The sequence below is a fragment of the Streptomyces sp. WZ.A104 genome, assembly GCF_002382885.1.
Lineage (GTDB): Bacteria > Actinomycetota > Actinomycetes > Streptomycetales > Streptomycetaceae > Streptomyces.
In genome coordinates this window covers 112,305-167,198 of sequence record NZ_NWVL01000008.1, presented here as the reverse complement: position 1 = coordinate 167,198, position 54,894 = coordinate 112,305, and the positions used below count along the sequence as shown (strand labels likewise).

Here is a 54,894-nt window from a genome sequence, read left to right as displayed (position 1 = left end):
CAAACTCCGCCTGCACAAGCTTCAACGCAACCAAACCACCACCAACAGAACGCCCCAAATACACCACCCCCATCCCACCCGCACCCAACCGCCCCAACAACCGATAACCCCCCACCCACGCCGGATCGCCCACACCCAACGGCTCCATCACAGACTCCCCGTCGTCATCGTCCCGGCTGTCCCTGCCCCGCCTGCCCCTACGGCCGCCGAAGCGTCCACCTGCGCGGGCGTGGCACCCGGCCGGGCCGCCCCCGCCCGTAAGCCCATGGCCGCCCGCGCGGTCATCGCAGTTCCCTCCGGACATCGGTGAGCATGCTGCCCAGCGCCCCGGAGCCCGTGGCGCTGACGGTCTTCGCGTCGTAGCCGTCGGCGCCCTTGACCGACACCGCGAACACCACGGAGCCGACGCGGTTCGCCGCCCAGAGGTAGGGGTGTGGGCCGCCGTGCTCGGCACCCGTGTACTGGCCGACCTCGAAGACGGAGTCCTCGGCGTCGTGGAAGACCGGTTTCTCCCCCAGCGACACGAGCGAGGTGACGCGTTCGCCACGACGGGGCCGCTGGTCGGGGCAGCGCAGGGCGTCCTCCAGGAACCTCGCCATCGCCGCGTCGGCGTGCGCGGTGGTCCGGTAGACGGTGACATGGGCGGTCACCCGCAGCGGCCCCCCGCCGGAGACCTCGCCCGGCACTTCACTCGACCGCGACAGCCCGGCCAGTACCTCGTGCGGCAGGGCCTCGCGCTGCCAGCGGCAGGACCGGTCCAGCACCGGCACGGTCCGCGGTGCGCTCTCGTAGGGGCTCCGCCGGACGAAGTCGGCACCGAGCACGTCGGGTTCGGCGGCGACGGCACGAGCGAGTGCCAGGGCCTCCTCGAACGTGCCGGGCAGGCTTTCAGGGGCGGGCGGCTCCGCCGACCCCGACGGTTGCGGACTCCTGCTCCCGGGTAACGGCGCAGACGCCCCCGAGTCGCCCCCCGCCCCGGCGGAAGGCGCCGCCGCTCCCCCGCCGTCCGGCCTGTCCGCCCCACCGGACGAGCACCCCGCCACCAGCGTGATCACGGCCACGGCTGCACCGGCGCAGCGGGCCCCCCATCGACGAGCCACCGTCGCTCCTCCCGATGCGCAACTGAGGCAGACGCTCTCCCCGCCTCGCCATCGTCCCACTGAGAAGCACGCGTTGAGGGCGGAACGCGGTTCCCGCGGCTCCGTCCGGTGGCGTCAACGCTCTGCCGTACCGGTCCGCCCCGCGGGTGCCCGTGTGCGGGGCATCGCCCTACGCGGAACGCGGGCGACCCCACGCGGGCGACCCGTTCATCCGCACGCGGGCGGCTCCACGCGGGGCGACCGTCGGCCATGTGTGCCCGCCCCGCCGGCCGACTCGTCCCGCGCCGGCCGGTGGGCGTCGGCTCGGGGACTCAGCCGAGCGCCGACTTCACCACATCGGCCAGCCGGCCCGCCACCGCGCGCGCCTGCTCGATGTCGGCGGCCTCGACCATGACCCGTACCAGCGGCTCCGTACCCGACTGGCGCAGCAGTACGCGCCCGGAGGAGCCCAGCTCGCGCTCCGCCTCGGCGACCGCCGCGGCCAGCTCGGGCGAGGTGGTCACCCGGGACTTGTCGACGTCCGGGACGTTGATGAGCACCTGCGGGAGGCGCTGCATGACCCCGGCCAGTTCGGCGAGGCTGCGGCCGGTGGCGGCGACCCGGGCCGCCAGCATCAGGCCGGTCAGGGTGCCGTCGCCGGTCGTGGCGTGGTCCAGGACGATGACGTGGCCGGACTGCTCGCCGCCCAGCGCGAAGCCCTCGGCCTTCATCGACTCCAGGACGTACCGGTCCCCGACCGCCGTCTGGACGAGCCGGATGCCCTCGCGCTCCATGGCGATCTTGAAGCCGAGGTTCGACATCACGGTGCCGACAACGGTGTCCTTGCGCAGCTGCCCGGCCTCCCGCATCGCGAGGGCCAGAACAGCGAGGATCTGGTCGCCGTCGACCTCCTCGCCGGTGGCGTCAACGGCGAGGCAGCGGTCGGCGTCGCCGTCGTGCGCGATGCCGAGGTCGGCGCCGTGCTCGACGACGGCCGCGCGCAGGAGGTCCAGGTGGGTCGAGCCGCAGCCGTCGTTGATGTTCAGGCCGTCCGGGTCGGCCCCGATGGTGACGACCTCGGCACCGGCTCGCGCGAACGCCTCGGGCGAGACCCGGGCGGCGGCGCCGTGCGCCTCGTCCAGGACGACCTTCAGCCCGTCGAGCCGGTTGGGCAGGACGCCGATGAGGTGGGCGACGTACCGGTCGAAGCCTTCCATGTAGTCGGTGACCCGGCCCACGCCCGCGCCGGTCGGACGGCTCCACGGCTCACCGGTGCGGTGCTGCTCGTAGACCGTCTCGATCCGGTCCTCCAGCTCGTCGGCCAGCTTGTGGCCGCCGCGCGCGAAGAACTTGATGCCGTTGTCCGGCATGGCGTTGTGGCTGGCGGAGAGCATGACGCCGATGTCCGCGCCGAGCGCGCCGGTGAGATGCGCCACGGCGGGCGTCGGCAGCACGCCGACGCGCAGCACGTCCACCCCGGCGCTGGCCAGGCCCGCCACGACGGCGGCCTCCAGAAACTCCCCGGATGCCCGCGGATCCCGTCCGACCACGGCGGTCGGGCGATGACCCGCGAAGGTTCCCGCCTCGGCGAGTACGTGCGCCGCGGCGACCGACAGTCCGAGCGCGAGCTCAGCCGTCAGATCGGCGTTGGCCACACCGCGTACTCCGTCCGTACCGAAGAGTCGTCCCACTGGTGTCCTCCGAAAGTGCTCCGAAACCACAAACCACAGCAAAGCAAAGCAAATGAGTGCCACGAAGAATGCAAAAAGGCAGGTCGGATGGCGTGACACGACCGACCTGAGAGAGGTGCGCGGCGGCGCTCACCGGCCTGCCGTCCCGTGCGGGCCGATGAACGTCTCATGCCGTTATACGCCCGCGAGGGCCGATAAACGAACGCCCCAGCAGCACGGAGTGTGCCGCCGGGGCGAACGTGACAGTCGAGCAGGCGCGATATTTAGCGCTTGCTGTACTGCGGGGCCTTACGGGCCTTCTTGAGACCGGCCTTCTTGCGCTCGACCGCACGGTCGTCGCGGGAGAGGAAGCCGGCCTTCTTCAGCGTGGCGCGGTTGTTGTCCACGTCCGCCTCGTTCAGCGCGCGGGCCACGCCGAGGCGCAGGGCACCGGCCTGACCGGAGACGCCGCCACCCGAGATGCGGGCGATGACGTCGTAGCGGCCGTCGAGCTCAAGCACCTTGAAGGGCTCGTTGACTTCCTGCTGGTGCACCTTGTTGGGGAAGTAGTCCTCAAGGGTGCGACCGTTGATCTTCCACTTGCCGGTGCCCGGAACGATCCGGACGCGGGCGATGGCGTTCTTGCGACGGCCCAGGCCGGCCGCGGGCTGCGGGTCACCGAAGCGGCCCGCGAGGGACTCGCTGGTGTACTCGCCCTCGACGGGCACCTCCGACTCGAAGGTGGTCACCTCGGCGAAGGTCTCTTCGCCCTCGGTGCCCACCGTGTCGTCGGTGGTCGTCTCAACAGTGGTCTCGGCCACGATTCTCCTCAGATCTTTCTGTATGTCTTAGGGGGTGGCCGGAACTACTGCGCGACCTGGGTGATCTCGAACGGGACCGGCTGCTGAGCAGCGTGCGGGTGCTGGTCGCCCGCGTAGACCTTGAGCTTCGAGAGCATCTGACGGCCCAGGCTGTTCTTGGGGATCATGCCCTTGATGGCCTTCTCGACGGCCTTCTCGGGGTTCTTCGAGAGGAGCTCGTCGTAGCGCACCGAACGGAGACCGCCCGGGAAGCCCGAGTGGCGGTACGCCATCTTCTGGGTCTTCTTGTTGCCGGAGAGGTGAACCTTCTCGGCGTTGATGATGATGACGAAGTCGCCCATGTCCATGTGGGGGGCGTAGATCGCCTTGTGCTTGCCTCGGAGGAGGTTCGCGGCCGTGGTGGCCAGACGGCCCAGGACGATGTCCTGAGCGTCAATGATGTGCCACTGGCGAGTGACATCGCCGGGCTTGGGGCTGTACGTACGCACTTCGTAGCCTTCGCTTCTTCAGTGGATGGGGTCCATACACACGACACCTCTGAAGCGATCATGCAGCTGGGGCACACAATGCCGGGAACACCGCCCGTATGCGAGCCACTGGTAACTGCTCCAGAGAACCTACGCAATGGCCTTCGTATGAGAACGACGCAGCCAACACGTATAACAAACCTCGACACTACCCGCCCCGCCCCGGATGGGTCAAAACGCGCCGACCGCCGAGGTTACCGCGCCCGCTGCACCCTCCGCTCGTCCCACACCGGCTCCGCCGTCTCCCGGACCACCCCGTCCGAGCCGAAGACCAGATACCGGTCGAAGGACTTCGCGAACCACCGGTCGTGCGTGACGGCCATCACCGTGCCGTCGTACACCTCCAGACCGTCCTGCAACGCCTCCGCCGACTCCAGGTCCAGGTTGTCCGTCGGCTCGTCCAGGAGCAGCGCGGTGGTGCCCGCCAGCTCCAGGAGCAGGATCTGGAACCGTGCCTGCTGCCCGCCGGACAGCCGCTCGAAGGCCTGGTCGCCCTGCCGCTCCAGCTCGTACCGGCGCAGCACCCCCATCGCCCCGCCCCGGTCCTTGGCATGCTCCGACCAGAGGATCTCCACCAGCGTCCTGCCCAGCAGCTCCGGGTGCGCGTGCGTCTGGGCGAAGTGGCCCGGCACGACCCGCGCCCCGAGCTTCCACTCCCCCGTGTGCGCCACCGGCTCCCCCGCCAGCAGCCGCAGGAAGTGCGACTTGCCCGACCCGTTGGAGCCGAGGACCGCGACCCGCTCCCCGTAGTAGATCTCCAGGTCGAACGGCTTCATCAGGCCGGTCAGCTCCAGGCCCTTGCAGGTCACCGCCCGCACCCCGGTCCGCCCGCCGCGCAGCCGCATCCTGATGTCCTGCTCGCGCGGCGGCTCCGGCGGCGGGCCCGCCTCCTCGAACTTCTTGAAGCGGGTCTGCATCGCGTGGTAGCGGTTGGCCATGTCGGGACTGTTCGCCGCCTGCTGCCGCATCCGCAGGACGAGCGCCTTCAGCCGGGCGTGCTCCTCCTGCCAGCGCCGCAGCAGCTCCTCGAACCGCGCGAACCGCTCCTTGCGCGCCTGGTGGTACGTGGCGAAGCCGCCACCGTGCACCCATACGTCGCTGCCCGCCGCGCTCGGCTCGACGCTGACGATCTTCTCGGCGGCCCGGGAGAGCAGCTCCCGGTCGTGGGAGACGAAGAGGACCGTCTTGCGGGTCTCCTTCAGCTTCTCCTCCAGCCACCGCTTGCCCGGCACGTCCAGATAGTTGTCCGGCTCGTCGAGCAGCAGCACCTCGTCGGGCCCGCGCAGCAGCGCCTCCAGCACCAGCCGCTTCTGCTCACCGCCGCTGAGCGTGCGCACCTCGCGCCACTGCGCCTTCTCGTACGGGACGCCCAGCGCGGCCGTCGTGCACATGTCCCAGACCGTCTCGGCCTCGTAGCCGCGCGCCTCGGCCCAGTCGCTCAGCGCCTGCGCGTACGCCATCTGCGCGGCCTCGTCGTCGACGGTGAGGATCTTCTCCTCGGCCGCGTCGATCGCCTTCGCCGCCTCCCGGATGCGCGGCTGGGAGACGGAGACCAGTAGGTCACGTACGGTCCGCTCGTCCCGCACCGAGCCCACGAACTGCGGCATCACACCCAGCCCGCCGCTCACCGAGACCGTGCCTCCGTGCGGCTGGATCTCCCCCGCCAGCAGCCGCAGCAGCGTCGTCTTGCCCGCCCCGTTCGCCCCGACGAGGGCGACGACGGCTCCGTCGGCCACCCGGAACGAGGCGTCGCCGAGCAGCACCCGCCCGTCCGGTAGGTAGTACTCCAGGTGGCCCGCTTCGAGATGTCCCATACCGAGCATTGTCACGGTCGGCGAAGCCCTGGCCCAACCGGATTATCAAAGCCCTAAACTGCGCGCATGAGCTTTGGGCAAGGGGGGGCCTCCTGGGGGCCCGGGGGCGGCGGAACTCCGGACTGGGCGGCGCTGGCGGAGGAGTCCGCGGCGCGCTCCCGCCGCAGGAAACTGATGATGATCGGCGGCGGCGTGGTCGCCACCGTGGCGATCGGCGCGATCGTGACGACGGCCGTCGTCACCACGAACGGCGGCGGCAAGGGCGACTCCGACAAGAGCGCGAGCCGACTGCCCGCCCCCGCCGACCTCCCCGAGGACACCTCGGCGCCCGCGCCCTCCTTCTCCTCGGTCGCGCCGCCGCCCCCGCCGGACCCCAAGGACTACATATCCAGCGCCGCCAAGGACAAGGCGCCGATCACCGTCGAAGGCTTCTTCCCCGGCAAGAAGCTCACCATGGGCGACCGCGTCCACCTCAAGGGCGCGACGAACCGCACCACGAACTGCGCGTCGGGCACCCAGGGCGCCCTCGGCTCGATCCTCGCGAACAACGGCTGCCGGCAGCTCATCCGCGCCACCTACCGCAAGGACGGGGTGGCCGTCACCGTCGGCATCGCCGTCTTCGACACGGAGTCCCGCGCGAAGAAGACCGTCGACCAGGCCGAGGGCGGCCTCGCCTCGCTCAGCGGCGGAGGCGTCGACACCTTCTGCCGCGGCGGCACGGTCTGCCGGCGCACCACCAACTCCTACGGCCGGTACGCCTACTTCACCGTCGGCGGCTTCCTCGACGGCAAGCGGGTCACCACCGCGGACAAGAACGTGTTCGCGGTCGGCGACGACCTCACGGACTTCACCTTCCGCCAGATCCACCGCCGCGGCCAGCTCCAGGCCTCCCAGGCGGCCGCGGACCCCAACGGCTGACCGCCCTCCCGCGGAAGAACGCCGACTCCCGGGCGCGGGCCCGGGAGTTCACCGCGCAGCAGCCGCTCAGCAGCACCCCGCCCCCGGCAACGTCCGCACGTTCCGCGCCTCTTCGGCCCGGGCCGCCAGCAAATCGTCCGCCGGGTAAGCCACTTCCTCCAGCGTCAGCCCGTGCGGCCGCACCACGTGCACCCCGGGGTCGCGCACCTTCGCCGCGAGCACCTCGGCGGGCCAGTCGGCCGGACGCCGCCCGTCGCCCACGAACAGCGCCGCCCCGATCAGCGCCCGCACCATGTTGTGGCAGAACGCGTCCGCCTGCACGGTCGCGGTCAGGACCCCGGAAGCCTCCTCCCGTACCCAGCTGAACTTCTGGAGCGTACGGATAGTGGTCGCACCCTCGCGCTTCTTGCAGTACGCCGCGAAGTCGTGCTCCCCGACCATCGGCGTGGCCGCCTCGTTCATCGCGTCCACGTCCAACGGCCGCTCGTGCCACAGCACATGGCCCCGGACCAGCGGATCGACCCCGCCGGGCCGGTCGCCGACCCGGTAGGCGTAACGCCGCCAGAGCGCGGAGAAGCGGGCGTTGAACCCCGCCGGGGCCGGGGCCGCCCGCCAGATCCGTACATCCCGGGGCAGCCGCCCCGCCAGCCGTCGCAGCAGCTTCTCCTCGTGCTCGGCCCACACCTCCTCCGGCAGGTCCACGTGGGCCACCTGGCCGCGCGCGTGGACCCCGGCGTCGGTGCGGCCCGCCACTGTCAGGTCATACGTCACGGCCGACCGGGTCACGGTCCGCAGCGCGTCCTCGATCTCCCCCTGCACCGTGCGCCGACCGGTCTGCTTCGCCCAGCCGGAGAAGTCCTTGCCGTCGTAGGACAGGTCCAGCCGCACCCGTACGAAACCGGGCTCCGCCTCGTCACTCACCGCGTCATCCTCTCAACTCCCCTGGTCAGCAGAACGGGCCCGCACCGCCCCGAAGGGTGATGCGGGCCCGTCCAGTGGTCGCTAGGACGCTCAGGCGTCCTTCGACTCCGCGTCGTCGGCCTTCTCGACGGCCTCGGCCTCGGCCGCGGGGGCCTCGTCCTTCTTGAGGGCGTCTTCCTTGACCGCGCGCTTCGTGGCGGCCTCGGCCTCACCGGTGGCCTGCTGGGCCACGGTCAGCGCCTCGACCAGCTCGATGACCGCCATCGGGGCGTTGTCGCCACGACGGTTGCCGATCTTGGTGATACGGGTGTAACCACCGGGGCGGTTCTCGTACCGGGGAGCGATCTCGGTGAAGAGCGTGTGGACGACGCTCTTGTCCGTGATCGTCTGGAGCACCAGGCGACGGTTGTGGATGTCGCCCTTCTTCGCCTTGGTGACGAGGCGCTCGGCGACCGGACGCAGGCGGCGGGCCTTGGCCTCGGTCGTCGTGATGCGGCCGTGCTCGAACAGCGACTTCGCCAGGTTGGCGAGGAGCAGACGCTCGTGCGCGGCGCTGCCGCCCAGACGGGCACCCTTTGCGGGACGCGGCATGGTGATTCTCCTTGTGTGCTGCACCGGCCGTATCAGGTACCGGTGTCAGTTCCCGTGAGGCGGACGCCTCCCGGAAGTCGTACGCGCCGACCGGGCTCGATGTTTCAAGCCCACCCGGCTTTCGCCGGACATCAGCCGAAACCGAGCCCGTCCGGCGATTGAGGACAAAGCCTCAGCCCCGGCCCGGAGGCACCCTCAGAACCGGGCGCCTCCAGCCGGGAGGCGATCAGTACTGCTCGGTCTCCACGAAACCGGCGTCCGCGTCGTCGTCGGCGCCGAAGGCGTCGGCGGCGGCGGTCGGGTCGAAGCCGGGAGGCGAGTCCTTCAGCGCGAGGCCCATACCGGCCAGCTTCGCCTTGACCTCGTCGATCGACTTCGCACCGAAGTTGCGGATGTCGAGCAGGTCCGCCTCGGAACGGGCCACGAGCTCACCCACGGAGTGGATGCCCTCGCGCTTGAGGCAGTTGTACGAACGGACCGTGAGCTCCAGCTCCTCGATCGGCAGAGCCAGATCGGCGGCGAGCGCGGCGTCCGTCGGGGACGGGCCCATGTCGATGCCCTCGGCGTCGATGTTGAGCTCGCGCGCCAGACCGAACAGCTCGACCAGGGTCTTACCGGCCGACGCCATGGCGTCACGGGGACGCATGGCCTGCTTGGTCTCGACGTCGACGATCAGCTTGTCGAAGTCGGTGCGCTGCTCGACACGGGTCGCCTCGACCTTGTACGTGACCTTGAGCACCGGCGAGTAGATGGAGTCGACCGGAATCCGGCCGATCTCCTGGCCGACCTGCTTGTTCTGGACGGCGGAGACGTAGCCGCGACCGCGCTCGACGGTCAGCTCCATCTCCAGCTTGCCCTTGCCGTTGAGCGTGGCGAGAACGAGGTCGGGGTTGTGCACCTCGACACCGGCCGGGGGCGCGATGTCGGCGGCGGTGACCAGACCCGGGCCCTGCTTGCGCAGGTACATCACGACCGGCTCGTCGTGCTCCGAGGAGACGACCAGCTGCTTGATGTTGAGGATGAGGTCGGTGACGTCCTCCTTGACGCCCGGCACGGTGGTGAACTCGTGCAGGACACCGTCGATCCGGATGCTGGTGACAGCGGCACCGGGGATCGAGGAGAGGAGCGTACGGCGGAGGGAGTTGCCGAGGGTGTAACCGAAGCCCGGCTCCAGCGGCTCGATCACGAACCGGGAGCGGAACTCGTCGACGACCTCTTCGGTCAGCGACGGACGCTGAGCGATAAGCATGTGGTGATCCTTCAGTCGTGGGCACCCACTATTTGATGCCCGACAGATGTAACAAGGGTACGGGCGGTGCGCCCCATATGAGGCGCACCGCCCGGACCCGGCGCTACTGACGCACGGCCGTCACCGGCCGTCGCGGATCAGACGCGGCGACGCTTCGGCGGACGGCAGCCGTTGTGCGGCGTCGGGGTGACGTCCTGGATCGAACCGACCTCCAGGCCGGTGGCCTGGAGCGAGCGGATCGCGGTCTCACGGCCGGAGCCGGGACCCTTGACGAAGACGTCGACCTTGCGCATGCCGTGCTCCTGCGCGCGGCGGGCGGCCGACTCGGCGGCCATCTGCGCGGCGAAGGGGGTGGACTTGCGCGAGCCCTTGAAGCCGACGTGGCCGGCGGAGGCCCAGGAGATCACGTTGCCCGAGGGGTCCGTGATCGAGACGATGGTGTTGTTGAACGTGCTCTTGATGTGCGCGTGGCCGTGAGCGACGTTCTTCTTTTCCTTGCGACGCACCTTCTTGGCTGCGCCCTGACGACCCTTGGGGGGCATGTCTTGACTCCAGATGGAGAGGGGAGGTGATCGGTCCTACAGCGAAGACCGCTGGTTGCTGCGGTGGTCCGGCGAACCGGATTGCGCAGTGCGTCCGCTGAGGACTACTTCTTGCCCGGCTTCTTCTTACCGGCGATGGCGCGACGCGGGCCCTTGCGGGTACGCGCGTTCGTGCTGGTGCGCTGACCGTGGACCGGCAGACCACGGCGGTGACGAATGCCCTGGTAGCAGCCGATCTCGATCTTGCGGCGGATGTCGCCCTGGACCTCGCGGCGGAGGTCACCCTCGGTGCGGAGGTTGGCGTCCACGTACTCGCGGATCTTGACGAGGTCTTCCTCGGCAAGGTCGCGGACGCGGGCGTCCGGGTTCACGCCGGTGCTGGCGAGGATCTCCTTGGACCGGGTGCGCCCGATACCGAAGACGTAGGTGAGGGCAACCTCCACGCGCTTTTCGCGCGGGATGTCAACACCTGAAACGCGTGCCATTCAATGGCTCCAGTTGTTAGATCGGGGGTCTTCCGCAGTGCCACTCCCGACCGCCGACCGCTCCCGTGGAGCAGTGGTACGTCCGGGTCCCCGGCCCCCGCCGGAGGTGTCGTCAGCCGTGGCTTGGACGGGCTCTGCGTATGTACGAATTACGTGCGTCGCGCGAAGAACTGCGAGATGCAGGCGGTCGTGCGTCAGCCCTGGCGCTGCTTGTGGCGCAGGTTGTCGCAGATGACCATGACCCGACCGTGACGGCGGATCACCTTGCACTTGTCGCAGATCTTCTTGACGCTCGGCTTGACCTTCATGGGATGTCAGGTTCTCCGGGTCAGTGCCATCACCCGCCGAAACGGGGTGCCGGCAAGATCTACTTGTAGCGGTAGACGATCCGGCCACGCGTCAGGTCGTACGGAGAGAGCTCCACCACGACCCGGTCATCCGGGAGAATACGGATGTAGTGCATCCGCATCTTGCCGCTGATGTGCGCCAGGACCTTGTGACCGTTCTGGAGCTCCACCTTGAACATTGCGTTCGGGAGGGACTCGATCACGGTGCCCTCAATCTCGATGGCACCTTGCTTCTTGGCCACGCTTCGCCTTTCGAATCGGCTACCTTGATCGACTCTCGCGATCCCTTGCCCTACCTGCGGACACACGGATGCACCAGAGCCGACGAGTCAGTCTACGTCAGCGGACTCCAAAAGACGAATCCGTCAAGTTTGCCCAGCTGGAATGATCCTTAGACCTCCCGCAGGGGTCACATCAGCCCAGGGGGTCCGGAGCCGCCTCGATTCCGTACTCCGCGAGCTTCGCCCGGCCGCAGTCCGGGGCGGTCAGGACCAGCGGCCCCTGCTCGGTCAGCGCGATGGAGTGCTCCCAGTGCGAGGACCAGGTGCCGTCCGTCGTGATGACCGTCCAGTCGTCGCCCAGGGTCTCCGTCTGCGCCGTGCCGAGCGAGACCATGGGCTCGATCGCCAGGCAGACGCCCGGGACCAGCTTGATGCCCTTGCCGCGCTTGCGGGAGACGTAGTTCAGCAGGTGCGGGTCCATGTGCATCTCGGTGCCGATGCCGTGGCCGCCGAAGTCCTCGATGATCCCGTACTTCCCGGTCGCCGGGCGGGGCTGGCGGCGGATGTAGGTCTCGATCGCCCTGGAGATGTCGACGAGGCGGTTGTTCGCCTTCATCGCGGCGATCCCGGCCCACATCGACTCCTCGGTCACCCGGGAGAGCTCGACCAGCTCCGGAGCGTGACCGGTGCCCACGAAGGCGGTGTACGCGGCATCGCCGTGCCAGCCGTCCACGATGGCCCCGGCGTCGATCGAGATGATGTCGCCGTCCTTGAGGACCGTCTTCTCGTCCGGGATGCCATGGACGACGACCTCGTTGACCGAGGTGCAGATGGTCGCGGGGAACCCGCCGTACCCGAGGAAGTTCGACTTCGCTCCGTGGTCGGCGATCACCTTGCGGGCCACCTGGTCCAGGTCCTTGGTGGTGGCCCCGGGAACGGCCGCCTCACGGGTGGCGGCGTGAATGGCAGCGACCACCAGGCCCGCCTCGCGCATCTTCGCGATCTGCTCGGGGGTCTTGATCTGCACCATTGCTCGGCGCCTCTCTGCATCGACGGTGACGGGTACGGCTGGGGCTGCGGCGTATTCAACGATACGGGCGCAAGCAGTCGGCCGCGGCGCCCTGAGGCGCCGCGGCCGGCTTGCACAGCGGGTGGTACGGGGGCTCTCAGCCCTCGGAGGGCTTGTTCAGCGCCTCCATCGCGCGGGCGGTCACCTCGCTGACCTTGCCGAGCGCGGAGATGGTCACCACCAGACCCTGGGCCCGGTAGTAGTCGATGATCGGCTCGGTCTGCGAGTGGTAGACCTCCAGCCGGGTCCGGACCGTCTCCTCGCTGTCGTCGTCCCGCTGGTACAGCTCGCCGCCGCAGGTGTCACAGACACCCTCGGTCTTCGGCTTGTTGTACGTCGCGTGGAAGACGTGCGCGCTGTCGTTGCGGCAGATGCGGCGACCCGCGATCCGCTTCACGACCTCATCCTCGGGGACCTCCAGGTCGAGGACCGCGTCGAGCTTCACGCCCTCGTCCTTGAGCATCACGTCAAGGGCTTCGGCCTGACCCACGTTCCGCGGGAAGCCGTCCAGCAGGAAGCCGTTCACGGCGTCCGGCTGGGACATGCGGTCCTTGGCCATCCCGATGGTGACCTCGTCCGGCACCAGCTGGCCCGCGTCCATGTAGGCACGGGCCTGCTTGCCAAGGTCGGTGCCCTGGCTGATGTTGGCGCGGAAGAGGTCGCCCGTGGAGATGTGCGGAATCGACAGGTTCTCGGCAAGGTACGCAGCCTGCGTTCCCTTGCCGGCACCCGGAGGCCCGACGAGGACGATTCGCATCAGCGGAGGAACCCTTCGTAATTGCGCTGCTGGAGCTGACTCTCGATCTGCTTCACGGTTTCCAGACCCACACCCACGATGATGAGGATGCTCGTCCCGCCGAACGGGAAGTTCTGGTTCGCACCGCCGAAGCCTGCCAACGCCATCGTCGGCACCAGAGCGATCAGGCCCAGGTACAGCGAGCCCGGCCAAGTGATCCTGTTGAGCACGTAGCTCAGATACTCGGCAGTAGGTCGACCTGCCCGGATACCCGGGATGAAGCCACCATACTTCTTCATGTTGTCGGCGACCTCGTCGGGGTTGAACGAGATGGCCACGTAGAAGAAGGCGAAGAACACGATGAGTACGAAGTACGTCGCGATGTAATACGGGTGGTCACCCGTCACGAAGTTGTCCTGGATCCAGGTCGCCCAGCCCGCCTGGGAGTTGGAGAACTGGACGATCAGCGCCGGGATGTAGAGCAGCGACGAGGCGAAGATGACGGGAATCACACCCGCCTGGTTCACCTTCAGCGGGATGTACGTGGACGTACCGCCGTAGGACCGGCGCCCGATCATGCGCTTCGCGTACTGCACCGGGATGCGGCGCTGGGCCTGCTCGACGAAGACGACGAGGCCGACCATCACGAAGCCGATGAGGATGACGGTGCCGAACTCGATCCAGCCGTCGGCCAGCTTGCCGCTCTCCTTGATGGCCCACAGGGCGCCGGGGAACGTGGCGGCGATCGAGATGAACATCAGGATCGACATGCCGTTGCCGATGCCGCGGTCGGTGATGAGCTCGCCGAGCCACATCACGGCGGCCGTTCCGGCGGTCATCGTCAGGACCATGATGATCGTGGTGAAGACCGACTTGTCCGCGACGATCTGGTTGGCCACGGAGCAGTTCTGGAACAGCGCCCCGCTCCGGGCGGTGGCGACGAGGCCGGTGCCCTGGAGGATGGCCAGAGCCACCGTCAGATAACGCGTGTACTGCGTGATCTTGGCCGTGCCGGACTGCCCCTCCTTCTTGAGGGCTTCCAGGCGCGGGATCACGACGGTCAGCAGCTGGAGAATGATGCTGGCCGTGATGTACGGCATGATGCCGAGCGCGAAGATGGTGATCTGCAACAGGGCGCCACCGCTGAACATCTGCATCAGACCGAGGAGGCCACCCGAGTCGGCCTGGTCGATGCATTGCTGCACCTTCGCGTAGTCGACCCCGGGAGACGGGATGTGTGCCCCGAGCCGGTAGATCACGATGATGCCGAGCGTGAAGAGCAGCTTCTTGCGCAGGTCGGGCGTCTTGAACGCTCGGGCGAACGCGGTGAACACGGTGCCTCCTGCGACCCCCGCGCTATGCGTCAGAGGCGACGGGTCTGGATGGGACTGGACGGGATCGGATACAAGGCAGCCCTACATCGTAAGGAGGCCACAAAAGATTAACGGCGCCACCCTACCCGGCCCAGCGCTGAGCAGGAAACACGCGCTGCCCCTCGGTGCAGCGCCCATCACCCGCGCCACGCCGGGAAAGAGCGGCGAAGCCATATCAATTGGGACGTCAGCGTCATCGGGCTCCCCCACCACCGGTACAGGCAACACCCGTTCAACCTTTCCCGAGGCTTTACGGTTCCCGTACAGCGGCACGAAAGGCCCGGGCATGCGGAAAAGCCTGGCCGACCGCCTCCGAAGAGGCAGCCGACCAGGCTCAGTTCTGTCCCGCGGCTCAGACGAGCTCGGTGACCGTACCGCCGGCGGCGGTGATCTTCTCCTTGGCGGAGCCGGAGACGGCGTCAACCGAAACCTGCAGTGCCACGGAGATCTCGCCCTGTCCGAGGACCTTGACGAGGTGGTTGTTGCGCACAGCGCCCTTGGCGACCAGGTCGGCCACCGTGACCTCTCCACCCTCGGGGTAGAGCGTCGCGAGCTTGTCCAGGTTCACGACCTGGTACTCCGTGCGGAACGGGTTCTTGAAGCCCTTGAGCTTCGGGAGACGCATGTGGAGGGGCATCTGGCCACCCTCGAAGCGCTCCGGAACCTGGTAACGGGCCTTCGTACCCTTGGTACCACGGCCTGCGGTCTTACCCTTGGACGCCTCACCACGACCCACACGGGTCTTGGCGGTCTTGGCGCCCGGGGCAGGCCGGAGGTTGTGGGCCTTCAGCGGGCTGTTCTCCGCCATGTCAGTCAACCTCCTCAACCGTCACGAGGTGGCGGACGGTGTGCACCATTCCGCGGAACTCGGGGCGGTCCTCCTTGACAACCGAGTCGTTCAGGCGCTTGAGCCCGAGCGAACGCAGGGTGTCGCGGTGGTTCTGCTTGCTGCCGATGTACGACTTCGTCTGCGTGATCTTGAGGCGAGCCATTACGCACCCGCTCCCGCACGTGCACGCAGCAGAGCCGCGGGGGCGACGTCCTCAAGGGGCAGACCACGGCGAGCCGCGATCTCCTCGGGACGCTGCAGGCCCTTGAGGGCCGCCACGGTCGCGTGCACGATGTTGATCGCGTTGTCGGAGCCGAGCGACTTCGACAGGATGTCGTGAACGCCGGCGCACTCCAGAACGGCGCGCACCGGGCCACCGGCGATAACACCGGTACCGGGGGAAGCAGGCTTCAGCAGGACGACGCCCGCAGCCTTCTCGCCCTGGATCGGGTGAGGGATGGTGCCCTGGATGCGGGGGACCTTGAAGAAGTTCTTCTTGGCCTCTTCGACACCCTTGGCGATGGCCGCGGGAACTTCCTTGGCCTTGCCGTATCCGACACCGACGGTGCCGTCACCATCGCCCACCACGACCAGCGCGGTGAAGCTGAAGCGACGACCACCCTTCACAACCTTGGCGACGCGGTTGATCGCGACGACGCGCTCGACGTACGCGGTCTTCTCGGCGGCGCTGGCGCCACCGTCACGGCCCTTCCGGTCCCGCCGCTCGCCGCCACCGGCACCGCTTCCGCGGCGCTGGGGTCCAGCCATTGGATTTACCTCTCTCTGTTACGTCCGCTGTGCGTAGGAACCGGGGCTTAGAACTTCAGCCCGGCTTCACGGGCGGCGTCAGCCAGAGCGGCAATCCGCCCGGCGTACTGGTTACCACCGCGGTCAAACACGACGGCCTCGACGCCTGCAGCCTTGGCACGCTCGGCGACCAGGGCGCCGACCTGCTTGGCCTGGGCGCTCTTGTCGCCCTCGCCACCACGGATCGAGGTGTCCAGGGTCGACGCCGACGCGAGCGTGTGGCCCGCGATGTCGTCGATGACCTGGGCCACGATGTGGCGGTTGGAACGCGTCACGACCAAGCGGGGACGCTCCGGCGAACCGGAGATGTGCTTGCGGACGCGGATGTGCCGCCGCTTGAGAGCGGCACGCTTGTAAGCGTCGCCCTTGGCGATCTTCACACCGTATGCCATGGCTACTTACCAGCCTTTCCGACCTTGCGGCGGATGACCTCGCCCGCGTACTTGACGCCCTTGGCCTTGTACGGGTCGGGCTTCCGCAGCTTGCGGATGTTGGCGGCTACCTCGCCGACCTTCTGCTTGTCGATGCCCTCGACGCTGAGCTTCGTGGGCGACTCGACCTTGAAGGTGATGCCTTCCGGAGCCTCGATGAGGATCGGGTGGCTGTAGCCCAGGGCGAACTCCAGGTTGGAGCCCTTCGCCTGGACGCGGTAACCGACACCGCTGATCTCGAGCGCCTTGGTGTAACCCGTGGTCACGCCGGTGATCATGTTCGCCACCAGCGTGCGGGACAGGCCGTGGAGGGCCTTGTTCTGACGCTCGTCGTTCGGGCGGGTGACGTTGAGAACGCCGTCCTCGCCCTTGGAGACCTCGATCGGCGCGGCGACGGTGTGCGTGAGGGAACCCTTGGGGCCCTTCACCGCGACCGTACGGCCATCGATGGTGACGTCCACACCGGCGGGAACCTGGATGGGGAGCTTGCCGATTCGCGACATGAGCTTTCCTTCCTTTCCCGACTACCAGACGTAGGCGAGGACTTCCCCACCTACGCCCTTCTTGCCTGCCTGCTGGCCGGTCAGGAGACCGTGGGACGTGGAGATGATCGCCACGCCCAGGCCGCCGAGGACCTTAGGCAGGTTGGTGGACTTCGCGTAAACACGCAGACCCGGCTTCGAGATCCGCTTGATGCCGGCGATCGAGCGCTCGCGGTTCGGGCCGAACTTCAGCTCAAGGACGAGGTTCTTGCCGACCTCGGCGTCCTCGACCTTCCAGCCGGTGATGAAGCCCTCCTGCTGGAGGATCTCCGCGATGTGCGACTTGATCTTGCTGTGCGGCATCACGACGGAGTCGTGGTACGCCGAGTTCGCGTTACGCAGACGCGTGAGCATGTCTGCGATGGGATCAGTCATGGTCATGAATTGGCCTTCGGCCTCTCTCGCCGGGGTTTCCTGTATGCACCATCCCTCTCCCCACTCAGTGGCGGGACGGGTGCGGTGCGGGGACCTACGGCGTAGTAAGTCGGTCTTGGGCGGCAGGCGCCCAACCCTTCAAGCCTACGGCATGAAAGGCGGGGCTCCTGCCGACCAGATGCTTACCGAGAGTCTCCGGGTACTTCCAACGCCCAGGGGGCGAAGGAGAGTTACCAGGAGCTCTTGGTCACGCCCGGCAGCTCGCCACGGTGAGCCATCTCACGAAGGCACACGCGGCAGAGGCCGAACTTGCGGTAGACGGAGTGGGGCCGGCCGCAGCGCTGGCAGCGGGTGTACCCGCGAACGCCGAACTTCGGCTTACGGGCGGCCTTAGCGATCAGAGCCTTCTTCGCCACGGTCAGTTCTCCTTGAACGGGAAGCCGAGGTGACGAAGGAGGGCACGACCCTCGTCGTCGTTGGTCGCCGTGGTGACCACGGTGATGTCCATGCCCCGGACCCGGTCGATCTTGTCCTGGTCGATCTCGTGGAACATGACCTGCTCCGTGAGACCGAAGGTGTAGTTGCCACGGCCGTCGAACTGCTTCGGCGACAGACCACGGAAGTCACGGATACGCGGCAGCGCGAGCGACAGCGTACGGTCCAGGAACTCCCACATCCGGTCACCGCGGAGGGTGACGTGGCAGCCGATCGGCTGGCCCTCGCGCAGCTTGAACTGCGCGATGGACTTGCGGGCCTTGGTGACGGCCGGCTTCTGACCGGTGATCGTGGTGAGGTCGCGGACGGCCCCGTCGATCAGCTTGGAGTCGCGGGCGGCGTCGCCCACACCCATGTTGACCACGATCTTGACCAGACCGGGAACCTGCATGACGTTCTCGTACGAGAACTCCTCACGCAGCTTGCCGGCGATTTCCTCGCGGTAGCGCGTCTTGAGACGCGGCGCAGTGGTGGCAGTCATCAGATGTCCTCACCGGTCCGCTTGGCAACGCGGATCTTGTTGCCCTCGTCGTCAAAGCGGTAGCCGACGCGGGTGACAACCTTGTTGCCGTCCTTCTCCACGACCAGCTGCACGTTGCTGACGTGAATGGGGGCCTCGGTGGTGACGATGCCACCCGTCTGCGAACCGCGAGCCGTCTGACCGGCCTTGGTGTGCTTCTTGACCCGGTTGACACCCTCGACGAGGACGCGGTCCTGAGCGGGGTAGGCCACGATGACCTTGCCCTGCTTGCCCTTGTCCTTACCGGTGATGACCTGAACCAGGTCGCCCTTCTTGATCTTCATGCTTACAGCACCTCCGGCGCGAGCGAGATGATCTTCATGAACTTCTTCTCGCGCAGCTCTCGGCCCACGGGGCCGAAGATGCGGGTGCCGCGGGGGTCGCCGTCGTTCTTCAGAATGACGGCGGCGTTCTCGTCGAAGCGGATGTACGAGCCATCCTGACGACGACGCTCCTTGACGGTGCGAACGATGACGGCCTTGACGACGTCACCCTTCTTCACGTTGCCACCGGGGATCGCGTCCTTGACGGTGGCGACGATGACGTCACCGATACCCGCGTAGCGGCGACCCGAGCCACCGAGAACACGAATGGTGAGAATTTCCTTCGCACCCGTGTTGTCGGCGACGCGCAGTCGCGACTCCTGCTGGATCACGTCTATCTCCTGATCGTCTGCCGGTTCCCGGCGGGTGCCTCTCCGTTACCGGAGAGGCACCTCACCGAGCCTGGCGGAACTGACCTGAGGGAAACCCCTCAGGAATTACTTGGCCTTCTCGAGGATCTCGACGATGCGCCAGCGCTTCGAGGCGGACAGCGGACGCGTCTCCATGATGAGGACACGGTCGCCGACGCCGGCGGAGTTCTGCTCGTCGTGGGCCTTGAGCTTGTTCGTACGGCGGATGACCTTGCCGTACAGCGCGTGCTTCACACGGTCCTCGACGGCGACGACGACGGTCTTGTCCATCTTGTCGCTGACGACCAGACCCTCACGGGTCTTGCGGAAACCGCGGTCGATCTTGCTGGTCTCAGTCACAGTCTTCTCGCTCATCAGGCGCTCTCCACCGTCTCGATGCCCAGCTCGCGCTCGCGCATCAGGGTGTAGATCCGGGCGATGTCCTTACGGACGGACTTGAGCCGGCCGTGGTTCTCGAGCTGGCCCGTCGCCGCCTGGAAGCGGAGGTTGAACAGCTCTTCCTTGGCTTCGCGGAGCTTGTTGAGGAGCTCCTCGTCGCCCAGCTCGCGCAGCTCGGACGCCTTGGTACCGGCCGACATCACGACTCACCTGCCTCGCGCCGAACGATCCGGCACTTCATCGGAAGCTTGTGAGCAGCGCGGGTAAGCGCCTCACGAGCAATCTTCTCGTTCGGGTAGGACAGCTCGAACATCACCCGACCCGGCTTGACGTTCGCGATCCACCACTCGGGAGAACCCTTACCGGAACCCATGCGGGTCTCGGCAGGCTTCTTCGTCAGGGGACGGTCCGGGTAGATGTTGATCCAGACCTTGCCGCCACGCTTGATGTGACGGGTCATCGCGATACGAGCGGACTCGATCTGACGGTTCGTCACGTACGCCGGGGTCAGCGCCTGGATGCCGTACTCGCCGAACGCAACCTGCGTGCCACCCTTGGACATACCGCTGCGCTTCGGGTGGTGCTGCTTGCGGTGCTTGACCCTACGGGGGATCAGCATTTCGGTCAGGCCTCCGTTCCGGTGCTCTCAGCAGCCGGAGCAGCGGCGGTAGCGTCGGCCTTGGGGGCCTCGGCTGCCGGAGCCGACTGCTGCGGCTTACGGCCGCGACCGCCACGCTCGCCACCACGGCCACCGCGGCCGGCCGGGCGGTCAGCGCCGCCACGAGCCGGACGGTTGCCGGCGCGGGCCGCGGCGTTCTCGGCGCGAACCTCGGCGATGTTCTTGACGTCGCCCTTGTAGATCCAGACCTTCACGCCGATGCGGCCGAAGGTCGTCTTGGCCTCGAAGAAGCCGTAGTCGACGTTCGCGCGGAGCGTGTGCAGGGGCACACGGCCCTCGCGGTAGAACTCCGAGCGGGACATCTCGGCGCCGCCGAGGCGACCGCCGCACTGGATCTTGATGCCCTTGGCGCCGGCCTTCATCGAGCTCTGCATGCTCTTACGCATGGCACGACGGAAGGAGACGCGGGAGGAGAGCTGCTCGGCGACGGCCTGGGCCACCAGCTGAGCGTCCACCTCGGGGTTCTTGACCTCAAGGATGTTCAGCTGGACCTGCTTGCCAGTCAGCTTCTCCAGCTCGCCGCGGATGCGATCGGCCTCGGCGCCACGGCGACCGATGACGATGCCCGGGCGGGCGGTGTGGATGTCAACGCGGACGCGGTCGCGGGTGCGCTCGATCTCGACCTTCGAGATGCCGGCCCGCTCCATGCCCTTCGTCATCATGCGACGAATGGCGACGTCTTCCTTGACGTAGTCCTTGTACAGCTTGTCGGCGTACCAGCGGGACTTGAAGTCCGTGGTGATGCCGAGCCGGAACCCGTGCGGGTTTACCTTCTGGCCCATTACCGGGTTCCTTCCTTGCTGCTGACGACCACGGTGATGTGGCTGGTCCGCTTACGGATCCGGTAGGCCCGGCCCTGAGCACGCGGACGGAACCGCTTCAGGGTCGGACCCTCGTCCACGTACGCCTCGCTGATGACCAGCGAAGAGGCGTCGGTGTGGTCGTAGTTGTGTGCAGCGTTGGCAATGGCGCTGTCCAGCACCTTGCCAACCGGCACGCTCGCGGCCTGCGGGGCGAAACGCAGGACCGCCTGAGCCTCCGTGGCATCCATGCCACGGATGAGGTCCACCACGCGGCGGGCCTTCATGGGCGTGACGCGGATGTACCGCGCCTGGGCCCTGGCTTCCATGGTTGTCCCTTCGGTGTAAGTCATAGTCGTTTCCACCCCGCGCTAGCGGCGCTTCGACTTCCGGTCGTCCTTGACGTGGCCGCGGAAGGTGCGAGTCGGCGAGAACTCGCCGAGCTTGTGGCCGACCATCGACTCGGTGACGAACACCGGGACGTGGATCTTGCCGTTGTGCACCGCGATGGTGTGACCCAGCATGGCCGGGACGATCATCGAGCGACGGGACCAGGTCTTGATGACGTTCTTGGTGCCTGCCTCGTTCTGTACGTCCACCTTCTTGATGAGGTGGCCGTCGACGAAGGGCCCCTTCTTGAGACTGCGCGGCATCTAAACCCGCTCCTAGCGCTTCTTGTTCGTCTTGCGGCGGCGGACGATGTACTTGTTGCTCGCCTTCTTGGGAGAACGAGTACGACCCTCCTTCTGACCCCACGGCGAGACCGGGTGGCGACCACCGGAGGTCTTGCCTTCACCACCACCGTGCGGGTGGTCAACCGGGTTCATCGCGACACCGCGGACGGTCGGGCGAACGCCCTTCCAGCGCATGCGGCCGGCCTTGCCCCAGTTGATGTTCGACTGCTCGGCGTTGCCGACCTCGCCGATCGTCGCGCGGCAGCGCGCGTCGACCAGACGGATCTCACCCGACGGCATACGAAGGTGGGCCATGGTGCCCTCCTTCGCCAGCAGCTGCACGGAGGCACCCGCGGAACGGGCGAACTTCGCGCCGCCGCCGGGCCGCAGCTCGATGGCGTGGATGGTCGTACCGACCGGGATGTTGCGCAGCGCCAGGTTGTTGCCGGGCTTGATGTCGGCGGTCGGACCGTTCTCGACACGGTCACCCTGCGACAGGCCACGGGGAGCGACGATGTAACGCTTCTCGCCGTCCGCGTAGTGCAGCAGCGCGATACGCGCGGTGCGGTTCGGGTCGTACTCGATGTGCGCGACCTTGGCCGGCACGCCGTCCTTGTCGTGACGACGGAAGTCGATCACTCGGTAGGCGCGCTTGTGGCCACCGCCCTGGTGGCGAACGGTCACACGACCGGCGTTGTTACGGCCGCCCTTGCTGTGCAGGGGGCGGACCAGCGACTTCTCCGGCGTGGACCGCGTGATCTCGACAAAGTCGGCGACGCTGGAGCCACGACGGCCCGGGGTCGTCGGCTTGTACTTGCGGATACCCATTTCTCAGTCCTCGTCCGATTCCGGACGACTCGACCTCACTAGGAGGTCGGGCCGCCGAAGATGTCGATACGGTCGCCCTCGGCGAGGGTCACGATGGCGCGCTTCGTGTCGGCGCGCTTGCCGAAGCCGGTCTTGGTGCGCTTGCGCTTACCCTGCCGGTTGATCGTGTTGACCCCGGTGACCTTGACCGAGAAGACCGCTTCCACGGCCTGCTTGATCTGGGTCTTGTTGGAGCCGGGCGCGACGATGAACGTGTACTTGTTCTCGTCGAGCAGCGCGTAGCTCTTCTCGGAGACCACGGGCTTGACGAGAACGTCACGCGGGTCCGAGTACGTCTTGCTGGTAACGGTCGCCTCGCTCATCAGGCGTCGCTCCCTTCGGTCTCAGCGGTCTGGGGGCCAGACACGAAGGACTCGAAGGCGGCCTGGGTGAAGACCACGTCGTCAGAGACGATCACGTCGTACGTGTTGAGCTGGCCCGGCTCCAGGATGTGCACCTGGGGCAGGTTGCGCGCGGACAGCCACGCGGCCTCGTCGGCGCGGTCGACGACCAGGAGCAGGTTCTGGCGCTCCGAGATCTTGCCGAACAGCGTCTTGGCGGCCTTCGTGGAGGCGGCACCCTCGACCACGCCGGTGACGACGTGGATACGGGAGTGACGGGCCCGGTCGGAGAGGGCACCGCGCAGGGCGGCGGCCTTCATCTTCTTCGGGGTCCGCTGCGAGTAGTCACGCGGCTGCGGGCCGTGGACGACGCCACCACCGGCGAACTGCGGGGCGCGGGTCGAACCCTGACGGGCGCGGCCGGTGCCCTTCTGGCGGTAAGGCTTCTTGCCACCACCGCGGACTTCGCCGCGGCGCTTGGTCTTGTGCGTGCCCTGACGGGCAGCCGCCAGCTGAGCGACAACGACCTGGTGGATCAGCGGAACGCTGGTCTTCGCGTCGAAGATCTCCGCGGGGAGGTCGACGGTACCGGCCTTGTCGCCTGCCGGCGAAAGGATGTCAATGGTGCTCATTACCTCAAGCCCCCTTGGCCGCGGTACGGACCAGGACGAGGCCGCCGTTCGGACCGGGGACCGCGCCCTTGATGAGGAGCAGACCCTTCTCCGCGTCAACCGCGTGGATGGTCAGGTTCTGGGTGGTGACGCGCTCGTTACCCATGCGGCCCGCCATGCGCATGCCCTTGAAGACACGCCCAGGGGTGGCGCAGCCACCGATGGAACCGGGGGAACGGTGCTTGCGCTGGGTGCCGTGCCCGGCGCCGAGGCCCTTGAAGTTGTGACGCTTCATGACACCGGCGAAGCCCTTGCCCTTGCTCTTGCCCGTGACGTCAACCTTGACGCCGGACTCGAACACCTCGGCAGTGACCTCCTGGCCCAGCGTGTACTCGCTGGCGTCAGGGGTGCGGAGCTCCACCAGGTGGCGGCGCGGGGTGACGTCGGCCTTGGCGAAGTGACCCTTGAGGGGCTTGTTCACCTTGCGCGGGTCGATCTCGCCGAAGGCGATCTGGACCGCTTCGTAGCCGTCGTTGTCGTTGGTGCGGACCTGGGTGACGACGCAGGGCCCGGCCTTGACGACGGTCACCGGGACAACCCGGTTGTTCTCGTCCCAGACCTGGGTCATGCCGAGCTTCTCGCCCAGGACGCCCTTAATGTTCTTAGCCATCTCGCGCGTCACCTCAGAGCTTGATCTCGATGTCGACGCCCGCCGGCAGGTCGAGACGCATCAGCGAGTCAACCGTCTTCGGCGTGGGGTCGAGGATGTCGATGAGGCGCTTGTGCGTGCGCATCTCGAAGTGCTCGCGCGAGTCCTTGTACTTGTGCGGCGACTTGATGACGCAGTACACGTTCTTCTCAGTGGGCAGCGGCACCGGGCCCGCGACCGACGCACCAGTGCGGGTCACCGTCTCGACGATCTTCTTCGCCGAGGAGTCGATGACCTCGTGGTCGTAGGCCTTGAGCCGGATGCGGATCTTCTGTCCCGCCATGGCTACTAGTAGTCCTGTCTCTCGTAACGCTCTGGAACCCAGGGGCTCTCTGGACTCCCCCTCCGACCCACGCGGTCGGGCGTGTCGCATCCCCTCTACGAAAATCTCCCGAAGGAGATCCCAACCAAGGGGGTGCGGGCCTGAGACCGCGGAACCGGGGGCGGAACACCCACCGGGTGCCTGGCCGGCGCCCTGCTTTGCTTCCCGGAAGATTCCCGTACGTCCGGCCCGTACAGGGCCGACGAGTACTGTGGGACTCGCTTCCGGTCCTCCCGGCGGGAGGCGCGCAGCATTGACACTCAACCGAGCAACCTGGTCAGTGTGCCATACGGGGCGCGGGCCTGGCCAATCGAGTCGGGAATCCTACCCCGAGCGAGCGCGTACTCAAACGCAGGCGCGCATCCGGCGGGTCCCCCGCCCCGGCCACTATGCGGAACATAAGCCTCCCCCCTGGTGTCCTGGGCTTTTCGGACGGCGCCGAAAACCCTGGCCGGTGCCTCCCCGGCTTCGCGATGCTCAGGACCGAGGCGGCCCGGGAACACGAGCCCGGCCGCACCGGAACCCTTGGGGGACGCATGCGACAGAAGACCTTGGCGAGGACGCTGGTCAGCCTCACCGCAGCCGTCGGGATCGCCGCCGGAAGCCTGGCCGGCGCGGGCACCGCCTTCGCCGCTCCCGTACAGAAGGCCCCGTCGGCGGCGAGCGCCGATGTGGGGGCGCTCGCGGTGGTCAACCTGGGCCTGAGCAAGACACAGGCCCAGAACGTGCAGCGCGCGCTGAAGGCCCGCTGGGGCTACGGGGACAGCATCGACGGGCAGCTCGGCCCCAACAGCTGGAAGGCGATGCAGCGCTTCCTCAAGAAGAAGCACGGCTACACCAGCGGGATCGACGGGATCGTCGGCGAGGGCACGGTGAAGGCCCTCCAGCGCTTCCTCAAGAAGTACTACCAGTACAACGACGGCATCGACGGAGTGGCCGGGCCGAAGACCCAGGAGGCCTTCAAGCGGATGGCCGGGTACTGCCCCGGCAGCTGCCTGCTCTGACCCGACCCGCAGCACCACCTGTCCGCCCGGCCCGCAGCACTCCGCGGGCCGGGCGGACGCGTTCCCCGAATCCCCCGCTCCCCGAAAAGAAGCCCGGCCCCCCTCGCGCCGCTTTGCCCCGCCCACCGCCCCGCCGCCAGCATGGCAAGGCAAGGCTTGCCGTACTGAACCGGCGAGGCCCAGGCAATGGGGGGGAACACATGCTCCGCATCCACTTCACCGACGCCGACCTGGCCAGGACCCGCGTGGCCGCCGGGCCCGACCCGCTGTGGGAGATCTGCGCGAGCCTGCACCGGTTCCAGAGCCGCCACGGCCGCTGGGCCTACGCCGACTGGTACCGCACGGCCCGTGACCGGCTCCAGGCCCAGCACTTCACCCGCACCCTGCGCACCTTCCTGCTGCCCCTGGTCCCCCGGGCCGCCTACTTCCCCGACTTCCTGACCCCGCGCGAGGCCGCCGAAGGGCTCGACAGCGGGCTGGAAGCCATCCTGGCCGCCCCGCCGAGCCGGGTCCTGGACGAAGTGGACATCCTCCGCCGCACCAGCGGAGCCCCCGCGTGGGCGCCCCGGCTGGCCGAGCCGGGTATGCGCAAGGAGCTGGTCGGGGCGATGCGGACCTACTACGACACCGTCATCGCGCCGCACGGCGAGCACGCCCTGGCCCGGATCGAGGCGGAGCGGTCCGCCCGCGCCCGCGCCGTGCTCGACCACGGGGCCGAGGGGGCGCTCCGGGGGCTGGGGCCCTGCCTGCGCTGGCAGCGCCCCGTCCTGCACGCCGCCTACCCCGAGGACCGCGACCTGCGTCTGGACGGCCGCGGTCTCCTCCTCGTCCCGTCGTACTTCTCCTGGGGCAACCCGGTGAGCCTCGCCGAGCCGACGCTCGAACCGGTGCTGTTCTACTCGCTCAGCCACGAGCCCCACCACTCCACGCTCCCCGGGGACCTCGGCTCCGGCGCGTCCCTGGCGACGTTGCTCGGGCGCACCCGGGCCGCCGTCCTGCGCGCCGCCGCCAACGGCGCCACCACCGGCGAGCTGGCCCGTTTCGCCGGCGTCTCCGCGTCGTCCGCCAGCCAGCACGCCACCACGCTCCGGGACAACGGCCTGATCGTCAGCCACCGCCACGCCTCCTCCGTCCTGCACACCCTCACCCCGCTCGGCGCCGCCCTGCTGCGAAGCAGCAGGGGTACGCGGTCGACCGCGCCCACCGCCTGAGGGCGGCTGCGGGAGGGCGGCGTCCGGCAGCAGGGCGATCCACGTCACTCCCGCGCGCCCGCGCACAACCCCGCCGCGCCGATCTCCGTCTGACCCCTCGCACAGACGACAGACGCAGGACAGGGCAGTCATCCCGCCCGCTGCGGGGGAAGCGGACGGAGTACGCGCGTGACGGATCGACCTGCCCTGCCCCGAATACCGGTCGCCCGGCGCACGCTCCTCCTCACCGCGACCGCGACCGCCGCGCTCGCCGGGTGTTCCCTGCCGGCTCCCCGCCGCCGGAACCCCGCACCCGACCCGGCGCCCGGCCTGCCCATAGCGAGTGCCCGGCGGGCCCTGGTCATGCAGCTCCTCGCCCACCCCGACGACGACCTCTACTTCATGAACCCGGACACCCGTGAGGCCCTCGACGCCGGGACCCCGGTGGTCTGCGTGTACCTCACGGCGGGCGAGGCCGACGGCCTCAACAAGATCCCCGGGGCCCCGCGCCCGGCCCCCGACCGGGCCGCGTACTCCTCCGCCCGGCACCAGGGCCTGCGGCAGGCGTACGCCGAGCTGCTCGGGCTCGACCGGTTCACACCCTGGCGGAAGTCCGTGCTGTCCCTGCACGGCGGCCACCGGGCCGAGGTGAACGTCCTGACCGACGGGGCGCGCCGGGTCGAGCTGGTCTTCCTGAACACCGCGATGCACACCGGGCGCGGCCGCCTCGGGCTGCCCAGCCTCTGGAAGGACCGCCTGCTGGAGCTGCGGACCGTCGTCGCCGAGGACTCGCCGCTGGAGCGGGCCGGTTCGTACACGTACGAGGGTCTGATCGACGTCCTGGTCGGGCTGCTGGAGCGGTACCGGCCCACCCTCGTGCACACGCTCGACCCCGATCCCGACCTCCAGTTCAGCAGCGAGTACGAGCGCCGCCGGGACAGCGAGCAGCGCGGGTACTCCGACCACGCGGACCACACCGCCGCCGGGTGTTTCGCCTGGGCTGCCCTGATCCGCTGGGTGGCGAGGGTGACAGGGCGCGGGGAGCCGGTGCCCGGGTTCGTCGTGGCCTCGTTCCGGGGGTACTACAACCGGCACTGGCCCAAGAACCTGCCGCCCGCGGTGCTGGAGCGGAAGGCCGCGCACCTGGTGCCGTACGGCGGGGCGCCCGACTGGGAGTGCGGCAATCCGTCGGGCTGCGGGGACTACAACGTCGGCGGCGACCGCCCCCTGACCAACAGGAAGGGGTGGGTCCGCTCCACTCACCACCGCTATCCGGGCCCCCGGGCCGTTGTCGCCGCAGAACCGGACGGGCGGCTCACCGTGTACGGGGTGCTGGGGCTGCGGGCCGTGCGGTGGAGCGAGAGTGCCCCCGGCAGCGGGGTCCTGGAGGGCCCTCGGGACCTCGGCGGCGGGCCGCTCGCCCCGGTGCTGGGCGGGGCGAGCACGGCGGACGGGCGGCAGCTGCTGTTCGGGCTGCGGTTCGCGGCGCTCGGCGGCCACGGCTCGGGCAACGAACGCGAGATCGTGCTCCTGGAGCAGGCGTCGCCGGAGGGCCCCTTCCGCGCCTGGCGGGGGCTCGGCAACCCGGCACGCGGCCGCGACCACGGCCGCCGCATCGGCATACCGGTCGCCGTGGCCGCCCCGGACGGCCGGGTCCACCTCTTCGTACGCGACGCGGAGAAGGGGATCAGCACCCGGGTGCGCGACGCGGTCACCGGCGGCTGGAGCCCCTGGCGCGACCTGGGCGGCGGCGAGGTGCAGGACGGGCTGACCGCGACGGTGGACCGGACCGGGCGCGTCCACGTGTACGCGGCCGGGCACGAGGCGGTGCACCACTGGACCCAGGACTCCCCCGGCGACAAGCTCACCGCCCGCGCCCCGCTCACCGGCTCCCCCGCCCCCTCCCACGCACCCGCCGCCCTCCCCGCGCCGGACGGGTCCGTGGAGCTGTACTACCGGGCCGCCGCGAAGGCCGGTCTCACCGCGGTGAACAGCGAGAACGCACCCCGCTTCGCCGGCTACGGGCCGGTGGCCGCCACCCCCTCCCCCGGCGGCCCGGTCCTGCTGGGCCGGTCCGCGGAGGGCCGCATCCAGCTGCGTACCGCCGAAGGCACCGCCGTACGGTCCCGGGGGCCCGTCGCCCTGGACGGCGCCGCCCTCCACCTCGGCGCGCCGAACGGCCGCCCGGCCGCCGTCGGTTTCGGGCCGGACGCGGCGCCCTGGGTATGGCGCCCCCGGAGCACGGCCCAACAGCCTGACGCGCCGTCAACATCCGCTCCATAGCGCGGCGTTATGGCCAAACGTTAGTACCCCGGCCCATCGCTCTCCGGCACCCTGTTGCCCACCATCCCCCACGGACACGCCCACCCAGCGTGTCGCGCGAAACGAGGCAACCATGCGCATAGCCAGGTTAGTGCCCGCGCTCGCCGCAGCAGCGGCCTGTGTTCTCGCCCTCTTCGCACCTACCGCGGCGGCCGCACCCGCCCCGCCGCTCCAGGACACCCCGCCCCCGACCGCCCAGATCATCGGCGGCGGCTACGCCCAGAACGCCCCCTGGGCCGCGCGTCTGTTCTCCAACGGCCGCGAGACCTGTTCGGCGACGATCATCGCGCCGACCTGGATTCTCACCGCCAGGCACTGCGTCACCGGCGGCGGTCTGTCGTTCCGTATCGGCAGCCTCGACCAGCACAGCGGCGGCGTGGTGGCGAACGGCGTCCAGACCTACACCCACGGCTCGGACCTGGCCCTCGTCCGGCTGGACCGTTCGGTGCAGACCACCTACTCCCGCCTCGGCCAGCCGGGGACGGTCCGCGTCGGACAGAACGTGCAGGTCTGGGGCTGGGGCGCCACCTCCCGGTGCGGCTCCGAGGCCAACTGCCAGTCCCGCTACCTGAAGGTCGCCAATGTGACGGTGACCCACGGCTGCGGTGACGCGTACGGCGGCTCGGCGATCTGCGCCCGCCGCGGCAACGGCATCACCGCCGGCGGCGACTCGGGCGGCCCGATGACGTTGAACGGCATCCAGGTCGGCGTGGCCTCCACCAGCGACCGGCAGACCACGACCGCGTACACGAACGTCACCGCGTACCGCTCCTGGATCCAGTCCATCGCGGGCGTCTGACCGCACCCCTTGAGCCGTAGGGCCCCCGCACCTCGCCACCCTGAGGTACGGGGGCCCTGCGCGTGCGGGTGGCTACAGCCACCCGTTGTGCCCGGCGATGCGCAGCGCGTCGACGAGGGTACGGGCGTGGAGCTTCCCGACCGCCGACGAGAGCCGGTTGCGTACGGTCCCCACGCTGAGGAACAGGTCGGCGGCGATCTCCCGGGCGTGCGCTCCCCCGGCGGCCAGCCGCAGGGCTTCCGCCTCCTTGGCGGTGAGCGGACTGGGCCCGTCCGCCTCCCCGTGCATCCGGGCGTCGATGACCCGGCCGCCCGCGACGATCCGCCGGATGGCGTCGGCGGTCTGCGCCGGGGTGGCGCTCTTGAGCAGATATCCGGCGGCTCCGGCGGCCAGCGCCCGCCGCAGATGGCCGGGGCGGTCGAGCGCGGTCAGCATCAGCGTGCGGCAGCCGGGCAGGGTCTGCGCCAGCCGGGTGGCGACGGCTATCCCGTCCACCCCGGGCAGGTCGATGTCGAGCAGCGCCACATCCGGGCGCAGCCGCTCCGCCTCGGCGAGCGCGGCAGGGCCGTCCGCCGCCTGGCCGACCACCTGGATGCCGAGCTCCGCCGACAGGAGTGCCGTCAGGCCGGACCGCACCACGTCATGGTCGTCGACCACCAGCACCCTGATCACAGGCCTGATTGTCGCAGGCTCCCCCGGCCTTCCGGACGGCTGGGGCCTCAAGCACGCCCCGGCGTACGAGCCGGGCCGCCACCACGGAGCCGATCAGGGCCGGCAGGAACAGCATCAGCACCCACGGGCCCGCGAGCACCGAGGTCGCGACGGCCGCCGCGTACACCACGACCGCCACCGCCCGGGCCGCCCCGATCTCGATCCGCGCCACCCTCGCCGCCTTCCGCGTCCCCGCCATTTCCCGTGCACCGATCCGATCACGACAGGGCGGGCGGAACGAGTGACATCTTCACGTGCCCCGGACGGGCCGCACCCCGACACGGGCCTCAGGGGCCGTGCCGGGGTGCGGGAGGGGCCGCGCGGGACGGACGCGGCCGGGAGCGTCAACGACGCGGTCGTTCGCGGCCATCGCGTCCAGACGGCACAACGGGCCACACCACGGGCGACAGGAGCGCGAAGGCGGTCACCGCGCCGGCCATGACCAGGAACGGGACCCCGGTCAGGTAGTCGCCCACGGCGGAGAGCAGCCGGCCGGGCGGGGCGCCCTCGACGAGGGTGCCCACCGCCAGGGTCAGCAGGCCGACCGCGACGACGGTCGCCGCGAGCACCGCCAGGAGCGTGCCCAGCCGTGCCGCCATCCCGGCGGGCCGCAGATCGCGGTCCGGTCCGACGAGCACGGGCGTCAGGCTCGGCGCCGCGAACGGGCGGACCACGACGAGCCCGGCGAAGAGCACGTACTGCCACCAGGTGACGTGGTCGGCGATCTGCTCGGCGAGGCCGATGCCCCTGACGGCGGCGGCACTGGACAGCACCACCCACACGATCCAGGCAGTGGCCGCCGCGTGGGCCATCCGGTTGGCGAGCCGCGCTCCGCGCGCCCGCTCGGTTGTGTCCATTCCTACCCCCTGCACCGACCGCGCGCGAAGCGCCACAGTCCGATCCCCGCACCCATGGTGGTGGTGCCGCTGACATATTTCGACGTTCCACCGTAGGAGCCCGCCAGGGCCCCGCCGCCGGCCCACTTCGCCGCGCAGCTCGCCGCGCCACGGTAGCGCGGGCTGACGTAGCGGGTGAACGTCCTCCTGCGGGGAGCGGCACGCCGGACGTTGCGCACCGTGCGCGCGGCGCGGACCACCCGGTAGGCGCGGTAGGCGCGTACGCCCCAGGCCACCGCTCCGACGCCGGGGATGAAGCCGGCGGCGGTAAGCGCGATGTCCCACTTGTGCTTCTTGACGAAGCGCTTGGTCTTGCGCCAGGCCTTCTTCCAGCTCCACTTCCCGTCCAGGTCGAACCGGTTGAGCGGGTCGGCGTGCGCGTACTCGTAGGCGTTCAGGTTGCCCCCGTACACCGGGTCCACCGAGAGGAACCGGCCGGTGGCCGGGTTGTAGAGGCGCGCGCCCATGAGCGTGAGGCCGGTCAGCGTCTCCGTCGAGCGCTGCTTGGCGCCGAGCCAGGTGTAGCGGGTGGCTTCCTGGCCCTCGCGGGGGTTGCCGTACTCGTCGCTGTCCAGGGCGACGGGAGCCCGGCCCGCGTCCAGCGGGAGCTGGAGGGCCACGTCACCGTGGACGGTGGAGAGCTGGAGCACCGTGTCACCGGTCTTGGACGTGGTGGCCGCGAGGTCGCCCGACGCGGCCTCGACATTGCGGCTCAGCGCACCGGTCCCGGTGTCCTCCACGATCCAGCGCGGGTTGTCGCTGTCGCTGTCGTAGTGGTTGAGCTTCGCCCCGGTGCGGGTCCAGGTGGAGCCGGAACCCGTCTCCACCGTCCAGGAGCGGAAGCGCAGTCCGGCGTCGAGCTGCCAGGTCTGGCGCTGGTCGCCGGCCGTCTGCCGGTGGACCAGGTCATTGGCGTAGTAGCCGATGGTGCTGCCGGGCAGCCCGGTGGTGCGGCCGAAGGCGTCGTAGGTGTGGCCGGGGCCGACGAGACGGTCGGCGCTGTCGTAGGTGTAGGTCGTGGTGGTGGCTCCCGTGGAGGTGCAGTCGGCGCCGGAGGCGGCGGCCGACGTAGTCAGGGACGTGCGGTTGGTGCGCTTGTCGAAGGTGTAGGCACGGCGGGTGCAGACTTCACCCGCCGTGTCGTCGACACTGGTCAGCCGCCCGGTCCGGTCGTAGCGGTAGGTCTGGCTGGACCAGCCCTGGTGGCCGGTGACCTGACCGTGGACGGACTCGCCGACCCGGTCGCTGAAGACGGTCATGCCGTCACTGTCCCGGGTGTAGACGCGCGAGGCGGTGGAACCGGTGGTGTCCTCGGTGACGCTCAGCGTGTAGCCGCCGGGCAGCTTCTCGGTGGCGACCGACCCGTCGGCGTCGTACGTCGCGGAGAAGGACCCGGCGACCGAGTCCGTGGTCCGCGTGGGCAGACCGCGCGGCTCGGCGGTGTGGTCGTAGGTGTACGTCACGGTGGACGGGACCGAGTCGGCGACCTTGACCTGGCGGTCGAGCAGGTCGTACTCGGTCTTCGTGACACCGCCGTCGGCGTCGGTGTAGGAGATCAGCCGGCCGAGCTGGTCGTACGCCTTGGTGACCGTTCCGCCGGTGGGCGAGATGACCTTGGTGACCTGTCCGGTGGCCGCGTCGTACTCGGTGGTGGTCTCCGGGACCGCCTGACCGAGGCCGCCCGCGATCTTCGAGAAGACCGGCCGGCCGGCACCGTCGTACGTCGTCGTGGTCGTCCGGTGCACCCCGCCGACCTCGTCGGTGACGGTGGCCGGGTTGCCCCAGCGGTCGTACTCCACGGTCGTGTTCACCAGCTTGTTCGGCTGGGAGCCACCGCCGGTGATGTCACCCGCCGGTCCTGTCCAGCACACCCGGTCCGCCCACTCCGGGCGGCCCTTGCACCAGCCGGTGCCGGTGGCCGACCAGTACTCGGTGATCCGGGTGGCGGCGTCGCCGCCCGTACCCCCGGGCAGCACCTGGGAGGTGACCCGGCCCTGGGCGTCGTACCCGGTAGTCGTGGTCAGATCGAGACCGCCGGCGTCCTTGGTGGTGAGCGTGGGCAGACCCTTGGCCCAGTCGTACTGGACGGACTCGACCCGCTTCTCCCCCATCGCGGAGTAGTAGTCGCGGACCCGCGCGCCGGTGACGCTCAGGGTGACCTGGTCCCGGACCGTGGCCGTGCCGTCGGTCGGGCGGCCCTCGTCGTACTCCTTCACCGTCCACGACCGGGCCGGAACCGAGGTACCGGCCTCAACCAGGACGGTGCTCCCTTCCTTGAGGTCCTCGGTCAGGTCCACCCGCCTGATCGGGCCGAACTCCTCCAGCTCCCGCGCCCCGCGCTCGTCGTAGACGGACGTCGTGGAGAGCAGGTGCGCCCGCTCGGCCGAGGCGCGCCCGATGATGCCGAGGTCGGTGAGGACGTGACGGTCGTCCGCCGTGGCGCCGAGCGCCAGCGCCCGGTTTCCCGCGGTCAGCTCACGGACGGTGTTGCCGAAGCGGTCGTACTCGGTGGCCGAGATGTGGCCGCCGGGCGTGGCCGAGTTGACCGTACGGCCCGAGGCGTTGAGGTACGTCACCGCGGCCCGGCGGTATCCGCCGGAGGCCAGGTCGGCGCCGTCGTGCGAGGCCGGGACGGTGTCGGCGGGGAAGACCGCGGTGGCGTCCGTGGGGTGGTCGAGCTGGCCCCAGGCCGCCACGGAGGTCGCGCCCATGGCGTACGGAGCCTTGGCCCCGGTGAGTGGGACCCCGTAGACGACGCTCGTCACCGCGTTGCCCTCGACCGTGTCGGCGGTTCCCTGCTTGAGGGCCTGGCGCGAGGACTTGAGCAGCATGCCGTCGCCGGGTGCCGTACCGGCTCCGGCGTTGCCGTAGGTGAAGGTGTACGGCAGCTGGCTCTGCTGCTGGAGCCAGGTGACCCGACCGCCGTAGTAGGCGTACTGCGTCTGGGAGGCCTGGCTCAGGCGGGGGTCCCACTGCTGACGCAGGCTGCCGTTGGAGTCGTAGCGGTAGGTGGCGACCGCGGTGGCCGTGGCGGCGGAGGCGCCCGGGCTGGTGGTCCAGGCGCGGATCTCACGGACCTGGCCGGTGAAGTCGCCGAACTGGGCGTTCGTCTCCGTGCCGGTGGCCGTGGTGGTGGTCGCGTAGACGAACTCCAGGACCTTGCAGCCCTTGGTGGCCGGTGACGTCTCGCATGCGGCGGTGGTGGCGGCCGAGGTGGGCGCGATGATCCGCTTGGGGCGAGCCAGCTTCTTGCCGCCGACCGTGACGGTCTCGGAGATCACCTTGGTGGTGGAGTTGGCGAGGCCGTCGAAGAGGGTGGTGCTGACCTGCCAGGTGGTCGCCGCCGCGTCCGCCTTGGTGAAGGTCGTGACCGTCCCTTCGGTGTCGGAGAGTGTGAACGTGCCGCTCACGCTGCCCTTGAGGGTCAGGTCCTCGGAGCCGGGCTCCGGGACCCACCCGTTCCTCGCCGCGTTCGCGGTGAAGTGGATCGAGTCGCCCTCCTCCAGCACCACGTCGACCGCGGTGTCGGCGACGCGCCGGACGTGGCTGTAGTCGGACTCGGTGGCCTCGGCGGCGGTGCCGGAGACCCACTCCTTGCCGAAGATCGCGGCCTGGCCCTCCTGGTCGGCGCCCCGGTTCGGGGTGCGCGAGGCGGCCGTACGCGACACCGACAGGTCGAAGAGCGACACGTCGGTCTCGGAGAGCGTGTAGTTGCCGGTGAGCAGATTGACCGAGCCCGGGCCCACCTCGGTGGTGGCCGCGCCGTCCGCGTTGCGGTCGACGACCGCGGTCAGCGGCACGGTGCTGCTGGTGGCGGAGTTCGGGCCGGTGAAGTCGGCCTTGAGCTGGACGGTGCCGTCGGGGTCGACGGTGCTGGTGGCGTTCCACACCAGCGGGGCGTTCCGACCGTTCGTCAGCGGGACCGGCCAGGCGGTAAGCGCGCTGCCGCCGGAGGTGACGTCTCCGACGGGGATCCGCACCCAGGGGTCGGCCTCGGAGCGCCGCCAGGAGAAGGAAACGGCGGTGTACTTCCCGGCGTCCGCCTCGGCGACCAGCGGCAGCCGGCGCGCGGTCCGCTCACCCTCCGAGGGCTGGACGAAGCCGCCCGAACCGGCGTGGAAGAGGTAGTCCACCGCCTCGGACTTGTTGTCCGCCTTGTCGACGGACCGCACCGAGAGGGTATGGCTGCCGTTCTTCGGCGGGGTGACAGTGATCGCCTTGTTCGCGGCGGCCCCGCCGGTGGCGACCTTGGTCCAGGTCACGCCGTCGAGGGACCACTCCAGCCAGTTGTGGTCGGACCCGCTCGGCGGGGTGACCGTGAAGACGCCCGGCTGCCCCTCACCCTTCACCCACTGGCCGGGCGGATAGTCCGTGGAGGCGATCTTCGTCGGGGCGGACGGCGCCTTGGTGTCGACCGTGAAGGTCTTCCAGGCCGACCAGCCGGTGTTGTAGTGCGTACCGTCATAGGGGCTCGTACGGAACTTGTACGTCTTCCCCTCGGCCAGCACCCCGGACGGCACGGTCACCGAGGCGGGCTGCCCGGAGGGCACGAACTTCGACACGATCGGGCTGCCGACCTGCTTGTCGGTGGCGCTGTCGAAGATCTGGAAGGTGCCGTTGACCTTGTCCCCGTCCGCGTCGACGAAGGTGTCACGCAGGGTCGGCGTCAGGGTGTTGACCATGTAGACGCCGGAGTAGGAAAAGAACGGCGGCCCCGCCTCCTGCTTGGTGCCCGTACGCGGCCGGAAGTTGTACGTGACCGAAAGCTTCGGCGGGTTCTTCGCGGCGTTGGCGGAGTTCACCCGCTTCCACTGGGCGACCGTGGTCTCGCTCTTGGCCCGGATGCCGAGGTGGCCGCGGGATGCCTTGGCACCGGCCCACTCCTGGGCCAGCGTGGTCACGTTCGCGTTGATCCAGCCGTCCGGCTGGGACGTGCAGGCGGTGTTGCCCCGCGTCTCGGTGGATTCGGCCTTCAGCGCGGTCATCGTCGGCCGGTTGGTCCACCGGCTGGCCGTGGACGCGGCGGGCGAGGACCAGACCTGCCACGGCTGGGCGGCGCAGGTGGTGTTCGCCGAGTGGAAGTTCCACAGGCTCAGCTTGGCGCTGGAGACCAGGGCGTCGGCGATCGGCGCGGTGTTCCAGGTGATGAAGGACTGGGCGGTACGGGGTGTGCCGTTCGCGTTCGTCGTACCGGGGTTGCCGAAATCCAGCTCCACATCGGTGGACCAGTCGCGGGTCTCGCCCTGCTGGACGTACGTGTCGAAGACGTTCGACAGCGACGAGGTCGACGGGTCGACCGTCACCGGGTACTTCGTCTCCGGGTCGGCGAGGAACTCCGCGTCCGGGGTGACGACCAGATCGACGGCCCCCTTCCGCTTCACCACCTTCATCGCCACCGGCACCCGGCGGGTGTGCTCGCCGGAGACCTTGTCGACGGTGGCGTCCCACATCACCGGCGCGGGCATCACGGCCCGTTTGCCGTTCTTCCGGTCGGTGAACAGCACGCTGCCGTCGGGCTGCTCCTTCGCCTTCAGGCCCTTGGCCTTGAGCGGCAGGGTGTACGTGTATCCGGCGGCCGGGCGCTTCTTGATCTCGACGTACTGCTCGAAGCCCGTACGGGTCGCCTCGACGACGACGTCCGCGCCCGGCAGCGCCTCGGGGTAGGTGGCACGCGTCCCGTCCAGCTCGGGAGCGGGCAGTCCCCCCTTCCACTGGAGCGTGATCCGCTCGTCGCCCTCGCCGAGGGTCACCAGGTCGCGTGCGGGGGCCCGGTCCGCCTCGCGCACCGAGCGCGGCAGCGCACCGCCCTTGCCCGCCATGCTCAGACCGTTCGGGTGGGCCTTGGCCTCGACACCGTCGGCGGTCTCACGGAGTTCGACGTCGATGTCGGTCCACGCACCGCCCTCCTCGAAGCGGACCGGGCCCGCCGACAGTTCGGTGGTGAGCGAGCCGTCCTTGTTCACCCACGTCGTGGAGGTCTCGGTGCGCTCGGACAGCGCCTCGACCCGCTTGCCGTAGAGCTTTGCGGCGACCTTGGCCGAGAGGATGTCCGCGGCCTCGCCCGGCCCCTCGGGCGCCTGCTTCGCGGCGGCCGGGGCCGTCGGCGCCTGCCGGGTATGGGCCACGGCCTGGCCGCTCTCGGTGATCAGGGCGGTCTCGACCGCGAGGACCATGGCGGCTCCGAGGGCGATCCGCGGCAGAAGCCGTCTTCGCCGGTGCAGGGCCAGCGATGAGCCCTCCCACGCGTCAGCGGGAGGTATGCGCTCCGACACTGTCAGCAACTCTCTGTTGTAGCGGGCACAGAACAGAGGCGATCCAAGCAAGCGGGCCGGGGCCGGCGAAGTGAAGGATTCACGAAGTACGCGGAGTTTCCGGGCCGGTCGGCGCGTCCCCGCGCCCCGGACGGCTCCGAGCTCCTCCCCGGCTGAGGAAGAATGGCCCGTACAACGAACGAGGCGTGGAACGCGACGTCGGGGGGGGACACATGCGGCGGAAACCACGCCGGGGAACGGGCGCGCCACAGGGCGCGGGCGTGGCCGTCGGGGCCCTGGTCGTGCTGGTGCTCGGGTCGCTCGCCCTGGTCGCCCTGGACGTGGCGGCCTCCCCGCTCAACAAGCGGACGGTGGTCGCCGGTCTCACCGTGCTGGTGCTGATGCCCGCGGTCATGCTGGGCCAGTACGCACCGCCGCCGTACCGGCTGCCCTACCGCTGGCGGTGGGGGCTGCTGCTGGTGCAGACGGTCCTCACCTATCTGCCGCTGCTGCTCTTCCACTACCGGTGGCTGGGTCTGCTGGGCTTCCTCGCCGGGGCCGTACTGCTCACCCTCCCGCCGAACGCCTCGGTACCGATCGCTCTGGCGGTGGGGGCGAGCGGGCCGGTACTGGCCGCCACCGGTCTGATCGTCACGAACCGGAGCCCGGTCAACGTCCTGCTCGGTACGGCGGTCACGGCGAGCACGGTCTTCGCCGTCGCCCATCTGGCCCTGCTCTCGGCCCGGCTGCACAGCAGCAGGGAGCACGCGGCGCACCTCGCGGAGCAGCGGGAACGGGCCCGGATGCGCCAGGACCTGCACGACCTGGTCGGCTCCTCGCTCGCCGCGATCGTCGTCCAGGGGGAGACGGCGCTGCGCGAGAAGGGCCCCGGCCGTGAGGGGACCGGTCACGAGGGGGCCGGGGGTGAGGGGACCCGTGCCGCGCTCGTCGACATGCTGGGGCTGGCCCGGCGCCTCCAGGACGATGTACGGGCGATCAGCGGCCCCGGCCCCGGAGACTTCTCGCTCGCCGACGAGCTGGCTCGCGCCCAGCGGGTCCTGACCGCGTCCGGGACAGCCGTACGCACCGCACTGCCGCCCCGGGTCGAGACCGGCCCGGCCACCGCCGAGTGCCTGCGGGCGATCCTGCGCGAAGCCGTGGGCAACGTCCTCCAGCACAGCCGGGCGTCCCGGTGCGAGATAGAGCTGCGGACGGACGGGGCCGACGTGCGCCTGACCGTACGGAACGACGGCGTGGCCGTGACAGCGGACCTCCGCACCGACCCGGCGCCCGGGCGCGGCAAGGGCCTGACCGGGATGCGGAGCCGGACCCTCGCCCTCGGAGGAACGTTCCACGCCGCCCCCGAGGGCACCTCGTTCACCGTCACCGCCGTGCTGCCCGCCCGTTGAGACCACCGTTCAGGAGCCGCCCGCACATGGCGAAGGGCCCCCGCCTCTCTTCCGAGAGACGGGGGCCCTTCGTGCGACTCAGCGAGCCACCAGGTCCAAGGACCAAGCAGAAACTACTTGATGATCTTGGTGACCTGGCCGGCGCCCACGGTCCGGCCACCCTCACGGATGGCGAACTTCAGGCCCTCTTCCATGGCGACCGGCTGGATCAGCGCGACGTCCATGAGGGTGTTGTCACCCGGCATGACCATCTCGGTGCCCTCGGGAAGGGTCACAACGCCCGTCACGTCCGTGGTACGGAAGTAGAACTGCGGGCGGTAGTTGTTGAAGAAGGGGGTGTGACGGCCACCCTCGTCCTTCGACAGGATGTAGGCCTGGGCCTGGAACTCGGTGTGCGGCGTGACCGAACCGGGCTTGATGATGACCTGGCCGCGCTCGACGTCCTCGCGCTTGATGCCACGGAGGAGCAGACCGACGTTCTCACCGGCCTGGCCCTCGTCGAGCAGCTTGCGGAACATCTCGATGCCGGTGACCGTGGTGGTGGTCTTCTCGGTCTTGATACCGACGATGTCGACGGTCTCGTTGACCTTCAGGACACCACGCTCGATACGGCCGGTGACGACCGTACCGCGACCGGTGATCGTGAAGACGTCCTCGATCGGCATGAGGAACGGCTTCTCGACGTCACGCTCGGGCTGCGGGATGGCCTCGTCGACAGCCTTCATCAGGTTGAGGACGGACTCACCCCACTCCTTGTCGCCCTCAAGCGCCTTGAGCGCCGAGACCTTGACGACCGGAACGTCGTCGCCCGGGAACTCGTACTCGGAGAGGAGCTCACGGACCTCAAGCTCGACGAGCTCCAGGATCTCCTCGTCGTCCACCATGTCGGCCTTGTTCAGCGCGACGACGATGTACGGAACGCCGACCTGGCGGGCCAGGAGCACGTGCTCCTTGGTCTGCGGCATCGGGCCGTCGGTGGCGGCGACCACGAGGATGGCGCCGTCCATCTGCGCGGCACCCGTGATCATGTTCTTGATGTAGTCCGCGTGACCCGGGCAGTCGACGTGCGCGTAGTGACGCGACTCCGTCTGGTACTCGACGTGCGCGATGGAGATGGTGATACCGCGCTGGCGCTCCTCGGGAGCCTTGTCGATCTGGTCGAAGGCCGAGGCCTCGTTCAGGTCGGGGTACGCGTCGTGCAGCACCTTGGTAATGGCGGCCGTGAGGGTCGTCTTACCGTGGTCGATGTGACCGATGGTGCCGATGTTGACGTGCGGCTTAGTCCGCTCGAACTTCGCCTTCGCCACTGGGTCCTCCTGTGGAGTGGTTCTGTACGCCTTGCTTCATCGGCGCCAGGTGATCTTTGCTGGGATGCCGGTGCCGGGGGCATTCGCCGCATTGCTCTCGCTCTGCGAAGAATGCCCTACCGGGCTCCGGTGACAAGCCTAAAGCGTGAGCTCGGGAGAGTTACTCGCCCTTGGCCTTCGCGATGATCTCCTCGGCGACGTTCCGCGGAACCTCGGCGTAGGAGTCGAACTGCATCGAGTAGCTTGCGCGACCCGAGGTCTTGCTGCGGAGGTCTCCGACGTAGCCGAACATCTCCGAGAGGGGCACGAGGCCCTTCACGACGCGAGCGCCGCTGCGCTCCTCCATGGCCTGGATCTGGCCACGGCGGGAGTTGAGGTCGCCGATGACATCGCCCATGTAGTCCTCGGGCGTGGTGACCTCGACGGCCATCATCGGCTCCAGGAGCACGGGAGAGGCCTTGCGGGCACCCTCCTTGAACGCCTGCGAACCGGCGATCTTGAAGGCGAGCTCCGAGGAGTCGACCTCGTGGTAACCACCGTCGATCAGGGTGACGCGAACGCCGACCATCTCGTAACCGGCCAGGATGCCGAACTGCATGGCTTCCTGAGCACCCGCGTCCACCGAGGGAATGTACTCACGGGGGATGCGGCCACCGGTGACCTTGTTGACGAACTCGTAGGAGGCGTCGCCACCCTCGATGGGCTCAAGGGCGATCTGCACCTTCGCGAACTGGCCGGTACCACCAGTCTGCTTCTTGTGCGTGTAGTCGATGCGCTCGACGGCCTTGCGGATCGTCTCGCGGTACGCGACCTGGGGCTTGCCGACGTTCGCCTCGACGCGGAACTCGCGCTTCATGCGGTCGACGAGCACCTCAAGGTGAAGCTCGCCCATACCACCGATGATGGTCTGGCCGGTCTCCTCGTCGGAGTGCACCTGGAAGGAGGGGTCCTCCTCCGAGAGGCGCTGGATGGCGACACCCAGCTTCTCCTGGTCGCCCTTGGACTTCGGCTCGATGGCGACCTGGATGACCGGCGCCGGGAAGTCCATGGACTCCAGGATGACCGGGTTCTTGTCGTCGCACAGCGTCTCACCGGTGGTGGTCTGCTTGAGACCCATGACGGCGATGATGTCGCCGGCGCCCACCGATGCGATCTCCTCACGCTTGTTCGCGTGCATGCGGTAGATCTTGCCGATGCGCTCCTTCTTGCCCTTGACGGAGTTCAGCACCGCGGTGCCGGCCTCCAGGCGACCGGAGTAGATCCGGACGAAGGTGAGCTTACCGAGGTGCGGGTCGCTCGCGATCTTGAACGCGAGGCCGGAGAACGGCTCGTCGTCCGAGGGCTTGCGCTTGACGACGACCTCGGGGTCCTTGACGTCGTGGCCCTCGATGGCCTCGACGTCCAGGGGGGAAGGCAGGTAGCGGACGACCGCGTCGAGCAGGGGCTGGACGCCCTTGTTCTTGAACGCCGTGCCACAGAACACCGGGGTGACGGTGACGGAGTCCGCGCCGCCCTTCGATGCCAGGGTGATCCGGCGGATCGCGTCGTGCAGCTGCTCCTCGGTGGGCTCGTTGCCCTCCAGGTACAGCTCCATCATCTGGTCGTCGTTCTCGGCCACGGCCTCAAGGAGCTTGCCGCGCCATTCCTCGGCGGCCTCCTTGTGCGTGTCCGGGATCTCGACGGTGTCGTACATCTCGCCCTTGGCGGCCTCGTCCGACCACACGAAGGCCTTCATCGACACGAGGTCGACGACGCCCTTGAAGTCGGCCTCAGCGCCGATGGGGAGCTGCATGACCAGCGGAACCGCACCGAGGCGGTCGATGATCATGTCGACACAGCGGTGGAACTCGGCACCGGTGCGGTCGAGCTTGTTGACGAAGCAGATACGCGGAACGCCGTAACGGTCCGCCTGGCGCCACACGGTCTCGGACTGCGGCTCGACGCCCGCGACGCCGTCGAACACGGTGACAGCGCCGTCGAGGACGCGGAGCGAACGCTCCACCTCGACGGTGAAGTCGACGTGACCCGGGGTGTCGATGATGTTGATCGTGTGGTCAACATCGTTGAGCGGCCAGTGACAGGTCGTCGCGGCGGACGTGATCGTGATGCCGCGCTCCTGCTCCTGCTCCATCCAGTCCATCGTGGCAGCGCCGTCGTGGACTTCACCGATCTTGTAGCTCACACCGGTGTAGAAGAGGATCCGCTCAGTGGTGGTCGTCTTGCCCGCGTCGATGTGGGCCATGATCCCAATGTTGCGGACCTTGGCCAGGTCAAGCGAAGTGGTGGCCATAAGGCTCAATCTTCTCTCGGTCTCGATGGGGGTAGCGACTACCAGCGGTAGTGCGCGAAGGCCTTGTTGGACTCGGCCATCTTGTGGGTGTCCTCGCGCTTCTTGACCGAAGCGCCGAGGCCGTTGGAGGCGTCGAGCAGTTCGTTCATGAGGCGCTCGGTCATGGTCTTCTCGCGGCGGGCGCGGGAGTAGCCGACGAGCCAGCGCAGAGCGAGGGTGGAGGCGCGACCGGGCTTGACCTCGATCGGCACCTGGTAGGTGGCGCCACCGACACGGCGGGACTTGACCTCAAGCGAGGGCTTGACGTTCTCAAGCGCGCGCTTCAGCGTGATGACCGGGTCGTTACCGGTCTTCTCGCGGAGGCCTTCCATGGCGCCGTACACGATCCGCTCGGCGGTGGAACGCTTGCCGTCGAGGAGGATCTTGTTGATCAGCGAGGTGACAAGAGGAGAGCTGTAGACCGGGTCGATGATGACCGGGCGCTTCGGGGCGGGGCCCTTACGAGGCATTCTTACTTCTCCTTCTTGGCGCCGTAGCGGCTGCGGGCCTGCTTGCGGTTCTTGACACCCTGGGTGTCAAGGGAGCCGCGGATGATCTTGTAACGAACACCCGGCAGGTCCTTCACACGGCCACCACGCACGAGCACGATGGAGTGCTCCTGCAGGTTGTGTCCCTCACCCGGGATGTAGGCCGTGACCTCGATACCGGAGGTCAGACGCACACGCGCGACCTTACGGAGGGCCGAGTTCGGCTTCTTCGGGGTGGTCGTGAACACACGCGTGCAGACGCCGCGGCGCTGGGGCGAACCCTCAAGCGCGGGCGTCTTGTTCTTCTCGACCTTGTCCTGCCGGCCCTTCCGGACCAGCTGCTGGATCGTAGGCACTACTTCTCCGGTTTCTGTGTGCCGTTCGTGAAACTAACCTGGAACATCGCCGACCCACGCGGTCGGGTGTGTCGAATACTGCAGACCCCCGCCCCATGAGGCGGAAGAGGCGCAGATTGCGGTGGCTACTGACGGACTCGCCGTGCGGTTGAGGACACGCACCCGAGCCCAGGCACACCCCAGGCACAAGGCTTGAGCGTACCTACCTCACGCACTTGGGTCAAAACAAATGCTGTCCACGCCGACACGCCCGGGCCGCCGACCACCTGTGACGGCCTTCCCCGGCTGTCGGGCGGCGGCTTGCACCATTGCCGGATCCCGGCAATCACAGGGTACGGAAACAGCGTCATTACGGCCTGCCGCAGCATCTCACCATGCCGGACAATGCGGTCAGCCAACCAGACCGACTGGCCCCGGACCGGCCCGACCGGACCCCGGACCAGCCCGGCCCAAGGAGGTCCCACATGACAGCCGACCACCGTGAGCCCGTATTCCAGGCACCGAGCGCGCTCGACACCGACGTCAGTCTGGCCGTCATCGAATACGGTGACGCCGCTTCCGCCTACGCCCCGGCCATGACCACCCCCGGACTGCCGCGGTCCGTCGTCGACGACTACGCGATCGTCATCGACGTCCTGGCCCTGGCCCGCAAGGTGCCGCTGCCCGACGTGCCCCCTCTGCTGGCCGTGGGCACCCGTGCCCTGCTCCGGGTCCACCACGCGCTGCTCGGCTGAGCCAGGCCGTCCCGGAGCCCGGGAAGCCGTACGCCGGAGGGCGGTCACCCCGTTACGTACGGGGTGACCGCCCTCCGGTCGTTCAAACAGGCACTCGCTTACTGGTTGTACGGACCGTAGTCGTAGTCCTCCAGCGGAACGGCCTGGCCGGAGCCGGTGCCGAACGGCGAGTAGTCGATGTCGTCGTAGCCGACGGCCGAGTACATCGCGGCCTTGGCCTCCTCGGTCGGCTCGACCCGGATGTTGCGGTAGCGGGACAGGCCCGTACCGGCCGGGATGAGCTTACCGATGATGACGTTCTCCTTGAGGCCGATGAGGCTGTCGGACTTGGCGTTGATCGCCGCGTCCGTCAGCACTCGGGTCGTCTCCTGGAAGGAGGCGGCCGACAGCCAGGACTCCGTCGCGAGCGAGGCCTTGGTGATACCCATCAGCTGCGGACGGCCGGAGGCGGGGTGACCGCCCTCGGTGACCACACGACGGTTCTCGGTCTCGAACTTCGACCGCTCGACCAGCTCGCCCGGAAGCAGCTCCGCGTCGCCGGACTCGATGATCGTCACGCGGCGGAGCATCTGCCGGATGATGATCTCGATGTGCTTGTCGTGGATCGACACGCCCTGCGAGTTGTAGACCTTCTGGACTTCGCCGACCAGGTGGACCTGGACCGCACGCTGGCCGAGGATGCGCAGCACGTCGTGCGGGTTGGTGGCACCCACGGTGAGCTTCTGGCCCACCTCGACCGCGTCGCCCTCGCCCACGAGCAGACGGGCGCGCTTCGAGATCGGGAACGCCGTCTCGTCGCTGCCGTCGTCCGGGGTGACGACGAGCTTCTTGGTCTTCTCGGTCTCCTCGATCCGCACGCGGCCCTTGGCCTCGGAGATCGGGGCGACACCCTTCGGCGTACGGGCTTCGAAGAGCTCGACGACTCGGGGCAGACCCTGGGTGATGTCGTCACCGGCCACACCACCGGTGTGGAAGGTACGCATCGTCAGCTGGGTACCGGGCTCACCGATGGACTGGGCGGCGATGATGCCGACCGCCTCGCCGATGTCGACCAGCTTGCCGGTGGCGAGCGAGCGTCCGTAGCAGAAGGCACAGGTGCCGACCGCGGACTCACAGGTCAGGACCGAACGGGTCTTGACCTCCTCGACGCCGGCGCCCACCAGGGCGTCGATCAGGACGTCACCGAGGTCGACGTTGGCAGGCGCGATGACCTTGCCGTCCACCACGACGTCCTCGGCGAGCATGCGGGCGTAGACCGAGGTCTCGACGTCGTCCGTCTTGCGGAGCACGCCGTCGGCGCCCTTGACCGCGATCTTCAGCTTCAGGCCGCGGTCGGTGCCGCAGTCCTCCTCGCGGATGATCACGTCCTGCGAGACGTCCACCAGACGACGGGTCAGGTAACCCGAGTCGGCGGTACGCAGGGCGGTGTCCGCCAGACCCTTACGGGCACCGTGCGTGGAGATGAAGTACTCCAGAACGGTGAGGCCCTCACGGAAGGACGCCTTGATCGGACGCGGGATGGTCTCGTTCTTCGCGTTCGACACCAGACCACGCATACCCGCGATCTGACGCATCTGCATCATGTTTCCTCGGGCACCCGAGTCAACCATCATGAAGATGGGGTTCGTCTTCGGGAAGTTCGCGTTCATCGCCTCGGCAACCTCGTTGGTCGCCTTGGTCCAGATCGCGATGAGCTCCTGCGTGCGCTCGTCCTTGGTGATCAGACCGCGCTCGTACTGCTTCTGGACCTTCTCGTCCTGCTCCTCGTAGCCCTTGACGATGGCCTTCTTGGCCTCGGGCACGACGACGTCGGAGATGGCCACGGTGACGCCCGAGCGGGTCGCCCAGTGGAAGCCCGCCGCCTTCAGGTTGTCGAGCGTCGCCGCCACGATGACCTTGGGGTAGCGCTCGGCCAGGTCGTTGACGATCTCGGAGAGCTGCTTCTTGCCCACCGAGTAGTCGACGAACGGGTAGTCCTCGGGCAGCAGCTCGTTGAAGAGCGCGCGGCCCAGGCTGGTCCGCAGCCGGAAGGTGTCACCCGGCTGGTACTCGGGCTCGCCCTCCTCGGCGACCGGCGGCACCCAGCCACGCGGCGGCATGGTGCCGACCGGGAAGCGGATGTCGACCTTCGCCTGGAGCGAGAGCTCGCGGGCGTCGAAGGCCATGATCGCCTCGGCCGTGGAGCCGAAGGACCGGCCCTGGCCCTTGACCTCGCGCTCGGTCTCGTCCGTGGTGAGGAAGAAGAGGCCCAGCACCATGTCCTGGGTCGGCATGGTGACGGGACGACCGTCGGCCGGCTTCAGGATGTTGTTCGAGGACAGCATCAGGATGCGGGCCTCGGCCTGCGCCTCCGCGGAGAGCGGCAGGTGCACGGCCATCTGGTCACCGTCGAAGTCCGCGTTGAACGCGGTGCAGACGAGCGGGTGGATCTGGATGGCCTTGCCCTCGACCAGCTGCGGCTCGAAGGCCTGGATGCCGAGGCGGTGCAGGGTGGGCGCACGGTTCAGCAGCACCGGGTGCTCGGCGATGACCTCTTCGAGGACGTCGTACACGACGGTGCGGCCACGCTCGACCATGCGCTTGGCCGACTTGATGTTCTGCGCGTGGTTCAGGTCCACCAGGCGCTTCATCACGAACGGCTTGAAGAGCTCCAGCGCCATCGCCTTCGGCAGACCGCACTGGTGCAGCTTGAGCTGCGGACCGACGACGATCACGGAACGCGCGGAGTAGTCCACACGCTTGCCGAGGAGGTTCTGACGGAAACGACCCTGCTTGCCCTTGAGCATGTCGCTCAGGGACTTCAGCGGGCGGTTGCCGGGACCGGTGACCGGGCGGCCGCGGCGGCCGTTGTCGAACAGCGCGTCGACGGCCTCCTGGAGCATGCGCTTCTCGTTGTTCACGATGATCTCGGGGGCACCGAGGTCGAGAAGGCGCTTCAGGCGGTTGTTGCGGTTGATCACACGGCGGTACAGGTCGTTCAGGTCGGAGGTCGCGAAGCGGCCACCGTCCAGCTGCACCATCGGACGCAGGTCCGGCGGGATGACCGGGACGCAGTCCAGCACCATGCCCTTGGGCTTGTTGCTGGTCTGGAGGAACGCCGAGACGACCTTGAGGCGCTTGAGCGCACGGGTCTTCTTCTGGCCCTTGCCGGTGCGGATGATCTCGCGGAGGCGCTCGGCCTCCTCGTCGAGGTCGAAGGACTCCAGGCGCTTCTGGAGCGCCGCGGCGCCCATGCAGCCGTCGAAGTACGTGCCGAAGCGGTCACGCAGCTCGCGGTAGAGCAGCTCGTCGCCCTCCAGGTCCTGGACCTTGAGGTTCTTGAAGCGGCTCCACACCTCGTCGAGGCGGTCGATCTCGCGCTGCGCACGGTCGCGCAGCTGCTTCATCTCACGCTCGGCGCCTTCGCGCACCTTGCGGCGCACGTCCGCCTTGGCGCCCTCGGCCTCCAGCTCGGCCAGGTCGGTCTCAAGCTTCTTGGCGCGGGCCTCCAGGTCGGAGTCACGGCGGTTCTCGGTCTGCTGGCGCTCGACGGAGACGTGTGCCTCCAGGGACGGCAGGTCGCGGGTACGACGCTCCTCGTCCACGAACGTGATCATGTAAGCGGCGAAGTAGATGACCTTTTCCAGGTCCTTCGGCGCCAGGTCCAGCAGGTATCCGAGGCGCGAGGGGACGCCCTTGAAGTACCAGATGTGGGTGACGGGAGCGGCAAGCTCGATGTGGCCCATCCGCTCACGACGCACCTTGGCGCGAGTGACCTCGACGCCGCAGCGCTCACAGATGATGCCCTTGAAGCGGACACGCTTGTACTTGCCGCAGTAGCACTCCCAGTCCCGGGTCGGACCGAAGATCTTCTCGCAGAAGAGTCCGTCCTTTTCGGGCTTGAGCGTGCGGTAGTTGATGGTCTCCGGCTTCTTCACTTCGCCGTGCGACCAGGTCCGGATGTCGTCCGCGGTGGCAAGGCCGATCCGCAGCTCGTCGAAGAAGTTGACGTCGAGCACTTGTCGTCAATCCCTCTTTCGGGGTCTCGTCTCAATCAATGGTCTGAACGGGTCCGGGGAGGGCCGGCCGCCTCGGGGAGAGGCGGCCGGCCGGCCCGTCAGACCTCTTCGACGCTGCTCGGCTCGCGCCGGGACAGGTCGATACCGAGCTCCTCCGCCGCGCGGAAGACGTCCTCGTCCGTGTCGCGCATCTCGATGGACATGCCGTCCGAGGACAGCACTTCCACGTTGAGGCAGAGCGACTGCATTTCCTTGATGAGCACCTTGAAGGACTCGGGAATGCCGGGCTCGGGGATGTTCTCGCCCTTGACGATGGCCTCGTAGACCTTCACGCGGCCGGTCACGTCGTCGGACTTGATCGTCAGGAGCTCCTGGAGGGCGTATGCGGCACCGTATGCCTCAAGGGCCCACACCTCCATCTCACCGAAGCGCTGTCCACCGAACTGAGCCTTACCACCCAGCGGCTGCTGCGTGATCATGGAGTACGGACCGGTCGAACGGGCGTGGAGCTTGTCGTCGACCAGGTGGTGCAGCTTGAGGATGTACATGTACCCGACCGAGACCGGGTCCGGGAACGGCTCGCCGGAGCGGCCGTCGAACAGCTTGGCCTTGCCGGAGGGCTGGACCAGGCGGTCGCCGTCGCGGTTGGGGATCGTGGCCTCGAAGAGACCGGAGATCTCGTCCTCGCGCGCACCGTCGAAGACGGGCGTGGCGACGTTGGTGCCGGGGGCGACCTGGTCGGCGCCGATGGCCTGCAGGCGCTTGGCCCACTCGTCACCGAGGCCGGAGACGTCCCAGCCGCGGCTGGCGAGCCAGCCGAGGTGGATCTCCAGGACCTGTCCCGGGTTCATTCGGGACGGGACACCCAGCGGGTTGAGGATGATGTCGACCGGGGTGCCGTCCTCCAGGAACGGCATGTCCTCGATCGGCAGGATCTTCGAGATGACGCCCTTGTTGCCGTGACGGCCGGCGAGCTTGTCACCGTCGGTGATCTTGCGCTTCTGCGCGACGTAGACCCGGACCAGCTGGTTCACGCCCGGCGGCAGCTCGTCGCCCTCTTCGCGGTCGAAGACGCGAACGCCGATGACCTTGCCGATCTCACCGTGCGGCACCTTCAGCGAGGTGTCGCGCACCTCGCGCGCCTTCTCACCGAAGATCGCGCGGAGCAGGCGCTCCTCGGGGGTCAGCTCGGTCTCACCCTTGGGCGTGACCTTGCCGACGAGGATGTCACCGGCGACGACCTCGGCACCGATCCGGATGATGCCGCGCTCGTCGAGGTCGGCGAGGACCTCTTCGGAGACGTTCGGGATGTCCCGGGTGATCTCCTCCGGGCCGAGCTTGGTGTCACGGGCGTCGACCTCGTGCTCCTCGATGTGGATCGAGGAGAGGACGTCGTCCTGCACGAGGCGCTGCGACAGGATGATCGCGTCCTCGTAGTTGTGACCCTCCCACGGCATGAACGCCACGAGCAGGTTCTTGCCGAGGGCCATCTCACCGTTCTCGGTGGCCGGTCCGTCGGCGAGCACCTGGTCGGCGATGATCCGGTCGCCCTCGGCGACGACGACCTTCTGGTTGACCGAGGTGCCCTGGTTGGAGCGCATGAACTTGGCGATGCGGTACGTGGTGTACGTGCCGTCGTCGTTCGTGACGGTGATGTAGTCCGCGGAGACCTCCTGGACCACACCGTCCTTCTCGGCCTTGAGCACGTCACCGGCGTCGGTGGCGCAGCGGTACTCCATGCCGGTGCCGACGAGCGGGGCCTCCGACTTAATCAGCGGCACCGCCTGACGCATCATGTTCGCGCCCATGAGGGCACGGTTGGCGTCGTCGTGCTCCAGGAAGGGGATCATCGCGGTGGCGACGGACACCATCTGGCGCGGCGAGACGTCCATGTAGTCGACGTCCGTGCCGGGCACGTAGTCGACCTCTCCGCCGCGGCGGCGGACCAGGACGCGGGGCTCGGTGAAGCGCAGCTCGTCGGAGAGGGTCGCGTTCGCCTGGGCGATGACGAAGCGGTCCTCCTCGTCGGCCGTGATGTAGTCGACGTCGTCGGTGACCTGACCGTCGACGACCTTGCGGTACGGCGTCTCGATGAAGCCGAACGCGTTGACGCGGCCGTACGAGGCGAGCGAACCGATCAGACCGATGTTCGGGCCTTCGGGGGTCTCGATCGGGCACATGCGTCCGTAGTGGGACGGGTGCACGTCTCGGACCTCGAAGCCGGCCCGCTCACGGGAGAGACCACCCGGGCCAAGAGCCGACAGACGGCGCTTGTGGGTGAGACCCGACAGCGGGTTGTTCTGGTCCATGAACTGCGACAGCTGGCTGGTGCCGAAGAACTCCTTGATGGAGGCGACGACCGGCCGGATGTTGATCAGGGTCTGGGGCGTGATCGCCTCGACGTCCTGGGTGGTCATGCGCTCGCGCACGACGCGCTCCATCCGCGCCAGGCCCGTACGGACCTGGTTCTGGATGAGCTCGCCGACGTTGCGCAGACGACGGTTGCCGAAGTGGTCGATGTCGTCGGTCTCGACGACGATCTCCCGGCCGGACTCACCGGTCGTCTCGGTCTCACCGGCGTGCAGCTTGACCAGGTACTTGATGGTCGCGATGACGTCGTCGGTGGTGAGCACCCCGGCGTCCAGCGGCTCATCGGCGCCGAGCTTCTTGTTCACCTTGTAGCGGCCGACCTTCGCGAGGTCGTAGCGCTTCGGGTTGAAGTAGAGGTTCTCAAGCAGCGTCTGAGCGGCCTCGCGCGTCGGCGGCTCGCCCGGACGCAGCTTGCGGTAGATGTCGAGCAGCGCGTCGTCCTGGCCCTGGGTGTGGTCCTTCTCCAGGGTGGCGCGCATCGACTCGTACTCGCCGAACTCCTCCAGGATCTGCTCGGTGCTCCAGCCGAGCGCCTTGAGGAGGACGGTGACCGACTGCTTGCGCTTACGGTCGATGCGGACACCGACCATGTCGCGCTTGTCGATCTCCATCTCCAGCCAGGCACCCCGGGAGGGGATGATCTTGGCGGAGAAGATGTCCTTGTCGGACGTCTTGTCGATGGAGGAGTCGAAGTAGACACCCGGCGAGCGGACCAGCTGCGACACGACGACACGCTCGGTGCCGTTGATGACGAAGGTGCCCTTGTTGGTCATGAGCGGGAAGTCGCCCATGAAGACCGTCTGGGACTTGATCTCGCCGGTCTCGTTGTTGGTGAACTCGGCCGTGACGAAGAGCGGCGCGGCGAACGTGAAGTCGCGCTCCTTGCACTCGTCGATCGAGTTCTTCGGGGGCTCGAAGCGGTGGTCGCGGAACGTAAGCGACATCGACCCGGAGAAGTCCTCGATCGGTGAGATCTCCTCGAAGATCTCCTCCAGGCCGGACTTGGTGGGGACGTCTTGTCCACTGTCCAGAGCAGCCTCGACGCGAGCCTTCCAGGCGGCGTTGCCGAGGAGCCAGTCAAAGCTCTCGGTCTGCAGCGCGAGGAGGTTCGGAACCTCGAGGGGCTCCTTGATCTTTGCAAAAGAGATGCGCAGCGGGGCGGTGCTGGCACCGTTGTTCGTATTCGCGGTCGAGGCGTTGCGCGAGGCGGCCAAGAGGGGGTCCTTCCGAGGGCTCGGACTCACTACGCGCGTACCGGTCCCACTCTGGACACATAGACAGACCGTTCCGAATCGGTCGCAAACGACCAGGTCGGAGGGGGTCGGTCATCGGTGCTTCAGCGTGGGCATGCCTCTGGTGACGGGCAGGAGGCAGCTAACAGGCAGCGCAAAGGGTCAGTGTAGCCAAGCGGCACACTGATGTCCAGTCGGGGTTCTCAGAGACCCACGTTGCTCTCAACAGCTGTTCTCAACACCTATGGCTAGCCCTCGCGCGGGGTGCGCACTTCCTTACTGCCCTCTTCACTCTCGATCCATGCCTCGGATACGGATCGAAGTGATGACGCGTCCTGAGAATTGCGCGCCGCGTCCGGTTCGTCAAGGCCCACCGGTCCGTACGGACCTCCAGGGGCCTTCACCCGGCCACCGCCGGAAAGCCCTCGGAACGCCCCTGAGGGGCCCGCGAGAGGCGTACGGCGAAGATCACCCTACTCGCCGTCGGCGGAAGAGCAAGGCGGCCGCCACGGGTACGCCGAAGGGCGACCACCCGGATGGGTGATCGCCCTTGGCTTCGGCCGCGTGACGCGACCGGGGAGTCCGTGGACTCCCGGGGTGTTACTTGACCTCGACGGAGGCGCCGGCGGCCTTGAGGGACTCGGCAGCCTTCTCGGCGGCCTCCTTGGCGACCTTCTCGAGGACCGGCTTCGGGGTGCCGTCGACGAGGTCCTTGGCCTCCTTCAGACCCAGCGAGGTCAGCTCACGCACGACCTTGATGACCTGGATCTTCTTCTCGCCGGCGCCGGTGAGGATGACGTCGAACTCGTCCTGCTCGGCAGCGGCCTCGGCGGCCGGGGCACCCGGGCCCGCGATGACGGCGGCGGCCGGGGCGGCGGCGGTGACGTCGAACTTCTCCTCGAAGGCCTTCACGAACTCGGAGAGCTCGATGAGGGTCATCTCTTCGAACTGCGCGAGCAGGTCGTCCTGGGACAGCTTCGCCATGATAGGCGTCCTTCCACTATTCGGCAGGTGCCGGATGTATATGTCGGCGGGCGTACGTGGAGCCCGCTGGACCGCTGAGCGTGATTACTCGGCGGCCTCGGCGGGAGCCGGCGTACCGGCACCGCCCTGCTCTTCCTTCTTGGCACGAAGCGCTTCCGCGGTGCGGACGAACTTCGACGGGAGAGCCTGGAAGAGCGCGGCAGCCTGAGACTGCTTGCCCTTCATGGCACCTGCCAGCTTGGAGAGCAGAACCTCGCGGGACTCAAGGTCCGCGAGCTTCTTGATCTCATCGGCGGACAGCGCCTTACCGTCAAGGACACCGCCCTTGATGATGAGGTTCGGGTTGTCCTTGGCGAAGTCACGAAGACCCTTCGCCGACTCCACCGGGTCACCGGTGACGAAGGCAACCGCCGTCGGACCCGAGAACAGGTCGTCCAGCGTGTCGATCCCGGCCTCGTTGGCCGCAATCTTGGTCAGCGTGTTCTTCACCACGGCGTACTGGGCGTTCTCACCGAGCGAACGGCGCAGCTCCTTGAGCTGTGCCACGGTGAGACCCCGGTACTCGGTCAGCACAGCGGCGTTCGAGCTGCGGAACTGGTCCGTCAGCTCGGCTACCGCGGCAGCCTTGTCGGGCCTTGCCATGAGCGTCGGCCTCCTTCCGGGTGATGAGGACCGCTCAGAAGGGGCCGGGACAGACGAAACGCCCCAGCACAAGTGCCAGGGCGCGGCTCGACCGAACAGAGTCCGGGAGCGTTCCACAGTCACCTGCGCGGGTCGTCCGATCCAATCGGAACCTTCGGTCGCCGTCCCCCTTGCGAGAGCACAGCGACGACCAGCGGTCTTTGGCTTCCTGATGAGAGTACGCGACCGGATGCGGGACGGGCAAATCCGTCCCCGCTCGTCCCTTACGGGAGGTCTTCGGGAAGGTTCAGGAGGCACCGACGCCGGCGCCGCCCGGCTGCTTCAGCATCTCTGTGAAGTCCACCGTGTCCGAGGCCGACGGCTTCTCCTGGGGTACGTCCGTGCCGTAGTCGCTGTAGAAGAGCGTCGAATTGAACGCGCCGGTCTTCATCTCGCCACGCTCGGTCTTCTTCACCAGCAGGTCGTCCTTGTCGACCCAGATGTCGACGGTCTGGGTGGTGACCCCGGCCAGCGCCAGCTGCTCCTTGAAGTCGGCCAGCTGCTCGGCGTCCAGGTTGCTGTTCTTCGCGGTCAGCTCGGCGACGTCGACCGTGCCGGAGTAGTGCGTCGTGGAGACGCCGCGGACGTCCTCCTGGCCGACCTTCTTCACGTCACCGGAGGCCAGGAGCGCCTTCACGCCCTGCTCGGGCGTGCTGTTCTGGATCTGGTCCTGCATGACGTCGCCGGCGGCCCCGCCCAGGGCGGCCAGGTCCTTGTAGGAGTACCGGACCCAGTGCTTGCCCCCGGCCTTGGCCGCGAAGGCGTCGCCCATGTTGGCGTAGTACTCGTCCTTGAAATAGCGCGCCCGGACCGGTCCGTCGCCGCCGGCCTGCTTCAGGGCGTCGCCCATGGTGCCGCCGGTGTAGGTGATGGTCATCTCGCCGGAGAGGCCGTCGGCCCAGCCGATGGTCCCGGACTGCTTCATCGACATGGTGTCGCCCATGTCCATGGTGCCGTCGACCTTGGCCGACTGGGCGCCGCCCGTCTTCTTCTGCACCTGCTTCAGCGCGGCGACCGGGCTCGCCTTGGCGACGGCGCCCGCCTTGTCCTTGGCGGAGCCGCTGGAGCCCCCCGAGCCGTCGGAGCCACTGCAGGCCGCTATCGACGTCAGCGCCGCGGCTGCGGCCAGCGCCGTACCCATGCGTCGTGCCGTGCTCGTCCTCATGGAATCGGTCCACCCCTCGTATCGTCTGTTCGTCCCCCGCACAACAGTCGCACAGGGCACTGACAGGCATAGGTCCTTACGGATACGAGGACGGGCCCCGAACCTCGAAAGGTTGCGGGGCCCGTACACATGGTGCACGCGTGTGACGCGGCTTACCCGGTGAGCGCGGTGGCTCAGACGGCGGCCGGGTCCTCCTCGACGAGGAGGTTGCGGGTGCGGTTGGCGTCCAGC

General features: G+C 68.5%; 57 protein-coding genes (1 of these 57 cut by a window edge). 7 read left to right on the top strand and 50 right to left on the bottom strand.

Features of this window, described 5'->3' with window-relative positions; translation table 11 throughout:
- Positions 1 to 281: 281 nt before the first annotated feature.
- From CIB93_RS06900 to CIB93_RS06880, 5 genes are all read right to left on the bottom strand, one after another.
- Positions 282 to 1,100, bottom strand: a complete 819-nt coding sequence (locus CIB93_RS06900; protein WP_143660001.1) for a hypothetical protein — start codon at positions 1,098 to 1,100, stop codon at positions 282 to 284.
- A 311-nt stretch (positions 1,101 to 1,411) separates the two neighbouring features.
- Positions 1,412 to 2,770, bottom strand: a complete 1,359-nt coding sequence (gene glmM / locus CIB93_RS06895) for a phosphoglucosamine mutase (protein ID WP_096625080.1) — start codon at positions 2,768 to 2,770, stop codon at positions 1,412 to 1,414.
- A 263-nt stretch (positions 2,771 to 3,033) separates the two neighbouring features.
- Positions 3,034 to 3,570, bottom strand: coding sequence for a 30S ribosomal protein S9 (rpsI, locus tag CIB93_RS06890; protein WP_096625078.1), 537 nt, complete (start codon positions 3,568 to 3,570; stop codon positions 3,034 to 3,036).
- 44 nt (positions 3,571 to 3,614) lie between these two features.
- A complete protein-coding gene (gene rplM, locus CIB93_RS06885) occupies positions 3,615 to 4,058 on the bottom strand; it encodes a 50S ribosomal protein L13 (RefSeq protein WP_096625076.1) in 444 nt (147 codons plus the stop codon).
- 233 nt (positions 4,059 to 4,291) lie between these two features.
- Positions 4,292 to 5,911 carry an ABC-F family ATP-binding cassette domain-containing protein gene (locus CIB93_RS06880; protein ID WP_096625074.1) on the bottom strand — a complete coding sequence of 540 codons (1,620 nt, stop codon included), beginning with the start codon at positions 5,909 to 5,911 and terminating at the stop codon, positions 4,292 to 4,294.
- Positions 5,912 to 5,977: 66 nt separating this feature from the next.
- Between CIB93_RS06880 and CIB93_RS06875 the strand changes: the two genes are divergently transcribed.
- Positions 5,978 to 6,829 carry a hypothetical protein gene (locus tag CIB93_RS06875; RefSeq protein WP_096625072.1) on the top strand — a complete coding sequence of 284 codons (852 nt, stop codon included), beginning with the start codon at positions 5,978 to 5,980 and terminating at the stop codon, positions 6,827 to 6,829.
- Positions 6,830 to 6,895: 66 nt separating this feature from the next.
- Here the strand turns inward: CIB93_RS06875 and truA are convergent, their stop codons facing one another.
- The 31 genes from truA to rpsJ form a co-directional block, all read right to left on the bottom strand.
- Complete coding sequence (gene truA / locus CIB93_RS06870; protein WP_096625070.1) at positions 6,896 to 7,750, bottom strand: tRNA pseudouridine(38-40) synthase TruA; 855 nt, start codon at positions 7,748 to 7,750, stop codon at positions 6,896 to 6,898.
- Between the two features lie 90 nt (positions 7,751 to 7,840).
- On the bottom strand, positions 7,841 to 8,341 hold the full coding sequence (gene rplQ, locus CIB93_RS06865) for a 50S ribosomal protein L17 (protein ID WP_096625068.1): 501 nt from the start codon (positions 8,339 to 8,341) through the stop codon (positions 7,841 to 7,843).
- 226 nt (positions 8,342 to 8,567) lie between these two features.
- A complete protein-coding gene (locus CIB93_RS06860; protein ID WP_003966937.1) occupies positions 8,568 to 9,590 on the bottom strand; it encodes a DNA-directed RNA polymerase subunit alpha in 1,023 nt (340 codons plus the stop codon).
- 137 nt (positions 9,591 to 9,727) lie between these two features.
- A complete protein-coding gene (rpsK, locus tag CIB93_RS06855) occupies positions 9,728 to 10,132 on the bottom strand; it encodes a 30S ribosomal protein S11 (RefSeq protein WP_003956432.1) in 405 nt (134 codons plus the stop codon).
- Positions 10,133 to 10,236: 104 nt separating this feature from the next.
- The gene (gene rpsM, locus CIB93_RS06850) at positions 10,237 to 10,617 is read right to left on the bottom strand and encodes a 30S ribosomal protein S13 (RefSeq protein WP_007446719.1); all 381 of its coding nucleotides are present in this window, start codon (positions 10,615 to 10,617) and stop codon (positions 10,237 to 10,239) included.
- Positions 10,618 to 10,811: 194 nt separating this feature from the next.
- Positions 10,812 to 10,925: a 50S ribosomal protein L36 gene (rpmJ, locus tag CIB93_RS06845; protein WP_003956441.1), complete on the bottom strand. Its 114-nt coding sequence runs from the start codon at positions 10,923 to 10,925 to the stop codon at positions 10,812 to 10,814.
- A gap of 59 nt (positions 10,926 to 10,984) precedes the next feature.
- The gene (gene infA / locus CIB93_RS06840) at positions 10,985 to 11,206 is read right to left on the bottom strand and encodes a translation initiation factor IF-1 (RefSeq protein WP_003956442.1); all 222 of its coding nucleotides are present in this window, start codon (positions 11,204 to 11,206) and stop codon (positions 10,985 to 10,987) included.
- 172 nt (positions 11,207 to 11,378) lie between these two features.
- A complete protein-coding gene (map, locus tag CIB93_RS06835) occupies positions 11,379 to 12,215 on the bottom strand; it encodes a type I methionyl aminopeptidase (protein ID WP_096625066.1) in 837 nt (278 codons plus the stop codon).
- Between the two features lie 136 nt (positions 12,216 to 12,351).
- Complete coding sequence (locus CIB93_RS06830) at positions 12,352 to 13,011, bottom strand: adenylate kinase (RefSeq protein WP_096625064.1); 660 nt, start codon at positions 13,009 to 13,011, stop codon at positions 12,352 to 12,354.
- On the bottom strand, positions 13,011 to 14,324 hold the full coding sequence (gene secY, locus CIB93_RS06825) for a preprotein translocase subunit SecY (RefSeq protein ID WP_096625062.1): 1,314 nt from the start codon (positions 14,322 to 14,324) through the stop codon (positions 13,011 to 13,013). Before secY ends, CIB93_RS06830 begins: the two co-directional genes overlap by 1 nt.
- 391 nt (positions 14,325 to 14,715) lie before the next feature.
- Positions 14,716 to 15,171 carry a 50S ribosomal protein L15 gene (gene rplO, locus CIB93_RS06820; protein WP_003966942.1) on the bottom strand — a complete coding sequence of 152 codons (456 nt, stop codon included), beginning with the start codon at positions 15,169 to 15,171 and terminating at the stop codon, positions 14,716 to 14,718.
- A 1-nt stretch (position 15,172) separates the two neighbouring features.
- Entirely contained in the window at positions 15,173 to 15,355 is a 183-nt protein-coding gene (gene rpmD / locus CIB93_RS06815; RefSeq protein ID WP_003966943.1) for a 50S ribosomal protein L30, read from the bottom strand.
- Positions 15,355 to 15,960 carry a 30S ribosomal protein S5 gene (gene rpsE / locus CIB93_RS06810; RefSeq protein WP_096625060.1) on the bottom strand — a complete coding sequence of 202 codons (606 nt, stop codon included), beginning with the start codon at positions 15,958 to 15,960 and terminating at the stop codon, positions 15,355 to 15,357. The genes rpmD and rpsE overlap by 1 nt, the downstream gene beginning before the upstream one ends.
- 47 nt (positions 15,961 to 16,007) lie before the next feature.
- Positions 16,008 to 16,391: a 50S ribosomal protein L18 gene (gene rplR / locus CIB93_RS06805; protein WP_014047792.1), complete on the bottom strand. Its 384-nt coding sequence runs from the start codon at positions 16,389 to 16,391 to the stop codon at positions 16,008 to 16,010.
- 2 nt (positions 16,392 to 16,393) lie between these two features.
- Positions 16,394 to 16,933: a 50S ribosomal protein L6 gene (rplF, locus tag CIB93_RS06800; RefSeq protein ID WP_096625058.1), complete on the bottom strand. Its 540-nt coding sequence runs from the start codon at positions 16,931 to 16,933 to the stop codon at positions 16,394 to 16,396.
- Positions 16,934 to 16,954: 21 nt separating this feature from the next.
- The gene (gene rpsH / locus CIB93_RS06795) at positions 16,955 to 17,353 is read right to left on the bottom strand and encodes a 30S ribosomal protein S8 (RefSeq protein WP_003966947.1); all 399 of its coding nucleotides are present in this window, start codon (positions 17,351 to 17,353) and stop codon (positions 16,955 to 16,957) included.
- Between the two features lie 224 nt (positions 17,354 to 17,577).
- A complete protein-coding gene (locus CIB93_RS06785) occupies positions 17,578 to 17,763 on the bottom strand; it encodes a type Z 30S ribosomal protein S14 (RefSeq protein WP_003948630.1) in 186 nt (61 codons plus the stop codon).
- A gap of 2 nt (positions 17,764 to 17,765) precedes the next feature.
- A complete protein-coding gene (gene rplE / locus CIB93_RS06780) occupies positions 17,766 to 18,323 on the bottom strand; it encodes a 50S ribosomal protein L5 (RefSeq protein ID WP_006126888.1) in 558 nt (185 codons plus the stop codon).
- Entirely contained in the window at positions 18,323 to 18,646 is a 324-nt protein-coding gene (rplX, locus tag CIB93_RS06775; protein WP_003966949.1) for a 50S ribosomal protein L24, read from the bottom strand. The genes rplE and rplX overlap by 1 nt, the downstream gene beginning before the upstream one ends.
- Positions 18,647 to 18,648: 2 nt before the next feature.
- Complete coding sequence (gene rplN, locus CIB93_RS06770; protein ID WP_003966950.1) at positions 18,649 to 19,017, bottom strand: 50S ribosomal protein L14; 369 nt, start codon at positions 19,015 to 19,017, stop codon at positions 18,649 to 18,651.
- A 105-nt stretch (positions 19,018 to 19,122) separates the two neighbouring features.
- Entirely contained in the window at positions 19,123 to 19,410 is a 288-nt protein-coding gene (gene rpsQ / locus CIB93_RS06765) for a 30S ribosomal protein S17 (RefSeq protein ID WP_096625056.1), read from the bottom strand.
- Complete coding sequence (gene rpmC, locus CIB93_RS06760) at positions 19,410 to 19,634, bottom strand: 50S ribosomal protein L29 (RefSeq protein WP_003966952.1); 225 nt, start codon at positions 19,632 to 19,634, stop codon at positions 19,410 to 19,412. The genes rpsQ and rpmC overlap by 1 nt, the downstream gene beginning before the upstream one ends.
- Positions 19,634 to 20,053: a 50S ribosomal protein L16 gene (rplP, locus tag CIB93_RS06755; protein WP_003966953.1), complete on the bottom strand. Its 420-nt coding sequence runs from the start codon at positions 20,051 to 20,053 to the stop codon at positions 19,634 to 19,636. The genes rpmC and rplP overlap by 1 nt, the downstream gene beginning before the upstream one ends.
- A 5-nt stretch (positions 20,054 to 20,058) precedes the next feature.
- Positions 20,059 to 20,895 (bottom strand): 30S ribosomal protein S3, encoded by an 837-nt coding sequence (gene rpsC, locus CIB93_RS06750; protein ID WP_096625054.1) that lies wholly within the window; start codon positions 20,893 to 20,895, stop codon positions 20,059 to 20,061.
- Positions 20,895 to 21,242 carry a 50S ribosomal protein L22 gene (gene rplV / locus CIB93_RS06745; protein ID WP_004571827.1) on the bottom strand — a complete coding sequence of 116 codons (348 nt, stop codon included), beginning with the start codon at positions 21,240 to 21,242 and terminating at the stop codon, positions 20,895 to 20,897. Before rplV ends, rpsC begins: the two co-directional genes overlap by 1 nt.
- 42 nt (positions 21,243 to 21,284) lie before the next feature.
- A complete protein-coding gene (rpsS, locus tag CIB93_RS06740) occupies positions 21,285 to 21,566 on the bottom strand; it encodes a 30S ribosomal protein S19 (protein ID WP_003966956.1) in 282 nt (93 codons plus the stop codon).
- Positions 21,567 to 21,578: 12 nt separating this feature from the next.
- Positions 21,579 to 22,415, bottom strand: a complete 837-nt coding sequence (gene rplB, locus CIB93_RS06735) for a 50S ribosomal protein L2 (protein WP_003966957.1) — start codon at positions 22,413 to 22,415, stop codon at positions 21,579 to 21,581.
- Positions 22,416 to 22,453: 38 nt separating this feature from the next.
- Complete coding sequence (gene rplW / locus CIB93_RS06730) at positions 22,454 to 22,777, bottom strand: 50S ribosomal protein L23 (RefSeq protein ID WP_014154589.1); 324 nt, start codon at positions 22,775 to 22,777, stop codon at positions 22,454 to 22,456.
- Entirely contained in the window at positions 22,777 to 23,427 is a 651-nt protein-coding gene (rplD, locus tag CIB93_RS06725; RefSeq protein ID WP_096625052.1) for a 50S ribosomal protein L4, read from the bottom strand. The genes rplW and rplD overlap by 1 nt, the downstream gene beginning before the upstream one ends.
- Positions 23,428 to 23,431: 4 nt before the next feature.
- The gene (gene rplC, locus CIB93_RS06720) at positions 23,432 to 24,076 is read right to left on the bottom strand and encodes a 50S ribosomal protein L3 (protein WP_096625050.1); all 645 of its coding nucleotides are present in this window, start codon (positions 24,074 to 24,076) and stop codon (positions 23,432 to 23,434) included.
- A 13-nt stretch (positions 24,077 to 24,089) separates the two neighbouring features.
- Entirely contained in the window at positions 24,090 to 24,398 is a 309-nt protein-coding gene (gene rpsJ, locus CIB93_RS06715; protein WP_003948644.1) for a 30S ribosomal protein S10, read from the bottom strand.
- A gap of 575 nt (positions 24,399 to 24,973) precedes the next feature.
- Here rpsJ and CIB93_RS06710 point away from each other — a divergent pair.
- From CIB93_RS06710 to CIB93_RS06695, 4 genes are all read left to right on the top strand, one after another.
- The gene (locus tag CIB93_RS06710) at positions 24,974 to 25,441 is read left to right on the top strand and encodes a peptidoglycan-binding domain-containing protein (protein WP_096625048.1); all 468 of its coding nucleotides are present in this window, start codon (positions 24,974 to 24,976) and stop codon (positions 25,439 to 25,441) included.
- 200 nt (positions 25,442 to 25,641) lie between these two features.
- On the top strand, positions 25,642 to 26,652 hold the full coding sequence (locus CIB93_RS06705; protein WP_096625046.1) for a helix-turn-helix transcriptional regulator: 1,011 nt from the start codon (positions 25,642 to 25,644) through the stop codon (positions 26,650 to 26,652).
- Positions 26,653 to 26,994: 342 nt separating this feature from the next.
- Positions 26,995 to 28,914 (top strand): PIG-L family deacetylase, encoded by a 1,920-nt coding sequence (locus tag CIB93_RS06700; protein WP_257002065.1) that lies wholly within the window; start codon positions 26,995 to 26,997, stop codon positions 28,912 to 28,914.
- 112 nt (positions 28,915 to 29,026) lie between these two features.
- Positions 29,027 to 29,752: a trypsin-like serine protease gene (locus tag CIB93_RS06695; RefSeq protein ID WP_096625044.1), complete on the top strand. Its 726-nt coding sequence runs from the start codon at positions 29,027 to 29,029 to the stop codon at positions 29,750 to 29,752.
- Between the two features lie 72 nt (positions 29,753 to 29,824).
- Here the strand turns inward: CIB93_RS06695 and CIB93_RS06690 are convergent, their stop codons facing one another.
- The 4 genes from CIB93_RS06690 to CIB93_RS06675 form a co-directional block, all read right to left on the bottom strand.
- Complete coding sequence (locus tag CIB93_RS06690; protein ID WP_096625042.1) at positions 29,825 to 30,424, bottom strand: DNA-binding response regulator; 600 nt, start codon at positions 30,422 to 30,424, stop codon at positions 29,825 to 29,827.
- Positions 30,393 to 30,635, bottom strand: coding sequence for a hypothetical protein (locus CIB93_RS06685; RefSeq protein WP_179500004.1), 243 nt, complete (start codon positions 30,633 to 30,635; stop codon positions 30,393 to 30,395). Before CIB93_RS06685 ends, CIB93_RS06690 begins: the two co-directional genes overlap by 32 nt.
- Before the next feature lie 172 nt (positions 30,636 to 30,807).
- Positions 30,808 to 31,320: a hypothetical protein gene (locus CIB93_RS06680; protein WP_096625038.1), complete on the bottom strand. Its 513-nt coding sequence runs from the start codon at positions 31,318 to 31,320 to the stop codon at positions 30,808 to 30,810.
- A 2-nt stretch (positions 31,321 to 31,322) separates the two neighbouring features.
- Entirely contained in the window at positions 31,323 to 37,532 is a 6,210-nt protein-coding gene (locus CIB93_RS06675) for a DNRLRE domain-containing protein (protein WP_257002064.1), read from the bottom strand.
- A gap of 359 nt (positions 37,533 to 37,891) precedes the next feature.
- Between CIB93_RS06675 and CIB93_RS06670 the strand changes: the two genes are divergently transcribed.
- The gene (locus CIB93_RS06670; protein ID WP_257002060.1) at positions 37,892 to 39,019 is read left to right on the top strand and encodes a sensor histidine kinase; all 1,128 of its coding nucleotides are present in this window, start codon (positions 37,892 to 37,894) and stop codon (positions 39,017 to 39,019) included.
- Between the two features lie 113 nt (positions 39,020 to 39,132).
- On the opposite strand, the gene tuf is transcribed toward CIB93_RS06670, so the two are convergent.
- The 4 genes from tuf to rpsL form a co-directional block, all read right to left on the bottom strand.
- Positions 39,133 to 40,326, bottom strand: a complete 1,194-nt coding sequence (gene tuf, locus CIB93_RS06665) for an elongation factor Tu (protein WP_096625036.1) — start codon at positions 40,324 to 40,326, stop codon at positions 39,133 to 39,135.
- A 160-nt stretch (positions 40,327 to 40,486) separates the two neighbouring features.
- Positions 40,487 to 42,616 (bottom strand): elongation factor G, encoded by a 2,130-nt coding sequence (gene fusA / locus CIB93_RS06660; RefSeq protein ID WP_096625034.1) that lies wholly within the window; start codon positions 42,614 to 42,616, stop codon positions 40,487 to 40,489.
- A gap of 38 nt (positions 42,617 to 42,654) precedes the next feature.
- Positions 42,655 to 43,125, bottom strand: coding sequence for a 30S ribosomal protein S7 (rpsG, locus tag CIB93_RS06655; RefSeq protein ID WP_003966970.1), 471 nt, complete (start codon positions 43,123 to 43,125; stop codon positions 42,655 to 42,657).
- Positions 43,126 to 43,127: 2 nt separating this feature from the next.
- Entirely contained in the window at positions 43,128 to 43,499 is a 372-nt protein-coding gene (rpsL, locus tag CIB93_RS06650; protein WP_003948652.1) for a 30S ribosomal protein S12, read from the bottom strand.
- A gap of 464 nt (positions 43,500 to 43,963) precedes the next feature.
- On the opposite strand from rpsL, the gene CIB93_RS06645 reads away from it, so the two are divergent.
- Positions 43,964 to 44,233: a hypothetical protein gene (locus CIB93_RS06645; protein ID WP_096625032.1), complete on the top strand. Its 270-nt coding sequence runs from the start codon at positions 43,964 to 43,966 to the stop codon at positions 44,231 to 44,233.
- Between the two features lie 98 nt (positions 44,234 to 44,331).
- On the opposite strand, the gene CIB93_RS06640 is transcribed toward CIB93_RS06645, so the two are convergent.
- The 6 genes from CIB93_RS06640 to rplA form a co-directional block, all read right to left on the bottom strand.
- Positions 44,332 to 48,231: a DNA-directed RNA polymerase subunit beta' gene (locus tag CIB93_RS06640; RefSeq protein WP_096625030.1), complete on the bottom strand. Its 3,900-nt coding sequence runs from the start codon at positions 48,229 to 48,231 to the stop codon at positions 44,332 to 44,334.
- Between the two features lie 98 nt (positions 48,232 to 48,329).
- On the bottom strand, positions 48,330 to 51,815 hold the full coding sequence (rpoB, locus tag CIB93_RS06635; RefSeq protein WP_096625028.1) for a DNA-directed RNA polymerase subunit beta: 3,486 nt from the start codon (positions 51,813 to 51,815) through the stop codon (positions 48,330 to 48,332).
- A gap of 618 nt (positions 51,816 to 52,433) precedes the next feature.
- Entirely contained in the window at positions 52,434 to 52,817 is a 384-nt protein-coding gene (rplL, locus tag CIB93_RS06625) for a 50S ribosomal protein L7/L12 (RefSeq protein ID WP_096625026.1), read from the bottom strand.
- Between the two features lie 84 nt (positions 52,818 to 52,901).
- A complete protein-coding gene (gene rplJ / locus CIB93_RS06620) occupies positions 52,902 to 53,459 on the bottom strand; it encodes a 50S ribosomal protein L10 (protein WP_096625024.1) in 558 nt (185 codons plus the stop codon).
- 286 nt (positions 53,460 to 53,745) lie between these two features.
- Positions 53,746 to 54,663 carry a hypothetical protein gene (locus CIB93_RS06615; RefSeq protein WP_096625022.1) on the bottom strand — a complete coding sequence of 306 codons (918 nt, stop codon included), beginning with the start codon at positions 54,661 to 54,663 and terminating at the stop codon, positions 53,746 to 53,748.
- 173 nt (positions 54,664 to 54,836) lie between these two features.
- Positions 54,837 to 54,894, bottom strand: the 3' end of a protein-coding gene (rplA, locus tag CIB93_RS06610) for a 50S ribosomal protein L1 (protein WP_096625020.1). 665 nt of this gene lie beyond the right edge of the window; the window shows 58 of its 723 coding nt (coding positions 666–723); the start codon falls outside the window, past its right edge — the gene reads right to left on this strand; it ends in the stop codon at positions 54,837 to 54,839.

What these genes read in the sequence shown, in the direction of transcription:
- rpsK (WP_003956432.1), bottom strand. Translation starts at nt 10,132, where the DNA reads ATGCCCCCCAAGGGTCGTCAGGGCGCAGCCAAGAAGGTGCGTCGCAAG.
- map (WP_096625066.1), bottom strand. Translation starts at nt 12,215, where the DNA reads ATGGTGCAGATCAAGACCCCCGAGCAGATCGCGAAGATGCGCGAGGCG.
- rplX (WP_003966949.1), bottom strand. Translation starts at nt 18,646, where the DNA reads ATGAAGATCAAGAAGGGCGACCTGGTTCAGGTCATCACCGGTAAGGAC.
- rplR (WP_014047792.1), bottom strand. Translation starts at nt 16,391, where the DNA reads ATGGCATACGGTGTGAAGATCGCCAAGGGCGACGCTTACAAGCGTGCC.
- rpsJ (WP_003948644.1), bottom strand. Translation starts at nt 24,398, where the DNA reads ATGGCGGGACAGAAGATCCGCATCCGGCTCAAGGCCTACGACCACGAG.
- rpsG (WP_003966970.1), bottom strand. Translation starts at nt 43,125, where the DNA reads ATGCCTCGTAAGGGCCCCGCCCCGAAGCGCCCGGTCATCATCGACCCG.
- rplV (WP_004571827.1), bottom strand. Translation starts at nt 21,242, where the DNA reads ATGGAAGCCAGGGCCCAGGCGCGGTACATCCGCGTCACGCCCATGAAG.
- rplJ (WP_096625024.1), bottom strand. Translation starts at nt 53,459, where the DNA reads ATGGCAAGGCCCGACAAGGCTGCCGCGGTAGCCGAGCTGACGGACCAG.
- CIB93_RS06700 (WP_257002065.1), top strand. Translation starts at nt 26,995, where the DNA reads ATGCAGCTCCTCGCCCACCCCGACGACGACCTCTACTTCATGAACCCG.
- CIB93_RS06875 (WP_096625072.1), top strand. Translation starts at nt 5,978, where the DNA reads ATGAGCTTTGGGCAAGGGGGGGCCTCCTGGGGGCCCGGGGGCGGCGGA.
- CIB93_RS06645 (WP_096625032.1), top strand. Translation starts at nt 43,964, where the DNA reads ATGACAGCCGACCACCGTGAGCCCGTATTCCAGGCACCGAGCGCGCTC.
- rplP (WP_003966953.1), bottom strand. Translation starts at nt 20,053, where the DNA reads ATGCTGATCCCCCGTAGGGTCAAGCACCGCAAGCAGCACCACCCGAAG.
- rplD (WP_096625052.1), bottom strand. Translation starts at nt 23,427, where the DNA reads ATGAGCACCATTGACATCCTTTCGCCGGCAGGCGACAAGGCCGGTACC.
- rpsS (WP_003966956.1), bottom strand. Translation starts at nt 21,566, where the DNA reads ATGCCGCGCAGTCTCAAGAAGGGGCCCTTCGTCGACGGCCACCTCATC.
- CIB93_RS06860 (WP_003966937.1), bottom strand. Translation starts at nt 9,590, where the DNA reads ATGCTTATCGCTCAGCGTCCGTCGCTGACCGAAGAGGTCGTCGACGAG.
- rpmD (WP_003966943.1), bottom strand. Translation starts at nt 15,355, where the DNA reads ATGGCTCGCCTCAAGATCACGCAGACGAAGTCGTACATCGGCAGCAAG.
- CIB93_RS06675 (WP_257002064.1), bottom strand. Translation starts at nt 37,532, where the DNA reads ATGGTCCTCGCGGTCGAGACCGCCCTGATCACCGAGAGCGGCCAGGCC.
- rplF (WP_096625058.1), bottom strand. Translation starts at nt 16,933, where the DNA reads ATGTCGCGAATCGGCAAGCTCCCCATCCAGGTTCCCGCCGGTGTGGAC.
- CIB93_RS06615 (WP_096625022.1), bottom strand. Translation starts at nt 54,663, where the DNA reads ATGAGGACGAGCACGGCACGACGCATGGGTACGGCGCTGGCCGCAGCC.
- rplW (WP_014154589.1), bottom strand. Translation starts at nt 22,777, where the DNA reads ATGAGCGAGGCGACCGTTACCAGCAAGACGTACTCGGACCCGCGTGAC.
- rpsE (WP_096625060.1), bottom strand. Translation starts at nt 15,960, where the DNA reads ATGGCTGGACCCCAGCGCCGCGGAAGCGGTGCCGGTGGCGGCGAGCGG.
- CIB93_RS06705 (WP_096625046.1), top strand. Translation starts at nt 25,642, where the DNA reads ATGCTCCGCATCCACTTCACCGACGCCGACCTGGCCAGGACCCGCGTG.
- rpsM (WP_007446719.1), bottom strand. Translation starts at nt 10,617, where the DNA reads ATGGCACGCGTTTCAGGTGTTGACATCCCGCGCGAAAAGCGCGTGGAG.
- rplC (WP_096625050.1), bottom strand. Translation starts at nt 24,076, where the DNA reads ATGGCTAAGAACATTAAGGGCGTCCTGGGCGAGAAGCTCGGCATGACC.
- rplQ (WP_096625068.1), bottom strand. Translation starts at nt 8,341, where the DNA reads ATGCCGCGTCCCGCAAAGGGTGCCCGTCTGGGCGGCAGCGCCGCGCAC.
- rpmC (WP_003966952.1), bottom strand. Translation starts at nt 19,634, where the DNA reads ATGTCGGCCGGTACCAAGGCGTCCGAGCTGCGCGAGCTGGGCGACGAG.
- CIB93_RS06710 (WP_096625048.1), top strand. Translation starts at nt 24,974, where the DNA reads ATGCGACAGAAGACCTTGGCGAGGACGCTGGTCAGCCTCACCGCAGCC.
- CIB93_RS06695 (WP_096625044.1), top strand. Translation starts at nt 29,027, where the DNA reads ATGCGCATAGCCAGGTTAGTGCCCGCGCTCGCCGCAGCAGCGGCCTGT.
- CIB93_RS06880 (WP_096625074.1), bottom strand. Translation starts at nt 5,911, where the DNA reads ATGGGACATCTCGAAGCGGGCCACCTGGAGTACTACCTACCGGACGGG.
- rplO (WP_003966942.1), bottom strand. Translation starts at nt 15,171, where the DNA reads ATGGCGGAGAACAGCCCGCTGAAGGCCCACAACCTCCGGCCTGCCCCG.
- rplB (WP_003966957.1), bottom strand. Translation starts at nt 22,415, where the DNA reads ATGGGTATCCGCAAGTACAAGCCGACGACCCCGGGCCGTCGTGGCTCC.
- CIB93_RS06680 (WP_096625038.1), bottom strand. Translation starts at nt 31,320, where the DNA reads ATGGACACAACCGAGCGGGCGCGCGGAGCGCGGCTCGCCAACCGGATG.
- rpsH (WP_003966947.1), bottom strand. Translation starts at nt 17,353, where the DNA reads ATGACCATGACTGATCCCATCGCAGACATGCTCACGCGTCTGCGTAAC.
- rpsC (WP_096625054.1), bottom strand. Translation starts at nt 20,895, where the DNA reads ATGGGCCAGAAGGTAAACCCGCACGGGTTCCGGCTCGGCATCACCACG.
- rpsQ (WP_096625056.1), bottom strand. Translation starts at nt 19,410, where the DNA reads ATGAGCGAGAAGACTGTGACTGAGACCAGCAAGATCGACCGCGGTTTC.
- rplL (WP_096625026.1), bottom strand. Translation starts at nt 52,817, where the DNA reads ATGGCGAAGCTGTCCCAGGACGACCTGCTCGCGCAGTTCGAAGAGATG.
- rpmJ (WP_003956441.1), bottom strand. Translation starts at nt 10,925, where the DNA reads ATGAAGGTCAAGCCGAGCGTCAAGAAGATCTGCGACAAGTGCAAGGTG.
- rplE (WP_006126888.1), bottom strand. Translation starts at nt 18,323, where the DNA reads ATGACTGCCACCACTGCGCCGCGTCTCAAGACGCGCTACCGCGAGGAA.
- CIB93_RS06830 (WP_096625064.1), bottom strand. Translation starts at nt 13,011, where the DNA reads ATGCGAATCGTCCTCGTCGGGCCTCCGGGTGCCGGCAAGGGAACGCAG.
- fusA (WP_096625034.1), bottom strand. Translation starts at nt 42,616, where the DNA reads ATGGCCACCACTTCGCTTGACCTGGCCAAGGTCCGCAACATTGGGATC.